Source organism: Nostoc sp., from assembly GCF_036917675.1.
In the GTDB taxonomy this organism is placed as follows: Bacteria; Cyanobacteriota; Cyanobacteriia; order Cyanobacteriales; family Nostocaceae; genus Nostoc.
In genome coordinates, this window is the sequence record NZ_JBALCT010000001.1 from 1 (window position 1) to 57671 (window position 57671).

A 57671-nucleotide genomic window follows, 5' to 3' on the forward strand; every position below is an offset into this window, starting at 1 on the left:
GCAAACTGAGAACATCGGGAGCCGTGTACACAGAAATGCGTATGCACGGATCTAACTGAGAGGTGCGGGGAATAATATCCCCCATCGACTCAACCTAAAACCCAACTTTAGATATCAAAATTAGGAGTAAGAGCGTGAATGTGGACGATTTAGCCTTACAGTTAGAGAATATGCGTAAGCGCGTCGCCCTTTTGCAACGCCAGAGTGAGCAGCAAAAAGCACAGAAAGATATTGAACTCCTCACCGCAGTATTCCAAGAAATCCACTTAGCTTTGGAAGAACTGCAAATAGCTAATGAAGACCTACAGGAGCAGAATGAAGAATTATTCAACACTCAACAGGATTTGCTGGCACAACGTCAACGCTACCAAGAACTGTTTGAAGAAGTACCAGACGCTTATTTAGTAACTGATACCAAAGGGGTAATTCAGGAAGCTAATTCTGCCGCCACTACCCTACTAAACATTTCCAAGAGTTTCCTTTTGGGGGAACTCCTGGAGATTTATGTGCTTGACAAAGAACTGGTCGCTTTTGATTTGAAACTGACTCATCTGCGCGATCATGCCGAAATCCCAGACTGGAAAATCCAAGAGTGGGAAGTAAACCTGCGACCACGTAACAGAACGCCCATTAATGCTGCCGTTAAGATGGTTGCTATCCGTAATCAATATAGTAAGTTAGTCGGTCTGCGCTGGCTATTCCGAGACATTAGCGAAAGCAAGCGAACCCAAGCCAAGCTGCAATATGCAGAAGAGGCTATGGGACAAGCGCTGGCCAAAGAAAGGCAGTTTAGCGAACTTAAATCCCGCTTGCTCACCATCACCTCCCATGAGTTTCGCACCCCTTTGGCAACCATCCACTCTTCTGCCGAACTTCTAGAACATTATCGCCATCTCTGGAGCGACGAACGACAAAATACCCACCTGCGTCGCATTCAAACATCAGTGATGCACATGACTCAGTTGTTAAATGATGTATTGGTGCTGAGTCAGGATGAAACAGGCAAGTTAGAGTTGAATCCAACACCCCTGAATTTGGTGGAATTTTGCCGCGATCTCTTAGAGGAATTACAACAGAGCGATCGCTCACAACATGCGATCGCTTTTAGCGGCGAGTGCCAATGTACATCAGCTAACTTAGACGCTAAACTACTACGGCAAATCTTAAGTAATTTATTCTCGAATTCTCTAAAATACTCTCCCGTTGGTAGCACAGTTAAGTTTTGTGTCACCACTGGCAACGATCAAGCTATATTCCAGACTCAAGACTCTGGTATTGGTATTCCCCCTTCTGACATTGAACACATCTTTGAACCCTTCCATCGCGCCAGTAATGCAGGCAATATCCCAGGAATGGGATTGGGGATGTCCATCGTCAAGCAGGCTGTAGATTTACATGGCGGTGAGATTATTGTCGAAAGTGCGATCGGCGCGGGAACTACCTTTACAGTCATTTTGCCATTTTCGATAAATTTGCATATATAGCAACTTGCACTAAAAATTTTGCTGCGCTCCAATTCGATATTCAAAAGTTGAAGAAGAAGTCACAATTCAGAAGTCAGAACAATAAAGTAGAAAATAATCAATCATTTTTCTTTATTGAATTAAAAACAAAATATAATTGCTTTTATGCTAGAAGGTCTTTAAAGTAAGGTTAATCGGTCAACAATAAGTTGATTGCAAAGTTTTTCTTAACAGTAGCTTAGGGAAACGAACTCAAAGACTTTCTAACTTTAAGTGTGAGTTAAAATATTACGCCTGTGGTAATCTCTAACAAATCAGAATATGCACTTCTAGCCCTGTTAGAGTTGGCAAGCTGCTACCCTAAGGGTGAAGCCCTGCAAATTCGAGAGATAGCGGTATTGCAAGACATTCCGAACCGCTATTTGGAACAACTCCTAGCAACATTAAGGCGTGGAGGTTTAATTAAGAGTATACGCGGAGCCAAAGGTGGCTATGTTCTGGCACGAGATCCCCAGAAGATTACAGTATTTGAAGCTTTTAGCTGCATGGAAGGGTCAGATATTGCTGTATCTACTTCTGAGCCGACTCCCAACACGGTAGAAGGTGAGTTAATTCAGGAAGTCTGGCAGGAAGCACGTCAGGCTGCTAACTCGGTTTTGGAAAAATATACACTCCAAGACCTTTGTGAACGAAGAGGAATCCGAAAACAGAAGGAACTGATGTATTACATTTAGCTGGATTAGCAGAAACCTCACGGTGAGCATTCCCAGCCTGAGAGGTTGAATGAACAAGTCTAATTTATTACTAGCCTTGGCCACTAGAAGTCGCACGCCAGTTGCTCATGGGGAGCCACTGCGGTGGACGGGAACACCTGCATAAAGGAGGCAGTGTCTTGGGCGGGGCGGGTTTCCCGACTTGAAGCAACTGCCGTCAAGTGGCGTGGAAACCCCCTTGACGCCAGCCTCTCCCAAAGGGAGAAGACCGCAGTGGCTTGGCTATACGAGACTTTACCCACCGACCTGGGTTAAAAACTCTTCATTTTGTATTAGTCCACCTCCGTGGACTAAGCTTTGTGTAGTAGCGTTCGCGTCAGCGTACCGGAGGCTCTTTCTTTTTCATAACTGAGATATGCCTTTTGTTAGAAGGATAATTACCTTTTTATAGTTAATCTTTATTTGTACTCAAAAAAACAAGCTAATTGGCATGATAAATTTGATTTCTAGGAAGATTGGTTACATCAGTTCCCTGCTTAAAGGACTTCAAATAAAAGGTTTTTTGACTGTTGTCCTAGTTGGTTTTCTAGTGCTGACGACGAATGTTACTTATGGTCAGAATGACAAAGCATTAGGCGAGAGAGTCCGCGAACAGGTACAGCAAGATGATTCTCAAAGACCAAAAACAATAGGCGAGTGGAATAAAGAAGCTCGTCAAACGGAAGGTTCTCCTGGTGAACGACTTCAGAAGATTGGTAAAGAGTCAGCAGAAGCCTTTAAACAATTTGGGGCGGGGTACGTAGAAGGTGCTCAGAAAACTGCTGGTGATGTAGGGGACAGTGCAGCACAGACAGCCAAAGATATCTCTAACAAAGTTCGACCCTAAATACCTTACAGAAATACCCGGTAAGCTTAGAGCTTTAGTCCCTTTATGGCTGAGATATCAGCGACTCGCGTGACAATAGTTCCCCAAACTCCTTGACTTGTCGCGGTATATCTGATATGATCACCAGTGTAAAAAATTTAGTATAACTAAGCAACGTAAAAACCTGACTAAATTGGTTGGGTGCGTAGTCATGCCTAACGGTATTGCAGTTTAGGAAAGCTAAATTTGGTGAAAAATGAAATGCAAAAATCGAGTAGGGTAGGGATACGGTCATTAACGCTTTAGGAGAATCGACCTCTGTTTTTGTTGGAGTAATCCTGCAATTGCCAAGTCGGCTCATTGATTAAAGAATCTCAGCGTCTAAAGACGCTGAGAGTGTCAAAATCTTCAGTTGCCAGCGAGTACTAATAAGTTTTCGCCAATAAATGAGTGTCAATAGGGGCGCTGGTGTCTAATCACCGAACTCTTCTAATACTTGGGTAACGCGCTTACTCTTGCTGATGATAGATTATAGGGTTTATCAGTTGCATAAAATATAGGTCTTTTGTAGGGTAGCACAGTGAACTGTGCTACCCTACAAATTGCTGTACTTCACGCATTCAATATCTTGGGGCAGAGTGTATGACTAGCATTGAGTCAGGCGATTGTTTGTCGTTGCTAACCGCATGAATTGATCTCTTCGGTAGTAACGAAAATACCTCGTTTCCAGCTTTTGGCAATTATCAATTATGAAACTTGTATATCTTGCAGCTTTGCCACCATTTCCGCACGCGCCGAAACCTTCAACTTCCGAAACATCCTCTTCAAGGCTTGTTTGACGGAATTTTGCGTAATCCAAAGTTTTTCCCCAATTTCGGCGTTGGTTAACCCCTGTGCTACCAATTCGGCAATTTCTAACTCACGCGCTGTTAGAGGATTTACGATCAGTGAATTGGATATTTTTGGTTTCGTCCGTAGAGTCGCCATTTTTGCTGACAAATGAATGCATAAGGCGCTCAAGTCAGCTAAATCGTTGCCATTAAAAGCCGGATTTCCCTTGTCACGAGCTAAGTTAAACGTTCCGACAAGACGACCATTGCAAACAATTGGCCCAGTCATTACGTGTTCGTGATCGGAACGTGAGCAAAAATGCTTCCAGTCTCCTGGTGATAATAATAATTGCTCATGGGCGGGAGCATGACGCTCGACCACGTAACGCCCGACTGGATTGCTTTCTAAGCATACTGCCGGAATACCCTGAACATCAATATCAGTGGTTGGCTGCTCATTTAGGAAATAAATACCCCAATTTTGCACGCCAAAATGTTCGCCAATTTTATCCGTGAGAGCTAGTCTTAATTCTTGCTCATTTCGGACATTGGCGATCGCATGAAATACGGCGTGGAGAGAATTAGTCATAAGTGTACCCAGTTGGGGACTATCCAAGCCTCAACAATTACTTCTATGCTAATACCAAGAAAACTAAAACGCTAATTTATCGTAGCGACTAGGAGAAGCACATGACAGTTACACAACTCTCTGCTCAGGAACTTTTCCGGGGTGCTTATGAGAACCGCTATACTTGGGACAAGAATTTCCCCGGTTATACTGCAAATATTACTTTTAAGCATGATGATCAAGTGTTTACAGGCAAAGTTATCATCAATGCCAATCTCAAAGCCGAAGTTTTGGATGTAGATGACGAGTCAGCCAAGCAGGCAATTCATGGTCAAGCATGGGAGATAGCAATTCACCGTATCCGCCGCAGCTTTGAAGACACGCACAGCGCCAATACGTTTAGCTATGGTAAAACTGACAAAAGTGGTGCGGTTGAGCTTTTAATGGGTGGTAAGGCTGAGGGCGATAAATACAAAGTCCGCAATAATGAAGTATGCCATGTTCACCGTCTAATCCACGGTACGTTTGTGACAATTGACACCTTCAGCAGTCATGACACCGGAGAAGGCTACTTGTCTCACAGCTATGACTCTGTGTACCATGACCCCAAAACTGGAGAACAAAAGGGCGGTAGAAGTGAATTTACCGATGAGTATGAAAAAGTTGGTGACTATTTTATCCTAAATCGTCGGGAGATTCGCACCGAGACAGCAGGACAAATATCGATTCAGGAATTTGTCTTCTCTGATATCAAATTGTTGCAACCTGTTGCAGCTTAAGCTGTATTCTGGATTATAAATAAAAGCGATCGCTCTTTAGTTGAATAGAGCGATCGCTTTTATCAGAGAATTGGGTTTAAAACCCCGTGCTTCACGCAATGCTTTATATTTACGAGTGTTGCATTTGCCACTAATATATTAAGATACTAATTAGTACCGATGGACAGTCGGGAATCCAAAACGCCTATGCAGACGGTTTGCTCTTGTACTGAGATATCTCGGTCTAGGTCAAAGTCAAAAACCCGTAAGGGAGCAACTAGGAAAACCTTGAAGTAATTCTTGGAAGCCCCGTACCTTTAGGTACGGGGTTATGTCATTTTTTGTCATATCATGTCCGCTTGATTGCTTATTAAACCCGAAGAACCCCAAAGATCCAAAGCTATGCTTTGTCTCCCCTCCCCGCTTGCGGGGAGGGGTTGGGGGTGGGGTTCTTTTATTATGGGTAATCTGGGGGACATGTTGAAAGTCCCAGTATTTCACACTCAGTTAAGGTGCAAGGGCATTACCCCGAATTAGGCTACCAATGGTTTTGGCAGTAATTTTCAGTTGGGTAATCGGATTAGCTGGGACAACCGTCTTATATAGATAGCTATCGAATGTCAATCGCTGCACATCGAGGTCATCGCACATTTCCACAAACGCCTCGCGGGTAGCGTCAGAACGATAGAACACGCTTTGCAGAATGTCCAGCACCTTGTAAGTAAGTCCGTATCTTTTATCCCAACGTTTGAGATAAATCTTGAGGTCATTTTCTGTAGGAATACGGCTACCACTATTAGATGTTTCTACAATGGTTTCGGCACACATCCGCCCAGATTTAGCGGCAAAATAAATACCTTCACCAGACGACTTGGTAACGTAACCAGCAGCATCTCCCACCAAAGCAATGCGACCGACAACACGACGGGGACGGGGATGTTCAGGAATGGGGTGGGCTTCGACTTTGATGATTTTACCGCCTGCCAACTTTTCGGAAGCACGGGCGCGGATACCAGCTTGTAACTGTTTGATGCTGGCTTTATTGATGTGCATCGTACCAGTGCCGACAGCTACGTGGTCATGTTTGGGGAAAACCCAAGCGTAGAAATCGGTAGAAACGTCATCACCGACATACATTTCGGCGAGGTCGTTATAGTACGCCATTTTGTCTTCGGGTAAACGAATCCGCTCTTGGAAGGCGATCGCATAATTGTAATCCCCAGCGTCCATTTCTTTAGCAACGCGAGAATTAGCCCCATCCGCCCCAATAATTAGATCCACCTTCAGGGTTTTAGCAATACCCTGTGATATACCTTCTGTATGGTCAATGTAATGGATGGTATAAGGGTCAGTATTGTTTCCTGGTATATCGAGTTTATGAACAGTAGCATTAATTAAATTTGCGCCTACTTTTGCCGCGCGATCGCGCAAAAAGCCATCTAGCACTTCCCGACGGCACATTCCTATATATTCATCTGCATTTACCAGATTGATATCAACCTCACGATTGGAAGGAGAAATCATTTTCATCTTCCGTACGCGGCGATCGATAATCTCTGGTGGTAGGTCAAACTCACTTACCATACATAGGGGAATTGCACCCCCACAAGGCTTTGCATTGTCTAGCTTCCGCTCAAACAGGTAGGTTTCAATCCCAGAGGCTGCCAGCGTTTCTGCGGCAGATGAACCAGCAGGGCCTGACCCAATAACAGCAACCCGTAGTGTCAAAGGTCTTTCTCCCAAATCTTCACATTTACCGAGAGCATACTACCACGGTCTTTCGGTTGATTTGCCGCTTTACCTTCAGGTTTCTGTTGAAATGCAATATTCCTTAATGTTTCGATACGAATGGGGAGTAGGGAGTGGGTATTGGGAAGAATAAAGAATATTGCCTAGTCCACAGTCCTCAGTTCCAAAATATGCAGATTTCCTTGTTGGATTCTTTTACTAGACAAGTTAGTGCTGCCGCAATTACTGGATATCAAAAGCACATTTCTCCACACAAAGGTTTTGCTTGTGCCCACAGAATACTATATAGCGGCGAATCTTGCTCTCAATACATCAAGCGGGTAGTTGCTCAGGAAGGATTAAAAGTAGCATTTGTCAATTCCCGTGAACGATTTCAAGCTTGCAAGCAAGCTAACCAAATTTTGCGATGCTTTGCGGCAAGCCGCTATGCGTCTACGCATAGCGAGAACTCAGAAGAATCCACGGAAGAGGAAGCAGATACGCAGCAACGAGAACAAGCATCTCGTAAAGTTGCTCAAAAATCCTCATTTATTAGCAGCGACAATACTAACTGTTTTGATTGTGCCGATTTGGGCTGCAATTGTGCCAGCATGACTCCTGATTGTGGTTCTGCTGATTGTAGTTCCCTAGATTGCAGTGGTGCTGATTGTAGCTTCCTCGACTGCGGCAGCTGCGGTAGCTAAATCTTGTTCATCTATAAATAACGATGTATGGTATATGTAAGACACAGTAATCCTACCAAGGATCTGTAGATTTAGTTGCAGAGGTACAGAGGCAGTGGGCATAGTAGTTGAGAACGTCTCCAAACAGTTCGGTAGTTTCAAGGCAGTTGATCAGGTCAGCCTGGAAATTAAGAGTGGTGCGCTAGTTGCGTTGCTCGGTCCATCTGGATCAGGTAAATCTACGCTCCTACGGTTAATTTCAGGTTTAGAAATGCCAGATAGCGGCAAAATCCTGCTTACTGGTAAAGACGCTACATACCAAAGCGTGCAACAGAGGAATATTGGGTTTGTATTTCAGCACTATGCCCTATTCAAGCATTTGACTGTCAGAGAGAATATTGCCTTTGGCTTAGAAATTCGTAAGGCACAGCCAAAGAGGATTAAGGGAAGGGTAGACCAGTTACTAGAATTGGTGCAGTTGACTGGATTAGGCGATCGCTATCCATCACAACTTTCTGGAGGCCAAAGACAACGAGTAGCATTAGCAAGGGCACTGGCAGTAGAACCGGAAGTATTACTGCTAGATGAACCTTTTGGCGCACTTGATGCTAAAGTCCGCAAAGACTTACGCGCATGGTTACGCCGCCTCCATGATGAAGTTCATGTTACCACGGTTTTCGTCACCCATGACCAAGAGGAAGCAATGGAAGTCTCCGATGAAGTTGTGGTGATGAATAAAGGGCGTGTAGAACAGGTGGGAACACCATCAGAAATTTACGATAATCCTGCCACGGCATTTGTGATGAGCTTCATCGGTCCGGTGAACATATTACCCAGCACCTCGAAGATTTTTAAAAGTAGCGGATTTGATGCGCCACACCCACAAGTGTTTTTGCGCCCACAAGATGTGATTTTGGAAAAGGTTGCCAACGGTGCCACTACACCTGCAACAGTGAGCCGATTGGTACATTTGGGTTGGGAAATTCAGGTGGAATTAACTTTCGATGATGGACAAGTGGTGATGGCGCATTTAACACGCGATCGCTTTAATGACTTAGAGTTAGAAGCGAAACAGCGAGTGTATGTGAAGCCAAAAGATGCCAAGTCTTTCCCACTGTCTTATTCAGTTTAGTTAGCAGTATTGCCCGAAATTCTAAAGCATTTACATACTTCTCTAAATATTCTGGGTTTATAGTCAATAAATTGTTCGCGGATATTCTCCGCGAACACGTCTTTTTTGTCCAAACTCCAAACTTTCTATATGCACCGCTATATCTGTCTCTACTAACAACGAGTAAAAGTAAACTTAATTTGATAGCCTTGAGCGATTAGAATTTTGGTTTGCTGCCCCGCAGATGCATCTCTGGCACGCGCTATCAAATTTGTGTTGATGCCGAAAACCGAATTCACTGGGTTAGCACAGGCGTCTATTGCATCTGATGTAATAGCTACATTTTTTACCCATCCATTTGAAAAGCCAGACGGGAAGTTTGCGTTTGGATCATTACTAGAATTTGGAACATTTTTGCCTTGAAACACTAATGTAACTTTTAGGTCAGCACTGCCCCCCTTAGGCACATTTGCAAAACCAGCATACTTGATGTTAATGGGCTTAACTTTGTACCCCTTAGGCACATTAAGACCAATTCTCAGAATGCAAGATTTGGATACAACCTTAGGAGATACAGCTACAGCCTCAAATGAAGGTAAAGTTACAAACAGAGTATCTGCTTTCAAATTTGCTTGGGGATTTACCGAGGGGCAGCCATTTCCGAAAAGAGTTAAGGGAACACTTTGAAACTGAAATCCCTGTGCTTGAGCCTCTACGTGAGATAAACCCACAATATTTAAACTCAGTAGCGTCAAACTGGAAACAAGAGCACTTAAAACTTTCATATCAAATAAGGTGAGGTTATCAGCTTTGTTGTCAATACGATTCTTAAAGACAGAGAGTTAAAGATTTCTTCAGAGCGATTTGAAGAAATCTTTTGATAAGTTGCTAAAGCAGCTTTAGAGGGATCATCTCTTGTGAAAAATTAAATGCAAAACTTAACTAGGCATTTCAAAAATCTAACAAGGATTAAAAGCAAACTTGATTTGGAACAATACAGGACCGATTGCTGTGTCGATTGTATCAATTCGGATTTGGGTTTCTTGATTTGCAGGTATATCTCGACCTCTTGCCGTCAGATTTGAATTGATACCAAAAATCGAACTCACTGGGTTCTTACATGCATTTATTGTGCCTAATGCAATACCTACATCTTTGCTCCAAACATTTGAGAAGCCAGGCCCAAACGTTGCGTTTGGATCATTGATAGTTGGAACTTCTTGACCTTGAAAGAGTACTTTAACGTTCACGTCAGCACTGCCTCCTTGAGGCACATCTGCAAAGCCAAGATACTTGATGTTAATCGGCTGAAGGTTAAACCCAGAAGGTACATCAAGACCGATCCGCAGATTGCAGGATGTTGATACAACCTTAGGAGGTGAAGCTAAAGCTTCAAACTTTGAAAATGTTATTGAAAGAGTATCGCCATTCAAAATTGCCTCTGCTGTTCCCGCTGGGCAACCAGGTCCGAAAATAGTTACTGGAAATTTTTGAAACTGCAATTGTTGTGGTTGTGTTTGAGCCTGTACCTGAGATAAACCCACAACATTTAAACTCAGTAACGTCAAACTGGAAATTAGAACACTTGAAATTTTCATATAAGAACTCCTAAGAACTCCGCGAAAATGTGAAATCTACTGTGCATATTAGCGGCAAGCTAAAATTCCGTAGTACCCTTATACACAAAGAACTTTTACTTAATAGCCTCTTTGGGGTTTGGGATTTTATACCAATTCTTAATTCTGTGCAATACGCTCTAGTTAAAGAAGACAGAGAGTCAAAGATTTCTTCAGAGCGATTGAAAGAAATCTTTCGATAAGTTGCTAAAGCAGCTTTAGAGGGATCATCTCTTGTGAAAAATTAAATGCAAAACTTAACTAGGCATTTCAAAAACCTAACAAGGATTAAAAGCAAACTTGATTTGGAACAATACAGGACCGAGTGTTGTGTCGATTGTATCAATTCGGATTTGGGTTTCTTGATTTGCAGATATATTTTTAGCTTTTGCCGTCAGAATTGAATTGATACCAAAAACCGAACTCACTGGGTTCTGACACGCATTTATTGTGCCTAATGTAATACCTACATCTTTGCTCCAAACATCTGAGAAGCCAGAATCAAACGTTGCGTTTGGATCATCATCAGTTGGTACTATTTGACCTTGAAATAATATTTTAACGTTCAGGTTAGCACTGCCTCCTTGAGGCACATCTGCAAAGCCAATATACTTGACGTTAATCGGCTGAACGTTAAATCCAGAAGGTACATTAAGACCGAGCCGCAGATTACAGGATTTTGATACAGTCTTAGGAGGTGAAGCTAAAGCTTCAAATGCTGAAAATGTTACTGAAACAGTATCGCCATTCCAAATTCCCTGTGCTGTTCCCCCTGGGCAACCATTTCCGAAAAAAGTTACTGGAACGTTTAGAAACTCAAGTCCTTGTTCTGATTGAGCCTGTACCTGAGATAAACCCACAACATTTAAACTCAGCAGCGTCAAACTGGAAATAACACCACTTAAAACCTTCATACTAACCACTCCGCAAAAATGTCTAATCTGCTGTGCACATTAGCTGCAACTTAAAATTCCGTAGTATCCTTTTGAAAGATCAACTTTTGTGAAAAATTAAATGCAAAACTTACTCTGTATTTCAAAAACCTAACAAGGATTAAAAGCAAACTTGATTTGGAACAATACAGGACCGATTGCTGTGTCGATTGTATCAATTCGGATTTGGGTTTCTTGGTTTGCAGGTATACCTTTAGCTCTTGCCGTCAGATTTGAATTGATACCAAAAATTGAACTCACTGGGTTCTTACATGCATTTATTGTGCCTAATACAATACCTACATCTTTGCTCCAAACATCTGAGAAGCCAGGCTTAAAGGTTGCGTTTGGATTATTGATAGTTGAAACTACTTGACCTTGAAAGAGTACTTTAACGTTCACGTCAGCACTGCCTCCTTGAGGCACATCTGCAAAGCCAAGATACTTGATGTTAATCGGCTGAAGGTTAAATCCAGAAGGTACATTAAGACCGATCCGTAGATTACAGGATTTTGATACAACCTTAGGAGGTGAAGCTAAAGCTTCAAACTCTGAAAATGTTACTGAAAGAGTATCGCCATTCAAAATTCCCTCTGCTGTTCCGGCTGGGCAACCATTTCCGAAAAGAGTTACTGGAACTTTTTGAAACTCCAATTCTTGTGGTTGAGCCTGTGCCGGAGATAAACCGACAATATTTAAACTCAGTAAGGCCAAACTGGAAATCAGACCACTTAAAACTTTCATATTCATATTCAGGACTCCGCGAAAATGTGTAATTTACTGTTTACATTAGCTGCAAGTTAAAATTCCCTAAGATACTTTTAAACAAAGGAATTTTACCCAACAGCATCTTTGGGTTTTGGGGATTTATACCAATTCTTAATTCTGTGCAATACGCTCTGGTTAAGGGAGACAGAAAATAGTAAAAAACAATGGATTTCTTTTCTAGCCCTTAAATAATTTATTAGCGTATTTCATTTATTTGAGAATTGCCATAATAAGATTATGAAAAAAGAATACCTAACTTCAGAAATATATTGAATCTATCCAAAGAGATATGTTTTGTCAATGTTTATACAGATTAACTAATAGCTGAAGATTTGCTCATTCTTTGTAAAGTTAAAACAAGAGTCGAGTTATAATCTAATTTAATTACTCTTTTATTCCTCTCATTAGAGAATATTTAAAAGCTTGTTTCTCTGTGCTTGGTTCCAAACAAGAATTTTTGGCTTTGCTGATCAAGCAAGGCTTTGAAAAATATTAAAGTTCAGCATCTTATTTTTTCCCTTCTCAGACACATAAAAGAGCGCTAAACGGCTAAAACCTGGACTTTTTTAAAAGATGGGAATTGAGAGCTAGCAACGTATCCAGCTTTTCCTTTTAATCAGTGTTAGCGGTGGCAAATACAATTAGCCTAGGCATCGCTAACTTAAAATCCGAGAAGTTAGTATAGTACTTTGAATCTAAGCATTCATTTCTGATAAAGCACAAAAAGCCTTCAATGAAGTTAAATTTTGGTGAATATGAAGTTAAATTATTTATTGTGAATATGAACGTAAGTAACAGAGTTCTATACCCAGTTCTTTGGCCTATGCTTGAACAAGTTGCCACAACTGAAATTTGGCGTTATCCAGAATAAATATTATGGGTAGATTCAGTCCTAAACCAGCTACTATTTAACAGTAGCTGATAAATACTTTCCTTCTTACCTAAGTTCCTCTCAACAGTGGTAAGATTTCCAAAACTGCAATGCTTAAATCAGGAATGGCTTGTTTAGCAACTATGAGAGCAATTAATATCCTCGCATCTTTAAGTTGACACACCACAAATAGTATGATATTGGAAAGATATTTTGCTCTAGTAGTAGTCCACAAATATGCATTGGTGTCAACTTAGAGCCAGGACGAATAAAATAGAGCCTCCGGCACGCTGACACGAACGCGGCTACACAAACTTTCGTCCGCTCCTGAGTTCTAAATTATTCTTATAAATTAATCCTCTAAAATCTGGATTTCATCAAGTTGATTAATCACCACATCCGCACCTCGGACGTTATCTGACTTACTCACCCAAGTGATACCAATACAACCTGCGGCTTTAGCATCACGCGCCATTTGCATATCACCAACTGAATCACCCACCATCAATGTAGCGCCTGGTTCGACTCCCAAAGCTTGGCAAGCTTGCAAAAATAAAACTGGATCTGGTTTACTTGGACCATCATCTACTCCCATTTCCAACTGAATATAATCACTTAATTGGTGATTAGTTACAAACTTATGTACTTCTTGAGTTGTCGCAGCTGAGAGGATACCGAGTTTTAATCCACCTTCCCACAGAGATTTCAAAACTTCTAAGCTACCCACAAACAGTGATGAAGGAGTTTGTCCAATGTATTTCTCTGCTTCATCCAAAGCTTGACGGGCTATTTTTAAGGACTCAAACCAACCCTTACCAGTTTCGGCTATATATGCTGCTGCTGCCACTTCTGTTTCGCGGCGGCTTGCTACTGATATTAAACCTGCGGGATCTAGAAGATTGCCATTGACACCAAATGCCATTAATAGGGGTTCCCCAGTTCCAGGGATTTGAGCATCTATTAATCTTGCTGCCTTTTGTGCCAGCGATCGCAAATACGTTTCTGAATCTTCTAGAGTACCGTTTTTGTCAAATAAAATTGCCTGGATATTATCAAAAATGATATTTCTACATTTAATGGTTGCCACAATATTTTACCCAACTTATTTAGTTATACCGATTACCTGTGAGGTTGTATGGAACAAGGGGCAAAATCCCCAAGTTTCACCGAGCCTGATTTTGTGCCGTTTCACAAAGAATTAGTAGAACTCCTAACTGTTCCCAATTCTCCACATAAAAAAAGAGGGGTTTTGCCCTCTTTATACAATAATTTAATACTCTTACTTAAAGACAAGTAAAATTATAAATGTATTATTCTTCAATAGCTGCTGGAATTTCCTTTTCAGTTTCCGTTGCTGCTGGAATTTCTTCTTCAGTTTCCGTTGCTGCTGGAATTTCTTCTTCAGTTTCCGCAACTACTGGAATTTCTTCTTCAAGTTCAGCTGCTGGGGGAATTTCTTCTTCAAGTTCAGCTGCTGGGGGAATTTCTTCTTCAAGTTCAGCTGCTGGGGGAATTTCTTCTTCAAGTTCCGCTGCTGGGGGAATTTCTTCCTCTGCTAAAACTTCCACAGGTGCAGCCGGCGCAGCAGTAGCACCTTGCTGCTTGGCTAACAGTTGTTCACGATACTTAGCAGCCATTTCTTCTGCCTTATCGTAGACCAAATCCCGGTTTTTAATCATGTCGCCGGGTTCGGGTTCTAGCTGCTTGGTAGATAGGGAAATCCGACCCCTTTCTGCATCCAAGTCAATGATCATAACTTTCACTTCATCATTGACATTGAACACGCTGTGAGGCGTATCAATATGTTCGTGGGAAATCTCAGAAATGTGCAGTAGACCACTGACGCCGCCGATGTCGATGAAAGCACCGTAGGGCTTAATCCCACGAACAGTACCAATTACTACTTCGCCGACTTCTAGGCGGTTCATCTTGCGTTCAACCAGCGCCCGACGGTGAGATAGAACTAGGCGATTACGTTCTTCGTCCACCTCTAGGAATTTCAATGGTAAATCCTCGCCTACCAATTCTTCTTTAGGTTTGCGGGTACTGATGTGAGAACCTGGGATAAAGCCACGTAATCCCTCAATCCGTACTAATGCTCCGCCGCGATTGGTTGCAAATACGCCAGAACGTACAGTAGCATCTTCTGCTTGCAGCTGTCGCACACGCTCCCAAGCCCGCATATATTCAATACGGCGAATGGAAAGGGTTAATTGTCCATCTTCATTTTCATCGGTAAGGATGAAAAATTCCCGCGTTTCGTTTGACTGTAAGACTTCTTCCGGGCTATCTACCCGGTTAATAGACATTTCTTGTATAGGTATATATGCTGCGGTTTTAGCACCAATGTCAATCAGAGCGCCGCGCGGCTCTATACTGAATACTGTTCCTGGGACAACATCACCAGGGCTAAAATGATAATCGTATTTGTCAAGTAGAGCAGCGAAATCTTCGTGAGTGAATCCAATTTCTGTAGCGGTTAAATTCTGATTGACCATGCTAATTTGTTCCTGGTTCTAGTCTCCGTAAAGGTTGGGTGACAAGCGCGATGTCTTATGCAAGCGCTTTTATGGCAGCTTACACTTAACACCTTTTTCATCCTAGCGCAGAAAAGCTAGTATTAACACATATCTACTCCAAAGATGGAAAATTATATCACAATATTAAAATGATTAGTCATTTACTTAGTAGTTAGAAATAACAAAGGACAAATACAATAATATCCGTTGCTACCAAGGATAGTAGCAACGGATATTAACATTAAATCTGCTTAAAGGTCTGGTAATAGGATCTACTTATCTTTTGGTTTCTCAAAACGAGGAGGTTCGCGAAATGCGATCGCAAAAAAGATAGTACCTATACACAGTGTAAAAATCAAGATGTACGCAACGCTTTCCATATTACGATTTCCTGCCTATCGAGCCAGTAATTAAAGTTATGAGTACTGAGTGCTGAGTGCTGAGTCAGAGCCTTAACTCGGAACTCAGCACTCATAACTCAGTACTGAAATTAGAGAGCTTCCTTCCGGCGGGTTGACTTGTCACCCACTTTCTGGAACAGACCCCACTCAACTTGCTCTTCTAGGTCGGCATCAACACCAGCAAATACGTCTCGGTAGATTGTCCGAGCGCCATGCCAGAGATGACCAAAGAAGAACAGCAGAGCAAATACGGCATGTCCAAAGGTAAACCAACCTCTAGGACTGGTGCGGAATACACCATCAGAGTTCAAGGTTTCCCGGTCAAATTCAAAGATTTCACCGCCTTGAGCCTTACGAGCATATTTCTTGACATCAGCTGGCTCTGTAAAGGTCTTACCATTCAGATCGCCACCATAGAAGCTAACGGTGACACCAGTTTGCTCAAAGCTATACTTAGATTCTGCCCGACGGAAGGGAATGTCAGCGCGGACAACTCCATCTGCGTCGGTCAAAACCACTGGGAAGGTTTCAAAGAAGTTGGGGAGACGACGCACGGTCAATTCCCGTCCTTCAGAATCTTTGAATACGGCGTGACCTTGCCAAGACTGGGCAATGCCATCACCCTTGACCATTGGCCCTGTACGGAATAGACCGCCTTTAGCAGGACTATTGCCGACGTAATCGTAGAAAGCCAGCTTTTCTGGAATCTGCGACCAAGCTTCCGTTAGGCTTGTGCCTTGAGCAACGCTAGTTTGAACGCGACGATCAATTTCCTGACGGAAGTAGCTTTGATCCCATTGATAGCGGGTAGGTCCAAACAATTCAATGGGTGTGGCGGCGTTACCATACCACATAGTACCAGCAACAACGAAAGCAGCAAAGAAGACTGCTGCAATACTGCTAGAAAGTACTGTTTCAATATTCCCCATCCGTAGGGCTTTGTAGAGCCGTTCGGGGGGTCTGACTGTCAGGTGGAATAAACCTGCAATAATACCAACAACACCAGCAGCAATGTGGTGAGCCGCAATGCCACCAGGGTTATATGGGTTAAAACCATCTGGTCCCCATTCTGGTGCTACTGACTGCGCGGCACCAGTTATACCATAGGCGTCAGAAACCCATATCCCCGGTCCAAATAGTCCGGTGACGTGAAAAGCACCAAATCCAAAACAAAGTAGACCAGATAAGAACAGGTGAATGCCAAACATTTTTGGCAAGTCTAGGGCGGGTTCACCAGTGCGGGGATCTCTAAAGAGTTCCAAATCCCAGTAAACCCAGTGCCAAACTGCGGCTAGGAACAAAAGACCGGAAAGAACAATGTGAGCAGCAGCAACCCCTTCAAATGACCAGAAGCCAGGATCAGTTGATGGGCCACCAGTAACATTCCAGCCACCCCAAGATTGGGTGACGCCCAAACGTGACATGAAGGGTAGGACGAACATCCCTTGACGCCACATGGGATTCAGAACCGGATCACTAGGGTCAAAAACAGCTAGTTCGTAGAGTGCCATCGAACCAGCCCAGCCTGCTACTAAGGCTGTGTGCATCAGGTGTACAGAAATCAATCGACCTGGATCATTCAGAACGACTGTATGTACTCGATACCAGGGTAGTCCCATCGACTACGCTCCTCCTCGATGAATTAGTTTACAAAGCAATTTTCTTACTGAGATTCTGAGAGACGAAAGCCGACACTCAGAAAACTCCCTCTTGTTTTTTGTTATTGCCAGAGCCAGAGTCTTACCACAGCTTAGTCTTAGAAGTCAGACAGCGTGGGAGATGAGGCAATGCTTACTCGCTTCGGGAGGTTTACCTTGTAGGGTAGCCATCGCCAAGCAAAAATGAGAATGTTTTAAAAAGTGTAACTATTGATGGAATTGTTTGCAAGCGTGTAAATTGATGCGATCGCGTAGCATCTGAAAGTTTTTTCGCTACCAATCACTGTCGGGGATTAAATTTGCTTATATTTTCTTTACGAGGTGAGTAGGGAGTGGGGAGTAGGGAGTGGGGAGTAGGGAGTGGGGAGATGAGGGAGACTACTAAACCCGATGCCCAATGCCCAATGCCCAATGCCCAATGCCCAATGCCCAATGCCCAATGCCCAATGCCCAATGCCCAATGCCCAATGCCCAATGCCCAATGCCCCATGCCCAATGCCCTACTAAACCACCAACTGGATATTTTGCAATTGACACTTCGCCTCAGCCGTACCCAGGCGTTCAATTACCTGTTCAGCACTCATCAGACGCTTGAGTACTACTTGACCTATGGTTTTACTGGCAATTACTGGTGTTGTTGGCTTGACTTCCACGGTTAAAATGGCTTCTTCAACTCGATAAAGCCATAGCATTTCGTTTTGTTCGATTAAACAAATATTCATTCGCTGAATATCTGGTTGGCGTCGCCATGCAGTTATTTGCCATAGTCCATCAGATGCCCAGACTCTAGCAACTGTCCATCCCTCAGATAGAAAGAAATACTTCACGGTCTTAGTCTCACTATTAGACTTTCTATTTCCTATTTACCATATCTTACATATCTGATTTGTTAATGTATAACTAATGATATTTTAACTTAAGGCTATTTAAGTTATTACCCACGTTTTAATAGGAAAAATAATTACTTAGATCACTTGGAACGGTACAAAAAATCACAAGTTCATAATATCTAATTTGAGGTGACTAATTTTAGTCTTTTGCGAAGTTGACAATACATTTTTAGGTATACTATTTTAGCAAAGAAGCAACATAGTTTTAGGAATACTTTAGGTAATTATGAACAAACCTATAAACTCACCATTTAGATATCCCGGCGGCAAATTTTATGCTCGCAATTTAATTCTTAATCATATCCCCTCTCACACTTATTATATTGAACCTTTTGCTGGGGGCGGATCTATCTTCTTTGTAAAAGATAAAGTAAATAGTAATTGGCTCAATGATATTGATGAATTATTAATAAATACCTTATTAATAATTCGAGATAAACCCCAAGAGTTAATAAATTTTTTAGAAGGTGAATCTGCTACTAAAGAAAGGCATCCATATTATAAAAATGAATTTATACCACAAAATAAATTAGAACAAGCTGGTAGATGATTTTACCTCAACATAACCTCCTACTCTGGTATCATGAAACATCAGAACTGTTATTGGGGATATGGTGAAAAATACAGTATGCGTCCAGAGAATTGGCCTAGAAATATACGTCGAACTTCTGAGAAACTTCAAAACGTTAAAATTACTAATCTCGACTTTGAAGAAGTGATCGAATCTGTACCTGATGGATCTTTTTTATTTATTGACCCTCCTTATTTCAATGCAGATCAAGATAAATTTTATGCTCATTCATTTTCTAAAGATGAGCATTTCAGGCTATGCCGAATATTAAACAGACATAAGCAAAGAATAAAATTTCTTATAACTTATGATAATAGCGACGCAATTAGATAACTATATGACTGGGCATTGGAAATACACGACAAAGAATGGAATTATACAATTAATAGAACCGATGATCAAAAAAATGGAAAAAGAAAACAAGATAACTTTAAAGGCGAACAATATAAGGGAAAAGAAATTTTTATATTAAACTACTGTTTTCTTGACTCTACGTATCAAAACTGGGAACAATTAATTTCAAGTATCTAATGATTTTATAGAAGTAAGTATTTTTATTTAATAATCTCAAATATATCTATTTGTTAGAGCAAAACTCTGTATCAAAAGTGGGTAAATTAGTAATTAATTGTAATAAGTGCTATAAAACTAGCGAAGATATAGTATAATCACTGACCGAGAATTACATAAAATTTAACTGTATGACCTGGTTTTCCTTGTCCGTGAAACGGTTGGGTCGGATTACACAATTCCTATCTTTGTTCTGTCTATGTTTATTATTAGTTGTTAGTTGCGCTCCTCGTCCTCAGCCTTCTACGCCACCATCCGGTTCTGTAAATAGCCCTACAGGTGATGGTCGTATTACTATAGGTACAACAGCAAAGCCAAGAACACTTGATCCGGCTGATGCTTATGAGTTAGCATCTTTAGGTTTGGTGTTTAATATGAGCGATCGCCTCTACACCTACGAATTAGGAAGCACAAAAATTAAGCCCCAGCTAGCTACAGCATTACCCAAAGTCAGTCAAGATGGCTTAACTTATACCATTCCCTTACGTCAGAGAGTGATTTTTCACGATGGGACTCCCTTCAACGCCCAAGCAATGGCATTTACCATCCAGCGATTTATTGAAAATAAAGGAAAACCCTCATTCTTGCTAGCAGATGTAGATTCGGTAAAAACTACAGGCGAGTATGAGTTAACCATTAAGCTGAAAAAGCCTTTTGCAGCGTTTCCTTCACTACTGGCGTTTCCTGGGGTGTGTGCAGTTTCGCCAAAAGCTTACGAAGTAGGTATTGGTAAATTTAAGCCGAATATTTTTGTGGGAACTGGCCCTTACAAATTAGCGCAGTATGGCACTGATTCACTGCGATTTGATGCGTTTGATAAGTATTGGGGAGAAAAACCAGCAAACAAGGGTGTTAACGTCCAAATTCAAACAAGTCCGGTTAATTTGTTTAATGCTTTCCGTACAGGTGCAGTCGATGTAGCTTATCTATCGCTGCAACCAGATCAAACTCGCAGCTTGGAAGAAGGTGCTAAAAAAGGGGATTGGCAAGCGATCGCAGCTGAAGGTAGTGTAGTAAGTTATCTGGTATTAAATCGGAATCAAAAGCCTTTAGATAAATTAGAGGTAAGACAAGCGATCGCCTCAATAATTGATCGTCCACTTTTAAACGAGCGAGTATTACTTGGTCAAGCAAATCCGCTTTATAGCATGATTCCCACGACGTTTAAAGTTTCTGTGCCATTATTCAAAGATAAATATGGTGATGCTAACTTTGATCAAGCTAAAAAGTTGTTAACTACTGCTGGTTTCTCCAAAGAAAATCCTGCAAAAGTGCAAGTTTGGTATCCTTCTAGTTCGCCTACTCGTAGTTTGGCAGCACAGACACTCAAATCTCTTGTTGATACCAAAATGGATGGAATCCTGCAATTTGAAGTCACCCCCGCCGAAGGACCAACCTTCTTTAAAGACATTTCCAAAGGTTTATATCCAGCAGCTTTACTTGATTGGTATCCAGACTTTTTAGATCCGGATAATTACGTCCAGCCGTTTTTATCTTGTGACAAAGGTTCACTTGCTAAGGGATGTGAAGATGGAGGCAGTCAAACTCAGGGTTCGTTTTACTATAACGAAGCTATAAATAAACTGATTGATCAGCAGCGCAAAGAGCTAAATCCCGAAGCGCGTCAGAAAATTTTTACAGAAATTCAAACCCAAGTAACTACTGATGTACCTTACGTTCCCTTATGGCAAAACAAAGACTATGTATTTGCCCAAAAAGGTGTTAGTAGCGTACAACTTAACCCCACCCAAATTCTGGTTTACCAGTCAATTAAAAAGTAGTTATTTAGCCTTTTCAAGGTGGATAAAAATTTTGGAAAAGAAATTTCCTCTTTAACCTCTTAACTCTGTGTTCTCTGCGCCTCTGTGGTTCAATTAATTACTTTTTAACCGCAGAGACGCAGAGAGCGCAGAGAGAAATAAAGAGATTTTAACAGTCACCTTGAAAGGACTATGATCAATATTTTTACTTTTGACTCTTGGCTCCTAAGTAAATATGCTTCGTATGTAATTTATATCCAGTCAACAGACAAGATACTTTCAAAAATTTAATTTTGAATTTTGAATTGCTTATGTCTCGTTCTAAAGCTTTACAGTATTACATTGTTTCTCGGTTGCTTCTCGCACCACTTCAGCTATTAACGATCATCACTATTGTATTTCTCTTACTAAGAGCAACACCAGGAGATCCAGCAGATGCAATTCTCGGCGGACGTGCGCCAGAAGCTGCTAAAGAAGAATTGCGAAAACAACTAGGTTTAAACCTTCCTCTGTGGTTACAGTACCTCAATTATTTGGGAAGCATACTGCGCTTTGACTTGGGAACATCTTTAATGAGTCGGGGAGAGAATGTTTGGGACATAATTGGGCAATATTTCCCGGCGACGGTGGAATTAGCAGTATGTAGTATGGCGGTTGCACTCATCGTTGGGATTGCGGTTGGGACTCTTTCGGCTTCCCGTCCTGGGACATATTTTGATGTCGGTGGGCGCTTATTTGGGATCATCACCTACGCACTCCCCATGTTTTGGGCGGGAATGCTTTTGCAGTTGATTTTCTCAGTGCAATTGGGTTGGTTTCCCAATTCCAACCGCTTTCCGCCCAATCTTCCGGCTCCCACTACTGTGACTGGATTGTATACAATTGACAGCTTACTCGGTGGAAACTTCACACAGTTTTTCACATCTTTGCACCATCTTGCTCTACCGAGTCTCACACTAGGAATTTTGCTGAGTGGGATTTTTGAGCGAATTGTGCGAGTGAATTTAAAGCAAACCTTGCAAGCAGATTATGTAGAAGCCGCTAGAGCCAGAGGTATTGGTGAAAATAAGATTTTAGTCTCCCATGCCTTGAAAAATGCGCTAATTCCAGTGATTACAGTGTTGGGATTAACCTTTGCGTCTCTGTTGGGTGGCGCGATTTTGACAGAGGTGACATTTTCTTGGCCTGGGTTAGCTAATCGACTGTATCAAGCGATCGCCGATCGCGATTATCCCACAGTTCAGGGAGTGTTGGTATTTTTTGGTGCGATCGTTGTGAGTGCCAGCATTTTAATTGATATTTTAAATGCTTATGTAGATCCGCGAATTCGCTACTAGCAAAAAGTTCTTAATTATTTCTAACTTTCTTATGGGTTGGGCGCTCATGTTGCCATTGGTGTCAAGTTAAGGCATTAGCCCAGATGTCAAGAGAGTGAGCAGCCGTTCATCGGTGACGTTGACGGACGGCTTTAACTAAGCCCATCCAAGGATAATGTTCCACAAGCCAAGGAATAAGTTGTAACTTAGGGTTAAGTAAAAGTGGGCGGTGAAAAAAATATCAGATACGAAACACCATTTCTACGGAAATGCGTTCAATAGGCTGTCGTAGAGCGATGCCTACGGCGGTAAAGTAGGCTACATCAGCACACAAGTCATTCAGAACAGCGTAGAAAATCCAAGTAGCGTATATTTACATTTGTACACCGTTTGTGCCACCAACCCAAAGATCGGACAAGCCCAACAATCGCTTAGTCAATAAAAATGCCTCCTCAATGGGCCAAGGTCGTCAGTATAAATCACAAATTTCTTGTGCTGAAAGTTCTTGTGGGTCAAGAAGATTAGTCAAATGTCTTTGAGACAACGCAAGTTTACTGACTTTCGTTGCTTCCACCCAGATTAATCCTTCTATTTCTAGCGATCGCAATACATCCGTGAGATGTTGTACTTGTCGATACACTAGACTCAACACTATTGCTGCCATGACTGGTAAGGTCAGTACTCGTGAACGCAAGCTCTGTTCTTTGTCTTTTACCCCTTTGAGGTTAGTAAATATACCTAAGCTGATTAGTTCAAACAGGCGTGATTCTATCTCTTTACTGCCTGGAGCCGGTACGCTGACTCGATGGCGAAAATCTGGATTACCTTGTTTTTTCCGTGGTTTACTCATGGCTTTTTCAACACCCTTGTGTTGACTTTTAGCATTGATTTGTCCACTCTTGACAGCCATCCATTTTTCTTAACTTGACACCAATGGCAAGATGCCCACCCTACAAGAGTTATTTTTAATTGAATTATGCAAGTTAAATAGGTAGGCGTAATTAAATATAAGATCAAACCTCACCCTCAATCCCTCTGGGATGCTTTGGAGAGGGAAGCCGGAGGCAGGGTGAGGTTTTATATTTAATTTGACCCACTTACTTAAATGTTTTTTAGCTTATAAAGCTTTTTATTCGGTTTTATTTGGTTTTTTGATATCTGTGGGAGGTTGTAGTTTCTTCTTCTTTGCTGCTTTAGCCTGGGTTTGATTAAATGCTTGGTTGGAATTTTGTTCTTGAGTAGACATAATACTAAACTAAATTTTGAACTTCTCCTACAATTTAATCTACATTACGGGTATTGTCGATTACAGAAACATATCGCCGAAAATTTCAGTTGAAACAAAAAAAGTTTGGTAGATAATGTTACCTCTGTAGAAAGCTTCACTTTTAACAGAATAAATACAAATCTTAATATATGAGTCAGCGATCGCTAGGTAGATTTACAGAATTGGTACTAACGTCCTCATCTACTCTACAGTTCTGTACTCTTGAAATCGGAGTAGTAGCCATTAATATACTGGAATCTCAATGAGAAATTCTGTTCCTTCACCAAGCACAGAATTGCAACTCAACCGCCCATTGTGGGTTTCCTCGACAATTTGACGAGCGATCGCTAATCCTAATCCCGTTCCTTTCCCCACCTCTTTAGTTGTAAACAGGTGGTTAAAGATCCGCGATCTAATCTCCTCTGGCATTCCCTGACCGTTATCTCTAATGCAAATTGTTACTGCGCGTTGGTCACTGGATACTTTGGTGTGAATCAGTATTTGCTGATGATCGCCTTTCACTTGGGCAAAAGAACGCCCCTGAATGGATGTATCTAAGGCATCAATTGCATTAGCGAGGATGTTCATAAATACTTGATTTAGCTGTCCTAAAAAGCACTCGACAGGCGGTAATTTTCCATATTCGGTGATGACTTCGATCGCTGGACGTTTTTCGTCAGCTTTGAGGCGATACTTCAAAATCAACAGGGTACTCTCAATCCCTTCATGGAGGTTACAAGCAACTTTTTCGGTTGTATCGGCTCTGGAAAAGGTGCGGAGACTGTTACTAATGTCTTCAATGCGATCGCTTGCCATCTTCATCGAACTTACTAGCTTTGGTAAGTCTTCAGTTAAGAATTCTAAATCAATTTTTTCGCCATGCTTAATGACTGCGATCGCAGGAGTGGGATAATGTTGTTGGTAGCATTGGATATGAGCGAGTAAGTCTTCAGTATACTCTTCGGCATTGTCGATGCTGCCTTTCAAAAATCCGATGGGATTATTAATTTCATGTGCCACACCTGCAACCAAATTGCCCAAGGTTGCCATTTTTTCATTTTGCACCATTTGTAGTTGGGCTTGCTCAAGTTCTTGCAGCGATCGCTCTAACTGTTGTCCATAATTTTGAGATTCTTGATAAAGACGGGCATTTTCTAGAGAGATGGCGGCTTGGGTGCATAGCAGTTGGATAACTTCAATGCGATCGCGAGTAAATGCACCAATTGTCAGCGCATTTTCTAGATATAGCAGCCCGATGAGTTTACCCTGATTTAACATCGGCGTACACAACACACTCTTAGGTTGTTGCTGCATGAAATATGGATCGGCGATAAAATCAGTTTGTGCTGTTAGATCATCGAACACAACAGTTTTTAAGCTGCGTTTGACAGAGTTTACCAGTGTAATCGCAATGCCTTCGCTGGTTGACAATGGTACAGATACCAGGGTGACTCCTTCATTAATAGTGGCTACAGCTTTAACCACTAAGTTCCCCTGTTGCAGTACAAGCAAGGCAGCTTTTTGTGCCCCAGCATTTTCCATCACCACTTGCAAAAGCGTAGTGAGTAATTGCTCTAATTGAATTTCACTGGAGAGAGCTTGGGAGACTTTAAAGATGGTGGCCAAATCGAGGGCTTCATAAACATTGCTGCTAGAAAGGTTTGTGTGGATGGTTTGATTTGGAAATGATAATCTATCGACGCTTGAACTCAGTTTAAAGCGATTAAGTTGCTGTTGTAAGATGGGAGCCAAGAGTTGAGGATAGCGTTTTTCTAAGTCCTGGATTTTAGCTTTAGCACCCCAACGGGCATAGCAATAATAAGCTTCTTGCATGTAAACTTGAGCGATTTTTTCTTTGCCCCAGTCGAGGTAGAACTTGGCAGCTAGTTCATTGCTCAAGGCTTCTTCTTGGATGTATTCGTTTTCTTTAGCCAGAGAAATGGCGCAATCGTACAATTCCATTGCTTTGTTTTTTTGCAGCAAAATCCGATGCCGTTCTGCTTCGACTAAATAAAATTTGTGTTGATAATTCATTGGGGCATGATGCGCCCATTTTTTTAGCTTTTTCTGATGGGATATTACTTTTTTAAGAATCTGTTTTTGCTCTGTAGCCGTTGCTGTTGGATAGAGAATCAGTTGGGTTAGCGCCTGATAAAAATAAACTATTGGTACAACTGACGTCGATGTTACCCCATCTAAATAGGTTATTGCATTAATTGCTGCCTCAGCTGCTCCGGTATAATTTTCAAACAGGTAGCAAAGTATCAGTTCATTAGCATAGCTAAAGCACAATCCAGTGCGATCGCCTGCTTGCTCTTGTAATGGGCGAATAGTTTGTGCATCATAAACTGCACCTGATAAGTAACTGGGATTAGTAGATCCCAACAAATTCAAGATAGCTTGACGAAATGAATTAATATACGTATGAGGTTTTTCTTGTCTAAAGTGGGTGTAGACTTCAGCATAGTCACCCATCTGTTTTTCTAACTGAGCCAATTCCTGCCCCATAAAGTATTCATGAAAACTCCGGCCATAGCTAGCCCAAGCAGCATATTCAATATCTCCTGTTTCTAACCCCACTTGATAGGCTTCGGCTAATGGTGCAATTGAGTCTTTAATGGCTTGATGCCAGTGATTAATAAATGCTTCAACAATAAAGAAGGTTCTAGCTTTTAATTCCTTGCTATGGAATTTTTCGAGAACTTGTAATGCTAATTGACCAAATTCATAACCAGTCTCAATATTTCCCAAAATGCCACACTCAATCAATCCATACCAGGCATAGCCAAATGCAGATGCTCCCGCATTGCCGTACTGCATCGATAGATTGACTTCGCTCAAGATTATTTGTGGCAGTAAATCTGGACGACCAATATAAGCCGTTGAATTCGTACTAGCCAGAATTCGGATTGCTGCCAGCTGTTTGCCCCCCATCATGTCAGGTAAATCAATCAAACTTAAAGGAGATTTACCTAAAAGTCGTAATTTTGTTTGGGCTAAACTGAGGAATGTTTGCGTTTTATTTGCTTGATGAGATAGTTTTACACCTAAGAGATTTAGCAGTGCGATCGCAGTCCGAATCGAATCATCAAATCGACTCTGAGCTAAATAAGATTGGATTTGAATTTCAATCGATTTCACCTGATCTAGTAAGACGTTAGCATGGTGCTGCACTTGCCTAACAAACTCTTCTACCTGGTCAAATTGACCTATAAAATATGCTGCCGAAGCAGCTTCTTCATACAAGGCTAATGTGAGTGAATATTGTTGTTGCCAGCTATCTGTTGTCAATAGCTGAATCCCGCAACTAATATATTCCATTGTATTACTATAAGCAGTGGATTGTTTGGCTTTTTGCCCAGCTAGCAAATTTAACTGTGCTAATTGATTTCGGTCAGACTGGTCAGTGATTAGATTTACACCAATATTCAACTGATTAACAATCTCAAAAATTCTCTCTCCCTGCTTTTTAATCGGTATTTTGCTTAATAATAGTTGTCCAATTTGCAGATGGATGGATTGCTTTTTTGACTCTGGGATTAACGCATAAGCCGCTTGTTGAACGCGATCGTGTAAAAATTTATAGTTTACAGTTAGCGAACTTTGTACTAAATCCTGTGTTTCCCGCCCGACATAGAATTTGTAAACTTCACTTTGTGGCAGGATTAATCCCTCTTGTAATGCTTTCCAGAGGTATATTGCTGTTTCGGTTTCGGAGTTTTCTGAAACAATTGCCAATGTTGCCAAATCAAATTGATTACCAATACAAGCCGCTAATTTCAAAACATCCTGCGTTAGTTCTGGCAATTTTCGCAATCGTAACACCATAAAAGCAACGACATCATCTGTCAGGGCTAACACCTTCAACTGGGCAATATCACACTGCCAACTTTCGCTATCTAAATCAAATTTAATTAGTTGATCTTGATGCAGTGCTTTGAAAAAATGCGTACTGAAAAATGGATTACCCTTGGTTTTCTGATAAACCAATTGTGTGAGCTTTTCTGTAGTTTCTAGTGAACAACTTAGGGTATCAGCAACTAGTTGATTTAAACTGGGTTCACTCAGGGGAGCTAATGTAATTTTGTTAATGGTAGCATTGGCTTTGGCAATTTCATCTAATGTCAACATCAATGGATGAGCAGCAGAAACTTCATTATCCCGGTAAGCTCCAATTAAAAATAAAGCTCCACTTCCTGACTCGTTCATCAGCAACTGGATCAATTTGAGTGATGTAGAATCGGACCACTGCAAATCATCAAGGAAAATTACTAATGGATGTTCTTTTGTGGTGAATACCTGAATGAACTTTTGAAAGAGTAAATTAAACCGATTCTGTGCTGCACTGGGTGAAAGTTCGGTTGCAGGTGGTTGTTGACCAATAATTTGTTCTAGTTCGGGAATTACCTCAAGAATGACTTGCCCCTGATCGCCCAGCACTTGTAAAATTTTATTTTTACAAGTTGACAATTGGACATCACTTTCACTCAGCAATTGCCCCATTAAATCTCGAAACGCTTGCACAAAAGCAAAGAAGGGAATATTACGATTAAATTGGTCAAATTTGCCTTTGATGAAGTAGCCCCTTTGCCGGACAATGGGTTTATGAACCTCGTTCACTAAAGCAGTTTTACCAATCCCAGAAAAACCAGCCACTAGCATTAGTTCCGTCTGATTATTGGTAACGCGATCAAATGCTTTTAGCAGAGTTTCAACTTCATACTCACGACCATAGAGTTTTTCTGGGATAATAAAGCGATCGCACACATCCCGTTGAGCAATTGGGAAATTCTCAATTTTCCCTGTTTCCTTGAGTTGGTCTAAACAAATTTCTAAATCATATTTTAGCCCGAATGCACTCTGATAGCGGTCTTCGGCATTTTTCGCCATCAATTTGCTAATAATAGATGAGAGTACAGGCGGAATTTGGCGATTAATCTCATCTACTAAAGGCGGAAGTTTGGCAATATGACAATGTACCAATTCCATTGGATCGTGCGATTTAAATGGTAATTGCCCTGTTAGTAATTCGTAAAAAGTTACACCCAAAGAATAAAAATCAGTCCGGTAGTCAATTCCGCGATTCATCCGTCCAGTTTGCTCTGGAGATAAATAGCCGAGTGTCCCTTCTAGTACATTAGGACTCATCAAGATTTGAGTTTCTCGTGGCAGCAGAGATGCAATACTAAAGTCAATTAACTTAACTTCTTTTGTTTCTGGATTAATTAAAATATTGGCGGGTTTAATATCTTTGTGAATGATCCGATTACGAATTAGAATATCTAATGTATTGCACAGAGCGATCGCTATTTGTAAAAACTCAATCAGAGTTTGTGGTGTTCCCCCCATCCCCCCATTCTTTCCTCTCCCTTCCCAGTGGTTGAGAGAAATTCCCCCAAAGTCTTCCATCACTAACGCATAGCCATTCTGATACGGTTCCAGGCTGTAGGTTTGGATGATTCCAGGTAGATTTAGATTTTTGGCGATGGTAAACTGGTTGCGAAACTGTACTAATTCACTGAAGCTGGGATAAGCAGTTTTCATCAGCTTAATCACCACAGATTTTTGGTCAGTCTCTCGATTAGCGCGATAAACTAAGGTTCGAGAACCGTTGTATAGTTCTTTGCTAACATGATACCCGTGAATGCTGACCATACGGCTTAATTTTTGAGACTTTACTATCTAGGGTTCCCAAAAACAGCGCCGGATTTACAGCTATAGATTAAGGCATTGCACCCAGATGTGAACAATGGTTTACAAGTGTTGTCATTATGTGGTTAGTTAGGGGTTATCGGGATTTGAAATCTCGCTTCTCAGTTTTACTCTGGATTGTTAGTGATACCAACTAGCTCCGTCATCTCGGCATTGATTCAGGTTGATGAACTGGTATCTCAATTATAAATTTGGTACCCTCTCCTAGTGTGGAATCACACCACATCTTGCCATGATGTTGTTCTATGACTATTTTGTAGCTGATGGATAAGCCCAAGCCAGTGCCTTTACCGATGGGTTTGGTGGTGAAAAAAGGATCAAAAATGCGCGATCGCACTTTTTCAGGTATCCCCGAACCATTATCAGCGATCGCAATCTGCACCCGATTATCAGCCGTAACTTGAGTTGAAATCCAAATTTTACCGGGTTGTGTTTGTTGAGCAGATTCCTCCAGTGCATCGATCGCATTCGCCAGTAAGTTCATAAATGCCTGATTGAGTTGTCCGGGATAGCACTCAACCAAAGGCAATTGACTGTAATTTTTAACTACTTCAATTGCCAAAGACTCTGGTATTGCCTTGAGGCGATGTTGCAAAATCAGCAGCGTATTGTCAATCCCCTCATGAAGATCAACAGCTTTGAATTCGGATTCATCCAGGCGGGAGAAGTTACGGAGAGATAAAACAATTTCCCGAATCCGCTGAGTGCCAACTTTCATTGATTGCAGTATCTTGGGCAGGTCTTCATTCAGAAAGTCGAGATCCACGTCATCCAAAGTTGCCTGGAGTGTTTGGGGCGGATTCGGGTAGTGCGCCTGATAAACCTGAACCAATTTCAGTAAGTCTTGACTGTAGCTATCAATATAAGTAATGTTGCCATGAATAAAATTGACAGGGTTGTTGATTTCGTGAGCAACTCCAGCGACCAATTGCCCCAGACTCGACATCTTTTCAGTTTGAACGAGTTGCTGTTGAGTGCTGTGAAGCTGAGTTAAAGCTTGCTGAAGTTCTGTTGAACGTTGTTCTTTTTCAGTGAGCAGTGTTTTCACGCGTTTGATCAAATGGTTAAATGCAGTCGCTAAAATACCGATTTCATCCTTGGTCGTGACGGGGGCTTGCAGGTCAAAGTTAGACTCTTCGGTGACTTGCCGTGCCACCGATGTCAAGGATTGCAGTGGTTTGGCAATGCTGCTCGAAATTGTAAATCCGATGATCAATGCGAAAATAACACAGCCTAAACTGGTGATAGCGATCACAATCATTGTCGGTCTGGCTTGGGCGATCGCATCGTCATACAGCGATGACCACTCTAAAACCACGGCACCAGTTACCTGTTTTTGATTGTTTGTCAGGGGAACGACAATTGATTTAATCCCTTGGGGATAATCAACGCTCTTTTCCATAAAAGTTCTGAGGTTATTATCCTGCATCGTTTTCTGGATTTCATTGCCCTTGTCCTCATCAAAAATCGTGCCGACATTTTCAGGAACGGTATCCGCCAAAATTAGCTTCTGCCGATTGACCACCACAATGTCGCGCTTTTGCAGATTATGTAGCAAATTGACCAAGTCTTGCAGTTCGGCGGAACGTTGAACAGAAATGGATTCGTAATCATCAGAGATATGGTGGATCGAAACAGCAAGTACTTGGGCAACGTGTTGAGCTTCGGCGATCGCCAGAGTTTCAGCAATTTTCTGGTTTTGGGCGATCGCAACTGCACCAACAAGACTCGTTAATAAAGAAATACCAACAAAGCTTCCAAGCAGTTTGTGAGAAATTTTCATCGTCATACATCAGCCATAACCATGTCAACCTCAAGTTAGTGTTCCCAGATATTTGAACCACAAACTTTGGAAAACTGGATGATCTTGGTAAAACTGGTAAAATTTCTGGACTGTAGGTTTTTAATTTGGCGTTCGCGTAGCGTGTCCTTTAGGACAAGGTATGGCAGATATGGCGGGTTAAGCCCAAGGTAAGGGATCTTATATCATGTCCGGGTAATTAGTTGTGATTCCCATAGTCATTGCACCCCACCCCCAGCCCCTAAGAGCTCTTCGGGAGGGGAGACAAAGTGTAGCTTTGGCGGGGTGGCGTTCGGTTCTTCGGGTTTAATAAGTAATCAAGCGGACATGATATAAGATGCAGACAAAATAAGTCTCATTGCCCTTTTGCTTTATTGATATAGGAATCCGATTTGATTTTTGAAAAAAGTCAAGGGTTAATATTTGCGAGATAATTTTGCTGGTTTTGTGGGATACCCAATACAGGTTTTCTCAATAAAAATAATCTCAAGCAAAGGTAGAAAAACCTAAATTCGGTGGAATATCCTGAATCCGCCCAGGCCCGATCGCTCGTAATGCTTCTTTGAGTAAAATATCCCCAGTATACAAGGCACGTCCCACAATCACACCAGTCACGCCTTGAGGTTCTAATGCCAACAAACTCAACAAGTCGGTGACAGAACTTACCCCGCCAGAGGCAATTATCGGGATGGAAATAGCTGCTGCAAGTTCTCGCAAAGCTTCCATATTGGGGCCTGTAAGTGTCCCATCACGCTGGATATCTGTGTAAATTATGGCGGCTGCGCCCAATTCTTGCATCTGTACAGCCAGTTGGGTTGCTAAAACTTCTGAGGTTTCTAACCAACCGCGAGTTGCTACAAGCCCGTTACGGGCATCAATACCGATAATAATCTGTTCGGGAAATTCTTCACACAGTTCTTGTACTAGCTGGGGTTGTTCGACGGCGATGGTGCCGAGAATTGCCCACTGTACGCCTAAATTAAATACTTGTTGGACGCTGGTGCGATCGCGCAATCCTCCACCAATTTCAATCGGCACTGACACTGCATGTGCGATCGCTTCAATTGCCCCCAGATTTACTACTTTACCTGCTTTAGCGCCATCTAAATCAACTATATGCAATCTCGTAGCACCTTGGTCTACCCACTGTTTGGCAACATCAGCCGGATTTTCGCTAAAAACTTGCGAGCGATCGTAGTCTCCTTGATACAGTCGTACACAGTGACCTTCTAGTAAATCAATCGCTGGAATTACGTCCATTTACCTTTTCCTCATAACTCAATGAAATTAAAACGTTAGCTATAGCTGAATTTACTATTTTTATATTAGACCTCTTGTAAAAGTCCCTAACACCCCATCCCCAACCCCTCTCGAAGAGCGGGGAGGGGAGACAAAGCGTAGCTTTGGCGGGGTGGGGTTCAAATTTATTGATTTATGCAAGAGGTCTATTTTTCATTTGTTATTTTCAATTGCCTTACAGCTTGCCCAAAACCCAGCACAAGCAAGATGTTAGAAAGCGTCAAAAATACTTCTGCACCACCGTGCAACCAATCCACATCTGCCAAAGACTTGCCATAATGCAATACAGCATAAATCCCCGCCGGGATGGTGACGGCAACAAAGACGAGAGTCCCATAAAATCCATACAGCGCTAAACGCGGCATTTGCGGACTGCGGCTGATAAACCACAAGAAACCCAAATATGGAAACAGTGAAAGTGCAAACAGGGTTTCTTTAGAAATCATTGCTCTAATTTGATAGGTTTTGGTTCAACTGTGTTAGGAGATTTGGTAGAACGCCAAATCAAAAACGCTGCTGCCCAAAGTGTAAAATTACCAACTAAGGTCATGGTAGCTTGAAGTGTTACCAGCCATTCCAGAGATTCGGCGTTGTCGAAATAATGCCAAGTACAAGCACACATGGCGCTGACTAAAGCTGGTAACATGGCCAGGGATAATCCCCACCAATTGCGGTTATTAGTGAGTTCGCCGTAAGTCCAGATTAACCAAATGGCGACAATCCACTCAATAACGCTAGAAATATGAATAATCCAGGTGGGAATCGATAGGACGTGCATAGATTGGGGAGTGGGGAGTGGGGAGTGGGGAGAGACGCGATTAATCGCGTCTGTACAAGAGTAGTTTTTATCTTCTTCTGTTACGAAGTTTGAAAATAGAATTTGTGAATTAGTGTGCTATCTGTATCAATGACAGATATTCTGTATAAAAAAAGTTGTTAATCTAAAATCCAAAATCTAAAATCCAAAATGGTCAAGATACGGGCATTATTGTCTGGATATTACGGTAAAGGTAACGGTGGTGACGAGGCTTTGTTGGCAACGCTTTTGCAAATGTTACCATCTCATGTAACGCCTATAGTACTTTCTGGTAATCCAGAGTCAACGCGCGATCGCTACAATGTAGAAACTTGCGATCGCATGGCTCCCTTACCTGTACTGCAAGCTTTACGTTCTTGTGATGCTTTGATTTGGGGCGGCGGGAGTCTCATTCAAGATGTTACCAGTACTATCAGCCCATTTTATTATGGGGGACTGATGGCATTGGCGCAGAAAATGGGTTTAAAAACCATTGCTTGGGCGCAGGGCATTGGCCCCTTACTGCGTCCGCAAACTCGCTGGATGGCACGGCAAACCTTTGGTAATTGTACCAAAATTAGTGTCCGCGATCGCGCCAGTGGTGCTTTATTATCTGATTGGCAAATTCCTTGTATTATAGCTCCTGACCCAGTTTGGGCGTTGGAATCTAAACCAGTACCAGGACTTTGGGATTTACCTGCGCCGAGAGTTGCGGTAACATTGCGATCGCATCCCCAACTTACAGAAACACGTCTAGCAAACTTAACCCGTGCTATAGTTGACTTTCAAAAAGCTACGCAAGCATTTATTTTACTACTGCCGTTTCAAAAAGGCGAAGATTTAAGTATTGCCGAAGCTATTCAACCACATCTTAAAGATGTCAGCAAGATTTTATCTCTAGAAGATCCGCAACTTTTGAAAGGTGTGTTTCGCGGTGTCGAGATGGCAATTGGGATGCGTCTGCACAGTTTGATTATGGCTGCATCTGTTGGTTGTCGCTGCTTTGCTCTTAGTTATGACCCCAAAATAAATCGTCTCATGGAAGACTTGGAAATGCCTGGATGGGATTTGGCGAGTTTACCAGATGACCCCAATTTAATTAGTCTGACTTGGATGGAGCATTACGCCAATGGTGATCCTCTATCATCAGAGAAAATCCAATCTTTGGTGGATGGAGCTTTAATGCACCGCGAGTTATTGAGTCAAGCTTTTTGTAATAATTAAGACAAAAATCCCAATAAATAACATACAATTTATGTCCCTGGCTTACCTCACCCTCAATCCCTCTCCTTATAAAGGAGAGGGAAGCTAAAGACAGGATGAAGTTTTGCATTTTATTTAATCCACGTTCCTTCCCCACAAGGGAATCGGGGTTTCAAAGCCTCTCCCGCAACCGGGGCTACGGTGTACACACAAGTCTTAAAATTACCCAAAACAAAAACCTCAAAGAGTCCTACTTTAATCCCTCTCCTTAGTAAGGAGAGGGACAGGTTTTGCATAGCATAAACCAGGGTGAGGTTTTCTTGAGCTACGACTTTTCAAACAGCTTCTGATGGCGGTAAGAGACTAACGTTAAAAATTTTGTAAATTGATCATAAAAATACTTAAGTATCGTTTATAACGACTGCTTCCGCGATATTATTTACGATATACAGAAATAATTCTTGAGATCATTATAATGATAAGTTTTGGCTTTTGGAACCTAATTATAGTAATTATAGTTGCTTTAGTTCTCAAAAATAATTGGCGATTAGATGATGAGAAAGCAGCCTGGAAAAATTCTTTATTCTTAAAATCTTCTGTAATCCAACAGTTTATCCAATTTTTTCGTCAACCAATTGTTAACTTTCTCCTCCAAGCAGGTGTTGTATTAGTCGTTACAAGATTTCTCTGTTATACAGGTTGGCTAGTTTATTTCCTAAATCAACCAAATCCACCCTTATGGGATTTTCAGTGGTATTATGTGGCGAGTAAATTGGCTCATCAGCATTTGAGTCCATTTAATGTCGAGATATTTAATCAAAATTTCTGTACCCTAACTAAGATATGTGGCTTGATTCCACCGTTTGTCTATCCACCTAATATTATTCCTCTCATCTGGTTTCTCGGTTATTTTTCGATTAATACTGCATTTACAATCTGGGTTGCAATGCATATATTAGCAATCGGTTTGGCATTATGGGGAGCGAATATCCTGCTGGAGTCGAAGTCACTAGCTCTAAGAACTATTTGTACAATCTCGGTTGCCTTGATTTATGGCTTAGTTCGCGATCTTCATGTTGGTAATGTTGCCATTTTTGTTGCAGTTCTGATCTTATGGATGTTTATCTTCGCTAGAAAACATCAGGATATTGCAGCAGGAATTTGCTTGGGGCTTGCGCTTTGTAAACCAACATTAGCTGCATTATTCGTTCTGTATTTTCTACTGAAAAGACGGTTTTCTCTAGTTTTTATATCTGTTGTCACAGTTACTTCTCTAATATTTTTAGGTCTAGCCTTGACAGGCAATTCTTTGACACAATTCCTGTCGGATGCAGCTCGGGGATTTTCACTCTGGCTAAATGATCCATCAGTTAGCCCCTATATTTCGATTAGTCGCCTCGATTTGATGGTTGTGGGTCCGAGATTCTTTCCCAATAACCCATTCGTTGCCAAGCTTTTCTCAGACTTAATTGTTTTGATACTTGTTGGTTTGGTGGGTTGGTATTGGTATCTACAACAATCTCTCACAGGCTGGTCAAAAAAAATCTACTTAGCAGAAATGGTGCTAGTTTCTTGCTTGAGTATTGCCATCAACTATTCACAGGAAACTAGTTCTGTGATGTTAATACCTGCTGTTGTTTTTTTGCTAAATGATTTGCTGTATCAAATTAGGCATTGTACATTTTCTATGAAAAGAATGTCTGTTTGGTTAGTAGGAGTTTGCTCTCTTGCAATCCAAACAGCAGTTATTCATGGCTGGCTCATCGGCTCTCTAGCAAACCGATGGAACGTGAAAGCAGGGGAATTGCCATACATTATGAAAGTAACTATCTTCGCCCTACCGAGTTATGGCATTTTAGCAATCACCATAAGTATTTCAGTCTTAGCAATTAGTTCCCTGCGTCAAAAACAGGTGATGAAATTTGAACCTTTGAATCGGGTGTCAAATTAGAACATCAGAAATCTAAATCTAGATAGTCTGTGGTCAGCGCTCGAAATCACGCCATAATAAAATCACACAAGGGCGTACATTTTATTGATATGACACAGGTATCGCACCCACGACGCACCCGCATTATACAAACATCAACCTTAGCACCTGAAGAAGTACTCCTCTGTCAGGAACAACGTGATGCTTTTGCTATAAAGTGTCGTGCTGTTTTCGAGCGCTTACGTCCAACTCTGATCGAAACGCATTACAACTGGCATATTGCCATCGATCCTGAAACAGAACAGCACCTCATTGACCCAACATTCTTAGGGATAACGCAAAAAATCCATGATGCTTATGGCAATACTAATGAAGTAAAACTTACGATATTCCGACTCAACGACACAGGAACCTGCGGCAGGTTATGATTGCAGGTTCGTTTGGGGATAATGGCGAGCTACTATTTGAAATTGAGCTTGTTGCTGCTAACAATTCCTGACCACTGAACTTTTTTCTCTTTTTCCCGACGGTAAGAAAAGAAATGCTCTGGAGTTTGGAAAGTACAATAAGGAGCGATCGCAATTTGTTCTGCACTAATGCCCATATTTTCCAGCTGTAAAATATTCACTCGCCGGACATCCAGCCGTACCTTTCCCGGATTAGGATCTTCTAGCAAGGGTGAATTTGGTAGCTCATGTAATGCAGTTATAATTTTTTGTTCTTCGTCATGTGGTATAATGCTAGACCCGACTTCAGCCGCCACATTGATAGAGACTTGGTAAACCTCACCAGCGATCGCAGGTCCGATTGCAATTCTCAAATCATCGAGTTTGCTGCCTTGAGATTGTAACCGAGCGATCGCCAGAGGCACAATCTTTTTAGCAGTTCCCCGCCAACCTGCGTGTAATGCTGCCACCCGTCCAGTTTTCACATCCCCAATCAGCACAGGTGTACAATCTGCACTAGCTACCCAAACAGCTTGTAGAGGCTGTTCGCTCATTAAACCATCCGCCGATGCTAAATCCTCCCCATCAGTGCAAAAGATGCTGTCAATTTCTTGGGGGGTGAGAATAGTATTGCCATGAACCTGCTTTAAGCGATAGACTGATGCCTCTGGTTGCAATACTTCTGTGAGAACTTGTGGCGATCGCGGCCAAAACTGTTGGGTAAAGAAGCCGTGATGCCAATCTTCCAGAATACTACAAGTTAGATAGGGCAGTCCTTCCCAATTGCGCCAGTACCAAGTGTGCATCTTCAACCAAACCTAAACGGCAAATCACTCATCAGCCAATCAATGCTAACTTGAACAACGGAATTTGGGTTAACTGCTGTGGGATTTAATCTGCAAAACTTGGAAGCAGCCCTGAAAGCAGGGCGTAAGTATACACATATACCATTTTCCCTCCACTTTTTTGAAAGCGTCTCTTCAACTAACCAAACCCTCTGGGACTTACTCAACCAAGGGGCAATTTCAGGAACAGTAGTAATTGCCACTGTGCAATCTGCTGGGCGGGGACAATGGGGACGTAAATGGATTTCTCCTGCTGGGGGATTATATGTTTCCGTGGGGATTTCTTTCGACCACAAAATAGAGGCTACTGACAGCTATCAGCTAACTTTTGCTACCGCTTGGGGAATTGCGTCTCAATTGCGCCAGCGCGGTGTAGATGTTGGGATAAAATGGCCCAATGATTTAGTTTTAAATGGCCGCAAACTAGGCGGCATTTTGACAGAAACCAAAGTAAACAAAGGACAAATTACGCAAGCAGTAATTGGTGTTGGTATTAACTGGACAAACCCAGTACCAGAAACTGGAATCAATCTGGAATCTTGGCAAGCTTCCCAAGATTTCAGACCAATTTCTGGTCTGGAAATGCTAACCTCTACAGTCTTGCTGGGAATCGAATCCGGTATGGAGTGCCTTTGCCAAGAAGGAGTAAGCATACTCTTGTCTCGCTATCTAGATTTGCTTACAAACATGGGTGATAAAGTGTACGTTAATAATCTTTCAGGTACTGTAGTTGGGGTGACATCTCAAGGAAATTTACGAGTTGATTTGGAAACAGATGATACAAAGGAACTAATTACACCGGAAATTTATATTGAACCCGGTACAATCAGTTTGGGATACCATAAATCTTCCGTTTAAATTTGAGGTTTGTTCAAAATTTAGCTCTTTGGGCAAGACAAACCACTAACATCATCTCTTTAGGCTAATTACACACAACTGAGAGAACAAATGACGCAACGCAATAATTCTGCCCATGATCGTTTGCATTACTTATGGCAGCGATGTCTGACAAAAAAACGCTTTGCCTCGACACTACCAGCTCAGAGCCTCTGCTGGCTGAGTAGCGTTAGCCTCCTCAGTGGCGGCTTCGTGTTTGCCCAAACGGAAACACAAATAGATAACATCGTTCCCACTGTTGAAAGTTCGCAGTCAACAGCAGTTACAAATCCAGTTAAAAAACAGGCTGTTGCGCCCGAAGCCGTGTCAGCCCAACCGGAATTTTCCCAACGGCGAGCCAAATTCAGACAGAGATTAAGCAAGCCAGAGGTTGCTCAATCAAAAGAGCCAGTTAGACAGTCTACACCCAAAATCGAAGCTGCCCAACCTGTTGTGATTATCAGACAGTCAAAGCCGAAAGTAGAAACCTCCCAGGTTACTCCTGCAAGAGTGAGACTGGAAAAACCCAATACCCTTATCCGCTCTTTACCTGAAAAACTTCCAGAAGTTGCTGAACCAGCAAATAACTCGAACAGTACTGTCAGTGCAACGGCGGGGAAAACCAAGGATTATAATAACGCCTATATTGATCCTAATAATTATGACAGTGGTGCCACAGGTACTTATCAAGCACCAAATTCTGTAATTCTCACAGACCGTTCCAGTGGTTGTCGAGCCATTTTGCCATCAGGGCAAAGTGTATTAGGCGGCGTTTGCGCCAAAGTACCTCAAAGGAATGTTGCTGATTCTAATGGTAAACCAGCACCTAATTGGCTCAGAAGAAGTCAAAATGCCCAATTAGCAGTAGTTCCACCCGTGCGGCAGATTGCAACTACTGGCAAAACCAGCAGATGGCATCCTATTCAAAGTGGTTCTACTGGTGACACCAAGAGCGCATATCGCCCGAATCGGTTTATCCCGAGTCCCGGCGAGTTCAGCCCCACAACAGTGAGCGCAACTCCCATCACGCCAAGTGGCGGTACTTTACCTCCACCAATGGCAGATGGCAACATTGCACCCCGCCCCAGCACCGTAGCTTACGACTTCTCACTGGCATCAGTATTGCCGCAAATCCCTTACACGGCGAGAGTCGCCTATAGCGGTACGGGAATGATGTATCCATTGTCTATTCCCGCTCCCATTACTTCGTTGTTTGGTTGGCGAATTCATCCAATCACAGGCGATCGCCGCTTCCATGCTGGTACAGACTTAGGTGCGCCTACCGGAACACCAGTTTTGGCAGCTGCTGCTGGTCAAGTAGAAACTGCTAACTGGGTGGGTGGTTATGGTTTAACCGTTATTCTGAATCACAAATCTGCTGAACAAACTCTCTATGGTCACATGTCAGAAATCCTTGTTCAACCCGGTCAGTGGGTACAACCTGGAACTGTCATCGGGCTAGTTGGTAGCACCGGGAACTCCACAGGTCCTCACCTGCACTTTGAAGTTCGCCACCTGACACAAGATGGGTGGGTTGCTACTGACTCAGGTGTGGAATTACAGTCTGCCCTCAGCCAGTTAGTGCGAGGCTTACAAACTGCTCAGGTAAGCCAGCGACCAGGCGGCTAGATTGGGAATTTTGGATTTTGGATTTTAAATTTTAAATTAATCTAAAATCCAAAATCCAAAATCTAAAATCTAAAATTCAGAGATACCCGTGTTCTGCTAAGAATGTGGGTGTAATCCCATCTATACTATTGTTATCAGGGGCTGGGGTGTGTGGGTTGCCAGAGTAAAGTAATTTTTCGACGTATTTGCCGAGAATATCCCCTTCTAGATTCACCAAACTCCCAGGAACCAAATAGCGAAGATTTGTCTCGGTGTATGTGAGAGGAATTACCGCCACTTTGAATTGGGAGAGTTCTGGCTCATATGCGGCGACTGTGAGGCTGATGCCATTGACCGCTATACTACCTTTAGGGACAATGTACCGCGCGATCGCCTCGGATGCAATAAAGGTCATTTCCCAAGAACTAGCCGTTTGTTCTGCCACTAACAATCGACCAATGCCGTCTACATGACCCATCACAAAATGACCGCCAACTTTGCCGCCCACCCTGAGCGACGCTTCTAAATTGACATATCTCTGTTGGGTTTGCTCACCTCCCAACGTCGTGCGGCGTAGAGTTTCCGGTGAAGCAGTGGCAATAAACCCGTCTTTTAAAACTTTTTCTACTGTCAGGCAAACACCATCTACAGCAACACTGTCACCATAAGCTAAATCTTGCATAATTACTTCACCCGACTGGCTTACACAAGTAATTTGCCAAGAATCGCCCCCTAAGGGTTCCATCGTTCCTAATGCCTGGATTAATCCTGTAAACACGGCTTTTTTGTCAAACTAACTCTATTTATTACCTAATTTTGCCTGAAATCAATTGGTAATTGTCACAGAAATCTAGAATATCCAAGTATATTTTCTGACTTTTTTTCGTATAGGAATATTAACACATTAGCATCCTTCACAAGGCATACTTGGGTAAGAAGGTTATTGTCTAAGAAGACCAATTTGACTTACTCTGGTTTTCACCCCAAGTTCGGAGTTTAATAGAAGCAATTATAGAGAACGAATGCTTATGTTTATTACTCTCACCAAACCGCCGAAAAAAAGGTGCTATTTGTTACATAGCATCCCTGGCTCTCAAAGGATTGTAGAGGCTTAGTCAATGATTGAAATGAAAGTCGCTGGCATAGCATTAGATGCCATAACCCGCAGCCCGATCGTCCTTTTGAAAGATTCTTCAGATCGGCGGGCTTTGCCAATTTACATCGGTCAGGAACAGGCTAGGGCAATTATGGGCGCACTGGAGAATCAGAAGCCTCCTAGACCCTTAACCCACGACCTGATTGTAAATCTTCTAGAAACTTGGAATATGACTCTAGAAAAGGTAATTATTCATTCCCTGCAAAAGGATACATTTTATGCAGCTTTAATCGTCCAGCAAGGCGAAGTCAAAAAAGAAATTGACGCGCGTCCTAGTGATGCGATCGCTATTGCCCTGCGTACAAATACTCCCATCTGGGTAATGGAAGAAGTCGTTGCTGATGCTTCTATCCCTGTTGATCGCGATGCAGATGAAGCCGAACAGCAAGCCTTCCGTGAATTTATTTCCAATCTCCGTCCTGAAGATTTGATCAAGCGCTTTGGTAATGGCGACAGCTAAAAGAGTGCTGAGTGCTGAGTGCTGAGTGCTGAGAAAGAATAGAGAATCTAAAAAAAATCAATTCTTTATTCTTTCTTTTTCATCTTTGACTCTTGTACAGACAATATTAATCGTGTTTCTACTCAGCACTCACCACTCAGAACTGAATTTATGCAATACCGACGCTTTGGGAAAACGAATTTGCGCCTCTCGGTTTTTTCCTTGGGAACAATGCGCTACTTGGCTTCTTTTGAAAATGCTCACCAGACCATCGAACAAGCCTTAGCGCTAGGAATTAATCATCTAGAAACCGCCAGAGGTTACGGCAAAAGTGAGGAGTATCTTGGTAGGGCGCTAAAAGCTGGGTTGTCAGTACCCCGAACGAGGCTTTATGTCACTACCAAAATCTCAGCCACAGCAGATGCTGACAGCATGCGTCGGTGCATCGACGAGTCGCTAGAACGATTACAACTAGATTATTTAGATTGCTTAGGGGTTCATGGTTTGAACACTTGGCAACATTTGGAATGGGTGCAAGCCAAAAATGGCTGTATGCAAGCCGTGGAGGAAGCTGTTGCTGATGGCCGAGTGCGACACGTTGGTTTTTCCACCCACGGGCCATTAGAGGTAATTCAGGCTGCAATTAACACAGATTTGTTTGAATTTGTCAATCTGCATTATTACTATTTTTTTCAACGGCACGCAGCAGCGATTCAACTAGCTGCCGAAAAGGACATGGGGATTTTTATTATTTCCCCTGCTGATAAGGGAGGACGTCTCTACACGCCACCCCAAACCCTAAAAGACCTATGTCAGCCGTATTCACCCTTAGAATTGAGCTATCGATTTTTACTTGCTGATCACCGTATTACTACTTTGAGTATAGGTCCAGCAAACCCAGATGAATTAAAGGAACCTTTGCGAGTCGCTGACGATGATGGAGAGTTAACATCAGCAGAAATTTTCGCTTTCCAGCAATTAGAAAATCACCAAAAAGTTGCTTTGGGAACTGAAAAATGTAGTCAGTGTTATGCTTGTTTGCCCTGTCCAGAAAATATCAATATTCCAGAGGTATTGCGGTTACGTAATCTCGCAGTTGCATACGACATGAAAGACTATGGGGAATATCGTTATGGAATGTTTGAAAATGCTGGTCACTGGTTCCCTGGCATGAAAGGCAACCGATGTACAGAATGTGGTGACTGTTTGCCTCGGTGTCCAGAAAAATTAGATATTCCAGCTTTATTGGAAGATACTCACCAAAAATTAAATGGGAAAGTAGGTAGGAGATTGTGGGGTTGACACTCTTTTGACTTCTATAGCGGTTCTCAATTGCATGGAATACAGACCTAACCCCCAACCCCTTCCCTACAAGGGAAGGGGAGTAAGATTTAAAGGGGAGCATCTCAATGAGTGTAGAAAGTCTGTAAAACCTCACCCCAACCCTCTCCTTAGTAAGGAGAGGGAGTATAAATCTTGTTTCTCCCATTAACAAAGGGGGATTAAGGGGGGTCGATTTAGGATAAATTTACAAAACTGAGATGCTCCCGATTTAAAGCCTCTCTCCTTTTATGTTTTGCGCCGATCAGAGCCGATAAAAATGTAAAATTTATAAAAGATTAAAAGATTTAGGAAGATCAGCCCAAGCTGGGGTATCTCGCGGCAAGAAAGATGAAAATTAAAAAAAAAGAAATATCCTCCGCCAATCACTGACGGTTTTCCGCTACAGTGGACGGGCTGTAAACTTAGTATGGACTACTAGCCGATCGCTTACTATTCTTCTGGCAAGTTTAACTTTAGTGGGTGGTCTTTTACCGGCGGCGATATCCTACATCAGCAAGTTAATTGTTGATGCGGTGGTATTTGCCTCTCAAGTTAATTCACAGAGCAATGGTTTTGTGAATATTTATCCCTCTCTGTCGTATGTAGGATTAGAAGCGATCGCTGTAATTTTACTAGCAGGCAGTCAACGTGGACTAATCATTTGTCAGTCGTTATTGCGGGCGCTAATGGGTCAGCGTGTTAATGTACTCATCTTAGAAAAGGCGCTGAAACTGGATCTTAGGCAGTTTGAAGACTCAGAATTTTATGATAAATTGACCAATGCCCGACGAGAAGCATCAGTTCGTCCCCTTTCCTTAGTAAACCGCACCTTTGGGTTAGTGCAAAATGCTCTTTCCCTTGTCACCTACGGTATTTTGCTAGTAAATTTCTCAGTTTGGGCGGTGGTAATGCTGATTGTGGCAGCTATGCCCGTATTTATTGCCGAAACGAAATTTGCTGGAGAAGGTTTTCGCTTGTTTAGTTGGCGTGCGCCAGAAACCCGCCAACAGAACTACTTAGAAAATCTGCTAGCGAGAGAAGATTTTGTCACAGAAATCAAACTCTACCAGCTGGGAGAGATGCTGCTAGAACGTTACCGCAACCTGTTCGATCAACTCTATGGCGAAGACCGCGATTTGACTCTGCGGCGAGGATTGTGGGGCTATCTCCTAAGTTTAGTCAGTACTGGTGCTTTTTACCTAGCTTATGCTTGGATTGTGCTGGAAACAGTGTTAGGTAAGATTTCCTTGGGAGATATGACACTGTATCTGACTGTGTTTCGTCAAGGACAGTCTACTTTTTCCAATGCCCTCACCTCTATTGGAGGGATGTATGAAGACAACCTATATCTATCAAATCTCTACGATTTCCTCGAAGAGGAAGTACCAAAGTCTTGGGGTAAAGCAACCATTGGTTTAAATCCCCAAGATGGTATCCGTTTTGAGAACGTATCATTTACTTATCCAGGAAGTTCCAAACCAGCATTGAGAAACATTTCGCTACATTTGAAACCCAGAGAGAAACTGGCAATTGTGGGTGAAAACGGTTCTGGGAAGACTACCTTAATCAAACTACTTACCCGACTCTATACCCCAGACTCTGGGCGAATTTTCTTAGATGGCTTGGATTTGCAGGAATGGGATGTGGATGTGCTGCGGCGGCGCATTGGTGTGATTTTTCAGAACTTTGTCCGCTATCAATTCACTGTGGGTGAGAATATTGGCGTGGGTGATGTAGAACATCTCGAAAACAAAACCCGTTGGCAAACTGCTGCCCAAAAAGGCATGGCGCAATCTTTTATTGACCAATTACCCCACAACTTTCAGACTCAACTTGGTCGTTGGTTTAAGGGAGGACAGGAACTTTCTGGGGGACAGTGGCAGAAAATTGCTTTGTCTCGTGCTTTCATGCGATCGCAAGCAGATATCTTGGTATTAGATGAACCAACATCAGCAATCGATGCCCAAGCTGAGTTTGAGATTTTCAATCATTTTCGCGCTATTACTCAAAATCAAATGGTACTTTTGATTTCCCATCGCTTCTCGACAGTACGGATGGCTGACAAAATCGTAGTAATTGAAAACGGCGAAGTTATAGAACAGGGAACTCACGAAGAATTATTACAGCTAGGAGGACGTTATTCCAAGTTGTTTCTGTTACAAGCAGCTGGTTATCAATAGGAAAAGGGGCTAATAGACGCTTCGTGAATATGATGAAGAAGATGAAGCGATATCTTCGATGGGCTACGCCTACGCACTTGTAACCGTACCATTTGAGATTTCTCTACAAGATTTATACAACAAGGTGAAATTTGAGCCTGTTGAGCCGGAAGGGGAAAGTGCTGGTGTTGAGGGATTGGGGTAAAAAATTTATTACCCCTAAGCTCGACTTTATCCATTTTTGCGCTTAGGCGAACACATAAGCTGAAACCCTTGTACGATGGAAGTTTTACTTTTTGATCTTCATCGATAATTTATGACGTGGAAAAAGTATTTGCCAAAAAGCTAGGGTTTTTGCCGGATAAAGAAAACCGATCTCTTAATTTTGGATAAAGTCGAGCTAAGAATCTCATTCCAAGTAAGCTCGCTAGGTGCAATTCTTCTAGCCTGGGGTAGCATTTCCTGAACAAAATCGAGCAAGCTTAAAAAGCTTATGGCATTGGGGAACGCAACTATTACTAGGGTTCCCATTTAATCAAGTGCGATCTCTTAGCTTTAGTGCAATGGATTATATGATAGATGAAAATAAAAGCCCCCCAATTGTTTTATGGAGGGCTAACATTTCCCGCACTTGAGAGGGGGATTTTGTTTTGTTGCTTGGGGTGATGGAGAACGCGAGGTGATCGCCTCTATTACATCGCCTTATTTGATTATTTAATGGGTCATTGACCTTGACTCGTTTGATTGTCATTGATTAGTTATGATACTTGCTTGATGGGGGTGCTTTCCTTCCTAGGGTGTAACTTTAACTTTAAGAATGCTTTTAATTAACCTGAAACTTGACCTGTTCCTTTACATGTTTGACACTGGGCTTCTTGCCTCTGACCTGAAAAATTTGTTTTTCCTGAGCCACCACATTTTGGACAAGTGACTTTAGGTCGCTCAAATTTACCCGATCTATCAGGAGGCTTTTCGTTACTCATGGAATTAAAATTCTCCTTCAGGAAACTATGCTTGAAGATAATATAACTTCAATATATTTTTTTGTCATCTAAATTTTAATAACAGTGGGGTAAATTCAGTATCATTACTTAGATGATGAGGAGAAAGACCTAATTTTAAAAACTAAAAATAGTGACTTTTTCTTAGTGCCTACAACGGCTGATTTTTTCTCTGTGATGGCAATTGATTCTCTGTCTAGAATTTTATCAAAGTGGTGTAGTTGGGCAAGGATGGCAAGCGTAAACCCTATATTAAAGGAAGCTACTTATCCATTTCCAGAATTTAACTTGAAGTTTTTAGGAATTATAGTTCAGAACTATAGAATTATTAGGGGTAAAGAAACAGCAGCATTTCAAACATGGATAGAAAAAATTGAGGATGCAGTATTTGATAAACTAGTACCAATTTTAGATAAAAATAATCTGTTATTACCTAAAGCAGTCTCTACTGAACTGGGTATGAATGGTAGTTGTACTCTGACAAAAATTTCTAATTTTAATAGTTTAATTGCTCTATCGCAAAAACATAGTACACCAGTTTATGCACTTACAACGGAACAATTAGGACAGACAGGTATAGTACGCGAAAATAATCAAAAAAAGCAAGAGGAATTTAAAACAACTTTTTCTGACTTAGCAGATAAAATTATTGCACTATCATCCAGTTATGCAATCAGCGCTTGACCAATTTCGCATTAGTATTCAGCGTGTTCGCGATCTGATTGCTCTTCATACTTCTGTTAAGGCTCAAGCTACTGCTGTTCTGGATCTTTCAGACATTTTACGAGCTGCACTAGTTCTAACTGTTAGTGCCTTGGATTATTATATCCATGAGGTTGCTACCATAATGAGTAAACCTTCTAAAGATATTAAGCAACAACTTACTTTAATTGTGGATCGCAGAAACAAAATTGCTCATGAAGCAGATATAGATCCCACCCTCAACATAGGTAATCGCTGGTATATCGACGAATCAATGGTTGGTGATACAGTAGATTATATTGGGCAGGTTGTAGAAAGTATTCATCAAATTTTGTAGCCTTACGTGAATTAATGGTAGATATTGTTAACTAACTAATTGAGGAAGATAGGTAAGCAATCGTTGTGGAGAGATGAAAACTGCGATCGCTTTACTTGTGCAAAGGATCTAAAAAAGATTTAAGCAACTTTTTAAGGTTTTTGAGAAAAAGTTATTGGCTCTGGCAAAGGTTTTCCTTACTCTTCATACTATTCAATCAGAGACTCAATCACTTCCTGTCCATGTTTAGCGGCTTCTTCATAAATCTTACCATGAGTGTGGAATTGCTGCCAAGGGAATTCCGGTAAGTGTACTAAGTAGCAATTATCCTCATCTGGCCATTGAATTACCATACTGTAGGCATAATGATTGTTGTCTATTAAGCTGAGAAAGCGATCGCTTCATTTATCTCACTTGACAAAGGCGACGCCGAATAGCCCGCACTTCGACAAAGCTCAGTGATCACCGCAGGCATCGCCTGTTTTTGCTAAAGTGAGGGTGTTAAAACTGCTTATACTAATACCAGTCATTAACTCTTTGTTGTCTCCGGCTCGCAAAATTATGTTGAATCCCTAAATCGTGAGTGAATCTTCCTACTTTATTTTCTCTGCGTCCTCTACGCCTTTGTAGTTCGTTAAAAAAGTGAATTATTACAAATCAGATAATTAAATTTATAGCAGCAAGAATAAGAAATTAGTCCATCCCATTTCTTCATCAAAAATAAAATTAAAGATGAAATCAGATTCACAAACACCGCTAGATTTAGAAGAACTAGCTTTTTCCCATATTCCCGTTTTGGGGCGAGAAGTAATTGAGGGTTTAGCGGTGCGTCCCGGCGGGCATTATTTAGATGTGACGGTAGGTGGCGGTGGTCATAGTCGCCTGATCTTAGAAGCTGCGGCGGATGTGCGGGTAACGGCTGTTGACCAAGATGAAGATGCTTTAGCAGCAGCACAGAAGAACTTAGCTGAATATAGCGATCGCATACAATTTATTCATAGTAACTTTGCTGCCTACGAGTTTACCCCTAACACTTTTGACGGTATTATCGCCGATTTGGGGGTGAGTTCTTACCATTTAGATCAAGCAGAACGGGGTTTCAGCTTTCGCCAAGCCGCGAATTTGGATATGCGAATGGATCGAGGGCGATCGCTAACTGCTGCCGATGTGATTAATAATTGGGATGAAGCGGATTTAGCAGATATTTTCTTTAAGTACGGTGAAGAGAGATTATCGCGGCGCATTGCTCGTCGCATTGTTGAACGTCGTCCGTTGCACACGACTACAGAATTGGCGGAAGCGATCGCTTCTTCAGTTCCCCCGAAATACCGTTATGGTAGAATTCATCCCGCTACCCGTGTTTTTCAAGCTCTGCGAATTGTCGTCAACGACGAGTTAAAATCCCTAGAAACCTTTCTAGATAAAGCCCCAAATGCCCTTGTCCCTGGTGGCAGAATTGTGATTATCAGTTTTCACAGTTTGGAAGATCGCCCGGTGAAGCATGGTTTAAGAAATTTACCTTTATTAAAGGTCTTGACAAAAAAGCCGATTATTGCACAAGAAGAGGAAATTGGTAATAATCCGCGATCGCGATCGGCCAAGTTGAGGATAGCCGAAAAGCTGGTGTAACTGCAATGCAGCGTTAAACTGCTCCATCTCGTGGCTCAGAACTGCTGCGAATACGCTCAATGAACTTAGGATAATTTTCTAAATCCTGTTCTGACTGTAACGGTGGCATTTCAATCCAATTACCTTCGAGATGCAGCTTATCGACATAAGCATAGAAGGCTTCCTGATCTTCCCGATGAGCAAGAACGTAATTATGTAACTCTTTCTGACTCATTGCATGAAAATTAGGCTTGCTCATCCTATGTATCTCCATTTACCGTTAGGGTATATCTCTATAATATTTTCCTCACCTGCCAAGAAGAATAGATTTTTTGTCCGTTCATCTATACGAACGATATTAAGTAGGGAGGCACAATTAAATATAAGATAAAACCTCACCCTCAATCCCTCTGGGATGCTTTGGAGAGGGAAGCCGGAGGCAGGGTGAGGTTTTATATTTAATTTGACCCACTTACTTAATAAAATAAATTTTCAATAACCTGCGATCGCGATCGGACAAACTCAGGATAGCTGCAAAGCTACTGTAACTACAATGCAGCGTTAAACTGCTCCATCTCAACGATCTGTTAATTTAGCGTTGTTGGAGAGATAAATCCTATGCGCCTAGCAGATGAAGCGGAACTGGGTAATTGTAAATTAGTAATCGGGAATTGGGATTAGTTCAATATTTGTAACCGATTTTGCTCTAGAATTTTCGACTTTAATAGTATTCTAAAATGACGAATAGCTTTTTTCGCTACAGTTTTCGAGGGAATACTCCATGACTATTTGGGTAAATGAGCAAATTGATCCGTCTGGAATGATTCATGCCTGTATTGCCTGTTGTAATGAATCTCAAGCTAAGGATTGTCATGATTCCTTTGAGAATAATTTGACCGAGACGCAAAAGGCAGCAGGTTGGATAGCACGATTGCGGACAGTCGATTCTTGGGATGAAGTGCCGGTGAATTCTTTAAAACTCAATTAATTCGGGTCATTTTTTGGGATTTTGAGCGAACATATTTCAATCCGCGTAGGCGTAGCCCACCATAGGCATCGCTTGTTTACCACACGCTGCATCTATGCCAACGCCTACAGCGATCGCAAATCCCATTAGACAGGTTAATAAAGGATAAAATTCGGATTAAAATTATCAAATTATTAACAACTGCTTCCAAAGAAAGTGACATATTAGAGAAAATGGATGATTTTTTGGAACTTTTAAGAGCTATCATCTATACCGGAGATTAAATTAAAAAACTTGCATAAACCGAATCAATTTAGTGAACTATCCCAAGGTTTACACTTCGGAGCAAGCCTGTCCCATTAACTTAGTTGCCGAAACGGGACAAGCGGTTCAAATTTCAATTCATGCTCCCAGTCAATATATCTGTGCCAACTGCGAACGGATATTACCAGATTGGAAACGGCAGCCATTTTTACGAGTAGTGATTGTCTTACAGCAATCACGTTATCAACTAGTCGAAAAGACAGCAGAAGTAGAGACAGAAAAAGAACGGTTACGAGAAAAGTTTATGAGATTTGGCTGCGATTTGGCATTTAATCTGCGCGATCGCGGCTATTTAACTGACCTGATCGACCCTCGTACAGGCTATCCTTTAATGTCCCATCCCGGAGCAATTCCCCACGATGACACAGCAGTTGTCAAAGCTTTGCTCAACTATCCAGTGATTAAAAATCAATGCCGTGTATTAATTCATCCCGATTGGGGTGCAGCAGTTTATCCTAGCATTTTGATATCAGAAGCTCCCCCAATTGTGATCGAATTGGTTACTAAAGGTATAGCAGCTATGCATGGGTGGAAAGAAATTGATTATTAATTGGGAATTGGGCATTGGGCATAGGCTGTATGCGGCGATTCAGTCCATGTGGCTGGAATTATTGGTATATAAAAGCTTAGTAGAAAGTAAAGCCGATATTTTGCAGTGGTTGAGCTAAGTGTAATGTATCAAAAGATGTGTTAAAACCTACTAATGAATAGAACCTAGCCTAATTACGTGAAAATTCGACTAGTCCAACCGCAAGATAGAAATCAGATTTTTGATATCCGAAGAGATGCTATACAGATACTTTGTTCCTAAGATTATAATCCTGAACAGATTCAAGGCTTATTGAACGATAAACAGTTAAATGACTTACAAGGGAAAGATACAAAAGATATAGTTTTTGTTGCTGAAATTGGAGAAACAATTGTTGGTTCCTCTGCGTACTCCAGATATTGGGTGAGTGCAATTTATGTCCATCCTCAATATGTACGACAAGGAATTGGCAGAGAGTTACTAAAAGCAATAGAACGCAAAGCTTTGTCCGAAAACATCAATACATTAGCTGTTTGTGCATCAATCACTGCTAAACCTTTTTATGAAAGATCTGGTTATCAAGAGTTTGGCGAAGCTTACATAATTTCAAGTACTGGAATTTATATACCCTATATCCGTATGCAAAAATGGCTATCTTCAGCTACTGAGGGAGAACATTCGCAATCAGAGGATTTAACAGCCATTTGCAGATTTTTGCAGTGGATACTGATTGGTAAATAAGTGAAACGGGATAAGTAAGTCGCCAGGAATAAATCAAACTATGCGTTTTACAATCTCCAGAAACCTCTGTATGATTGGGGATGTTTCGCTACTGCGGCAAATCATTGCGATGGCTACGCCAACGTCTGCAACGAATGCAACTTTTGGGCTGGCTGTTTCATAACGGGAACAACGCGATTTGATGAGGTGAGGTCAAAAACAAGCGATCGCTAAAAACCACTGTTGATTGTGTTAGGAATGATACCATTTCGGGAAACCTAACTTCAGTCAGAGCAAGGGAGTATTGAAGGCATGAGGACGATTCGCTTTGCGATAACCCAAAGGTTTAACGCATTTCTCGGAGCATTCACCACGGGGTTATTGACTGCGGGGATGGTATTACCCGCAATGGCGCAAGTCGCATCTGATGGCACTACCAACACCACTGTCAACCAAAGCGGGAATAATTTCACGATTTTGAATGGGATTGAAAAAAGTAATAATTTATTTCATAGCTTCAGTAATTTCTCAGTGTCTGTGGGTGGTTCAGCAAATTTTGATTTAATCAACACACCAAATATTACTACTATATTTAGTCGGGTAACTGGTGGAAATATTTCTGATATTAACGGATTAATTCGCACTCTCAATAGCAATAATCAGGTGAGTTTATTTTTGCTTAATCCGGCGGGGATTGTGTTTGGGAAAAATGCCGCGTTGAATATTGGCGGCTCATTTGTGGGTACGACGGCGAATAGTATTAAGTTTGCCGATGGGACTGAGTTTAGTGCAGTAAATCCCAGTAGTCCACCATTGTTGACAATTAGTGTCCCCATTGGGTTGCAAATGGGCAATAATCCCAGTTCAATTACCGTCCAAAACACAGGACATCGTTTGATTGCCCAATTCACTCCTACAAAGCTGGGTACGACTCCCACGGGCTTAAGTGTCACCCCTGGCAAGACCCTGGCCTTGGTGGGAGGAAGTATCACCTTAGATGGTGGAGTCTTACAGGCACCTTCTGGACAGATCGAATTGGGTAGCGCCAGTGCCGGAACGGTGAATCTAAATTCCTCCACTGGGAAGTTTGACTATGCCAATATCCAGCAGTTTGGCGATATCCAGTTGTCCAACCAAGCCCTTGCTAATGCCAGTGGCACCCCTTCAGGTGCCATTCACCTCCAAGGTCGGAATGTTAGCTTTACAGGCGGTTCTGGGGCTTTATTGGTCAATCAGGGAAATCAGGAAATGGGAGATATTGTCGTCAATGCTAGTGAGTTATTTGAGATGCGGGGCGGGGGGACTTTTGGTTTTGCCCAAAACTTTTTGCGTTCCGATAATGCTGGGACTGGTGTAGGGGGTGATTTGGTGGTGTCTGCGCCACGAGTGCAACTCTTGGATGGGGGAACTCTCGCCTCGCGGAACTTTGGTGCAGGAACTGGGGGAAACATCGCTGTCACCGCAGCAGATTCACTTGACCTGATTGGGTTTTCGCCAACTAGTCCCGGTTCTACTACGAGTTCGCTGATTACAAACACCTTTGGTTCTGGACGGGCAGGAGATATTCAAGTCTCAACTGGGACATTGACGGCGCAGGCGGGTGGTAAGATAGTGCTTACTAGCACTGGCATAGGGGCGGGTGGCAATAGCAACATTAATGCCTCTAAGTCCATCGAACTGAGCGGAGAAAACCCATTCAATCTGAGTTCCAGTGGGATTACGGCGAGTGCAGGCAGCTCAGGGAATGCGGGTCAAGTCACGGTCAGCACCCGCACAATGAACGTGCAGGATGGTGCAATTGTGGGTAATTCCACCATTGCCACTGGTAATTCAGGCAATTTAGTGATCAACGTTTCTGACTCCATTGAAGTCAGTGGTGTGGGTGCTCAGTCGGGTGTCCCCAGCCGAGTCGTGACCAATGCTGAGATCCTCCCAGCCGCCTTACGACAGCAGTTTGGATTACCGCCTTTTCCCACAGGCACAGTAGGTGACCTGACCATCAACACCTCACGCTTACAGATTAGCGATCGCGGTACGGTGGGGGTTGAGCATCAAGGGATTGGTAATGCTGGAAACCTCTACATCAATGCAGATAGCATTTTCCTCGATCGCACTGGCAGCATCACTGCGGCTACTAAATCCGGTGAGGGTGGCAGTATTAATCTCCAAGCTAATACCTTATTTATGCGTCATGGTAGCAACATAACCGCAACCGCCGGTGGTACGGGTAACGGTGGCAACATTCTGATCAATTCACCCATTATTCTGGGCTTAGAAAACAGTGACATTGTTGCTAACGCACTCCAAGGTCATGGTGGTAATATTAACATTACGACTCAGGGTATTTTCGGTTTAGAATATCGGACACAACTCACTCCAGAGAACGATATTACCGCTAGTTCCAAATTTGGGGTTAACGGTATAGTGGAAGTTAATACCATTGGTGTAGATCCCAATTCTGGCTTAGTGGAATTACCCGCAAATGTCACCGATCCATCACAGCAAATAGCTAGTGGTTGTTCTGCAAATCAAGGTAGTAGTTTTGTGGCAACGGGACGGGGTGGGATACCGCAAAATCCCACGCAGGATGTGAGGAGCGATGTCTACGACGGGCTACGCCTACGCACTTGGTCTGATATCCGCAATCTGACTGCATATCGCCATACTGGGCCAGTGACAGCACAAATGCCCGAATCTCCAGAAGTTCTCGTCAAAGCCACTGGTTGGCGACGTAATGCACAGGGCAAAATTGAGTTATTTGCAGATCAATCTCCGACTCTGGTGCAACAAGCATTAACCTGTGCGGCTATTCCTCAAAATTCACTCTGATAGATATAACAAAATGGCACTAAGAAAAGCTCTAAGCTTTGCGGGATAAGCGCTACAGATTTTAAAGTGATTGTTGAGTGAAGGTCTTGGTATGGGACGGGCGATTGTGCTTGATGCAATGCAGCGTAGCTTGCCAACTTCGGCATCGCTACAAACGTTGAGTGGGCGCGTTGGTTTCGGTGTAACTGTCCGGCAAGAGTGCGATCGCAACGAGGCGGGCTGGCTGGTTCCATATTTTTATAAACTACCCAGTTCATTCCAGATTTTGTAAAGATGTCGGCACAATTGCAACACCTATTTTGGCTGCTACTAGGCTAATAATTGTTTGCATCTGGATGGCTTGTTGACTTACAGAGGGACTAAAGCCTGTTTGCTGGCAGAGAATTTTGGATTATTCTTTCAGAGTCAATCTGACGGCTGTCAATTATGAAGCTAATCAAATTGACAAATAGATTCTGGTTTTACAGGACATATTTTGCGTGCGATCGCGTTATTCCTAATATTAAGAAAAGTCAGATTTTTCAGAGCGGATAAAGGCTTGATATCGCTGATTTTATTTGAGTTAAGGGAGAGTTCAGTCAAATTTTTCAGAGCGGAGAAAGGCTTGACATCGCTGATTTGATTTGATTCAAGGGAGAGAATAGTCAAATTAGTCAGATTAGACAAGGGTTTGATATCGCTGATTTCATTTGAGTTGAGGTAGAGATAAGTCAAATTAGTCAGAGTGGACAAAGGCTTGATATCGCTGATTTCATTTGAGCGCAGGGAGAGAGAAGTTAAATGAGTCAGAGTGGACAAAGGCTTGATATTGCTGATTTCATTTGAGCGGAGGGAGAGAGCAGTCAAATTAGTCAGAGCAAACAAAGGCTTGATATCGCTGATTTCATTTGTGCCAAGGTCGATAGAAGTCAAATTGATCAGAGCAGACAAAGGCTTGATATCGCTGATTTCATTTATGCCGAGGTCGATAGAAGTCAAATTAGTCAGAGCAGACAAATGCTTGATATCACTGATTTTATTTGAGTGCAGGGAGAGAAAAGTCAATTTTGTCAGAGCAGAGAAAGGCTTGATATCACTGATTTCATTAAAATTGAGGTCGAGAGAAGTCAATTTTGTCAGAGCAGACAAATGCTTGATATCGCTGATTTCATTTGAACCGAGGTCGAGAGAAGTCAAATTAGTCAGAGCAGACAAAGGCTTGATATCACTGATTTTATTTGAGTTAAGGGAGAGTTTAGTCAAATTAGTCAGCTTTTTGTTAGCCTGCTTGCAATTTTGAGTCTGGGCTTTTTCTAAAAGAACCTCAACAGTATGTTTTGTCTGTGGAGGTAAAGTTGATTTCTGCTGGCACCAATCTGTAAAGCTTTTGGGAGTTGCTAAAGGAGCAGCAATAGTCTGTGTGGTGTAAAATCCCAAAGTAAAAGTAAATATTGTGGCGATCGCTAAAGTAGGTTTCATTGCATGATACTATACTATTCGTTTATGCAATTACACTATACAAGCATTGCCTAAATTTGGTATAAAAAAGTAATTAATGAAAAACAAAATCAGCTATTTTTCGGTCGCCGCAGTTCCTTGGAATTAATCGGGCCGAGAATTTGATTAAGGCTCCGCAACTGTTCAGCTGTACCCATCCCAATCAGCCGATCGCCCGACATTAACACTGTATCCCCAGTGGGACCACCGATGAGAGTCCCATCAAGGCGGCGAATTGCCAGAACTAATGCCCCAGATTGCGATCGCAATCTCGCCTTTTGCAAACTTTGACCCACAAAAGGACAAAAAGCCGGGTCGAGTAAAAATTCTTCCATATATAACTGACGGTCTGCACCTGTCAAAATCCCGTCTACAAAGTCCAACACTTGGGGTCTGAGAGCCGCAGCAGCCATCCGCTTCCCACCAGTAATATAGGGGGATATCACCTCATCTGCACCACCGCGTTGTAACTTCTGCAAAGCTTCTTCTGTACTTGCCCGTGCGATCGCTCGAATTCCCGAATTCAGTGTTTTTGCTGATAATACTATATATAAATTTTCGGCATCTGAAGGAAGTGCTGCAACGATACAAGTTGCTCTTTCAATACCAACTTTCAGGAGTGTGTCATCTAATGTAGCATCACCTTGGAATGCTGTATAACCTTCCATCTGCGCCCTTTGCACAGATTCCATCTCCGAATCAATCACCACAAAAAGTACATCTTCTGCCTGAAATTCCTTGGCAATTTGACGACCAGTCCGACTAAATCCACAGATGATGTAATGTTCTGATAGGGATTCCATTAACCGCCTCTGCTGCTGTAGCCGAATTCCTTCATGAAAGTAGCCTTGAATGATCGCTTCTGTAAATCTGTTGACAATGTAACCGATATTCACCACACCCAATAAAATCAAGGCAATTGTAAACAATCGTCCTCGGCTACCCAGTGGATGCGTCTCTCCATATCCCACAGTCGCTAAAGTGATGACTGTCATGTAAGCCGCATCTTCCCATGACCAGCCCTCTATTATTCGATACCAGAAAGTGCCAATGAGGAAAACACCACCAAGAGCGATCGCCCCAGCCATTAACTCCTTTTGGATACGTTGATATTTTTGCTCAAGTGTTGAAAATGACGTAAAAATAGTATTTTTAGCCTACTTTTTCTAGTTTTCTACTAACTTTATACCATTCGTCCTTTTTAGTACATTTAAACTACAAGTTATCTAAACTAATAGTCCAAACTCAATACTCCTAATATTTAAAAATATTCATCTTTAACTTTACATGAAGCTCTAATGTCCAGAAACATGTTTTGGAGAGAGCGTTGGTATTGCTTCTTCCATTAATTTCAGGACTTACGCAAACAATAGCCGAAACCCTAATTTTCTTCTTAGGGCAATTCATGAATTGCCCCTACCGTATGTAGTTTTGCGTAAGTCCTAAATTTATTAGCTTTACTGATGATACAAGCCCAAGGTAATTATCAAAAAACTGTATTAAACAATACGGTTTTTTGGGTAAAAATCAGCTATCAAAGGTCACGACACCAAGGCGGTGGCGTGGAGCGCTCACCGTAGGCGATACCTTCTCTACGAGAGGCTACGCTAACGGTGAGCTTCTCGTAGAGACGCTTCTCCTGACAAAGACGCTTCGCTAACGCGAATCCTAACGCAGAATTTTTCGGTCTACTGACATTGTTCTAGTACTGATGAATCGCCATACTGTACTGTGTAGATAGTAGTTGC

50 protein-coding genes and 3 pseudogenes are annotated in these 57671 nt (G+C 42.0%); 28 read left to right on the plus strand and 25 right to left on the minus strand.

Features of this window, described 5'->3' with window-relative positions:
- The first annotated feature begins 134 nt into the window (after positions 1-134).
- From V7K31_RS00005 to V7K31_RS00015, 3 genes are all read left to right on the plus strand, one after another.
- Positions 135-1484: a PAS domain-containing sensor histidine kinase gene (locus tag V7K31_RS00005; RefSeq protein ID WP_335091839.1), complete on the plus strand. Its 1350-nt coding sequence runs from the start codon at positions 135-137 to the stop codon at positions 1482-1484.
- A 275-nt stretch (positions 1485-1759) separates the two neighbouring features.
- Positions 1760-2197, plus strand: coding sequence for an RrF2 family transcriptional regulator (locus V7K31_RS00010; protein WP_335091840.1), 438 nt, complete (start codon positions 1760-1762; stop codon positions 2195-2197).
- 469 nt (positions 2198-2666) lie between these two features.
- Positions 2667-3062 (plus strand): hypothetical protein, encoded by a 396-nt coding sequence (locus V7K31_RS00015; RefSeq protein WP_335091841.1) that lies wholly within the window; start codon positions 2667-2669, stop codon positions 3060-3062.
- 726 nt (positions 3063-3788) lie between these two features.
- On the opposite strand, the gene V7K31_RS00020 is transcribed toward V7K31_RS00015, so the two are convergent.
- Positions 3789-4460 (minus strand): LuxR C-terminal-related transcriptional regulator, encoded by a 672-nt coding sequence (locus tag V7K31_RS00020; RefSeq protein WP_335091842.1) that lies wholly within the window; start codon positions 4458-4460, stop codon positions 3789-3791.
- A 101-nt stretch (positions 4461-4561) separates the two neighbouring features.
- On the opposite strand from V7K31_RS00020, the gene V7K31_RS00025 reads away from it, so the two are divergent.
- Positions 4562-5218, plus strand: a complete 657-nt coding sequence (locus V7K31_RS00025) for a DUF3386 domain-containing protein (protein ID WP_335091843.1) — start codon at positions 4562-4564, stop codon at positions 5216-5218.
- 486 nt (positions 5219-5704) lie between these two features.
- Here the strand turns inward: V7K31_RS00025 and chlP are convergent, their stop codons facing one another.
- Positions 5705-6925, minus strand: a complete 1221-nt coding sequence (gene chlP, locus V7K31_RS00030) for a geranylgeranyl reductase (protein WP_335091844.1) — start codon at positions 6923-6925, stop codon at positions 5705-5707.
- A 191-nt stretch (positions 6926-7116) separates the two neighbouring features.
- Here chlP and yidD point away from each other — a divergent pair, with 191 nt between their 5' ends.
- Together yidD and V7K31_RS00040 are read left to right on the plus strand one after the other, a co-directional pair.
- Positions 7117-7629: a membrane protein insertion efficiency factor YidD gene (gene yidD, locus V7K31_RS00035; RefSeq protein WP_335091845.1), complete on the plus strand. Its 513-nt coding sequence runs from the start codon at positions 7117-7119 to the stop codon at positions 7627-7629.
- Between the two features lie 94 nt (positions 7630-7723).
- On the plus strand, positions 7724-8740 hold the full coding sequence (locus V7K31_RS00040) for a sulfate/molybdate ABC transporter ATP-binding protein (RefSeq protein WP_335091846.1): 1017 nt from the start codon (positions 7724-7726) through the stop codon (positions 8738-8740).
- Positions 8741-8892: 152 nt separating this feature from the next.
- On the opposite strand, the gene V7K31_RS00045 is transcribed toward V7K31_RS00040, so the two are convergent.
- The 9 genes from V7K31_RS00045 to V7K31_RS00085 form a co-directional block, all read right to left on the minus strand.
- On the minus strand, positions 8893-9504 hold the full coding sequence (locus tag V7K31_RS00045; protein WP_335091847.1) for a DUF4360 domain-containing protein: 612 nt from the start codon (positions 9502-9504) through the stop codon (positions 8893-8895).
- Between the two features lie 174 nt (positions 9505-9678).
- A complete protein-coding gene (locus tag V7K31_RS00050) occupies positions 9679-10317 on the minus strand; it encodes a DUF4360 domain-containing protein (RefSeq protein ID WP_335091849.1) in 639 nt (212 codons plus the stop codon).
- 296 nt (positions 10318-10613) lie between these two features.
- Positions 10614-11249 (minus strand): DUF4360 domain-containing protein, encoded by a 636-nt coding sequence (locus V7K31_RS00055; protein ID WP_335091851.1) that lies wholly within the window; start codon positions 11247-11249, stop codon positions 10614-10616.
- A 129-nt stretch (positions 11250-11378) separates the two neighbouring features.
- Positions 11379-12017 carry a DUF4360 domain-containing protein gene (locus V7K31_RS00060; RefSeq protein WP_335091853.1) on the minus strand — a complete coding sequence of 213 codons (639 nt, stop codon included), beginning with the start codon at positions 12015-12017 and terminating at the stop codon, positions 11379-11381.
- A gap of 1241 nt (positions 12018-13258) precedes the next feature.
- Positions 13259-13993, minus strand: a complete 735-nt coding sequence (locus V7K31_RS00065; protein ID WP_335091854.1) for an HAD family hydrolase — start codon at positions 13991-13993, stop codon at positions 13259-13261.
- A gap of 223 nt (positions 13994-14216) precedes the next feature.
- Positions 14217-15404 carry a 30S ribosomal protein S1 gene (locus V7K31_RS00070; protein WP_335091855.1) on the minus strand — a complete coding sequence of 396 codons (1188 nt, stop codon included), beginning with the start codon at positions 15402-15404 and terminating at the stop codon, positions 14217-14219.
- Between the two features lie 293 nt (positions 15405-15697).
- Positions 15698-15805: a photosystem II reaction center protein T gene (locus V7K31_RS00075; RefSeq protein WP_012409025.1), complete on the minus strand. Its 108-nt coding sequence runs from the start codon at positions 15803-15805 to the stop codon at positions 15698-15700.
- A gap of 110 nt (positions 15806-15915) precedes the next feature.
- Positions 15916-17445, minus strand: coding sequence for a photosystem II chlorophyll-binding protein CP47 (gene psbB, locus V7K31_RS00080; protein WP_335091856.1), 1530 nt, complete (start codon positions 17443-17445; stop codon positions 15916-15918).
- A gap of 542 nt (positions 17446-17987) precedes the next feature.
- On the minus strand, positions 17988-18311 hold the full coding sequence (locus V7K31_RS00085) for a hypothetical protein (protein WP_335091858.1): 324 nt from the start codon (positions 18309-18311) through the stop codon (positions 17988-17990).
- Between the two features lie 289 nt (positions 18312-18600).
- Between V7K31_RS00085 and V7K31_RS00090 the strand changes: the two are divergent.
- From V7K31_RS00090 to V7K31_RS00100, 3 genes and pseudogenes are all read left to right on the plus strand, one after another.
- Positions 18601-19278: pseudogene (locus V7K31_RS00090) on the plus strand (DNA adenine methylase).
- A gap of 368 nt (positions 19279-19646) precedes the next feature.
- A complete protein-coding gene (locus tag V7K31_RS00095; protein WP_335091859.1) occupies positions 19647-21296 on the plus strand; it encodes an ABC transporter substrate-binding protein in 1650 nt (549 codons plus the stop codon).
- 290 nt (positions 21297-21586) lie between these two features.
- On the plus strand, positions 21587-22612 hold the full coding sequence (locus V7K31_RS00100) for an ABC transporter permease (protein WP_335091861.1): 1026 nt from the start codon (positions 21587-21589) through the stop codon (positions 22610-22612).
- A gap of 106 nt (positions 22613-22718) precedes the next feature.
- Here V7K31_RS00100 and V7K31_RS31715 read toward each other — a convergent pair.
- The 6 genes and pseudogenes from V7K31_RS31715 to V7K31_RS00130 all read right to left on the minus strand — a co-directional run.
- Positions 22719-23123: pseudogene (locus tag V7K31_RS31715) on the minus strand (IS4 family transposase); the annotation flags it as partial.
- A 978-nt stretch (positions 23124-24101) separates the two neighbouring features.
- Positions 24102-29513: a trifunctional serine/threonine-protein kinase/ATP-binding protein/sensor histidine kinase gene (locus V7K31_RS00110; RefSeq protein WP_335091862.1), complete on the minus strand. Its 5412-nt coding sequence runs from the start codon at positions 29511-29513 to the stop codon at positions 24102-24104.
- Between the two features lie 199 nt (positions 29514-29712).
- Positions 29713-31353, minus strand: coding sequence for a sensor histidine kinase (locus V7K31_RS00115; RefSeq protein WP_335091863.1), 1641 nt, complete (start codon positions 31351-31353; stop codon positions 29713-29715).
- A gap of 504 nt (positions 31354-31857) precedes the next feature.
- Positions 31858-32631, minus strand: a complete 774-nt coding sequence (gene hisA, locus V7K31_RS00120) for a 1-(5-phosphoribosyl)-5-[(5-phosphoribosylamino)methylideneamino]imidazole-4-carboxamide isomerase (RefSeq protein WP_335091864.1) — start codon at positions 32629-32631, stop codon at positions 31858-31860.
- A 185-nt stretch (positions 32632-32816) separates the two neighbouring features.
- Positions 32817-33116 carry a DUF3593 domain-containing protein gene (locus tag V7K31_RS00125; protein ID WP_335091866.1) on the minus strand — a complete coding sequence of 100 codons (300 nt, stop codon included), beginning with the start codon at positions 33114-33116 and terminating at the stop codon, positions 32817-32819.
- Positions 33113-33448, minus strand: a complete 336-nt coding sequence (locus tag V7K31_RS00130; RefSeq protein WP_335091868.1) for a DUF2499 domain-containing protein — start codon at positions 33446-33448, stop codon at positions 33113-33115. The genes V7K31_RS00125 and V7K31_RS00130 overlap by 4 nt, the downstream gene beginning before the upstream one ends.
- Before the next feature lie 189 nt (positions 33449-33637).
- Here V7K31_RS00130 and csaB point away from each other — a divergent pair, with 189 nt between their 5' ends.
- The 3 genes from csaB to V7K31_RS00145 all read left to right on the plus strand — a co-directional run bounded on the left by csaB (position 33638) and on the right by V7K31_RS00145 (position 37027).
- Entirely contained in the window at positions 33638-34690 is a 1053-nt protein-coding gene (gene csaB, locus V7K31_RS00135) for a polysaccharide pyruvyl transferase CsaB (RefSeq protein ID WP_335091869.1), read from the plus strand.
- A gap of 454 nt (positions 34691-35144) precedes the next feature.
- Positions 35145-36620 (plus strand): glycosyltransferase family 87 protein, encoded by a 1476-nt coding sequence (locus tag V7K31_RS00140; RefSeq protein WP_335091870.1) that lies wholly within the window; start codon positions 35145-35147, stop codon positions 36618-36620.
- An 89-nt stretch (positions 36621-36709) separates the two neighbouring features.
- Positions 36710-37027, plus strand: a complete 318-nt coding sequence (locus V7K31_RS00145) for a hypothetical protein (RefSeq protein ID WP_335091871.1) — start codon at positions 36710-36712, stop codon at positions 37025-37027.
- A 32-nt stretch (positions 37028-37059) separates the two neighbouring features.
- On the opposite strand, the gene pgeF is transcribed toward V7K31_RS00145, so the two are convergent.
- Positions 37060-37851 carry a peptidoglycan editing factor PgeF gene (gene pgeF, locus V7K31_RS00150; protein WP_335091872.1) on the minus strand — a complete coding sequence of 264 codons (792 nt, stop codon included), beginning with the start codon at positions 37849-37851 and terminating at the stop codon, positions 37060-37062.
- 78 nt (positions 37852-37929) lie between these two features.
- Here pgeF and V7K31_RS00155 point away from each other — a divergent pair, with 78 nt between their 5' ends.
- Both V7K31_RS00155 and V7K31_RS00160 read left to right on the plus strand, forming a co-directional pair.
- Entirely contained in the window at positions 37930-38748 is an 819-nt protein-coding gene (locus V7K31_RS00155; protein ID WP_335091873.1) for a biotin--[acetyl-CoA-carboxylase] ligase, read from the plus strand.
- A gap of 90 nt (positions 38749-38838) precedes the next feature.
- Positions 38839-40395, plus strand: coding sequence for a M23 family metallopeptidase (locus tag V7K31_RS00160; RefSeq protein WP_335091874.1), 1557 nt, complete (start codon positions 38839-38841; stop codon positions 40393-40395).
- A 76-nt stretch (positions 40396-40471) separates the two neighbouring features.
- Here V7K31_RS00160 and V7K31_RS00165 read toward each other — a convergent pair whose 3' ends face one another.
- Positions 40472-41152 carry a riboflavin synthase gene (locus tag V7K31_RS00165; protein WP_335091875.1) on the minus strand — a complete coding sequence of 227 codons (681 nt, stop codon included), beginning with the start codon at positions 41150-41152 and terminating at the stop codon, positions 40472-40474.
- A gap of 340 nt (positions 41153-41492) precedes the next feature.
- Between V7K31_RS00165 and V7K31_RS00170 the strand changes: the two genes are divergently transcribed.
- The 6 genes from V7K31_RS00170 to V7K31_RS00195 all read left to right on the plus strand — a co-directional run bounded on the left by V7K31_RS00170 (position 41493) and on the right by V7K31_RS00195 (position 47491).
- Positions 41493-41990: a bifunctional nuclease family protein gene (locus V7K31_RS00170; protein WP_334830337.1), complete on the plus strand. Its 498-nt coding sequence runs from the start codon at positions 41493-41495 to the stop codon at positions 41988-41990.
- Positions 41991-42140: 150 nt separating this feature from the next.
- On the plus strand, positions 42141-43271 hold the full coding sequence (locus V7K31_RS00175) for an aldo/keto reductase (protein WP_335091876.1): 1131 nt from the start codon (positions 42141-42143) through the stop codon (positions 43269-43271).
- Between the two features lie 392 nt (positions 43272-43663).
- Positions 43664-45472: an ABC transporter ATP-binding protein gene (locus tag V7K31_RS00180; RefSeq protein WP_335091953.1), complete on the plus strand. Its 1809-nt coding sequence runs from the start codon at positions 43664-43666 to the stop codon at positions 45470-45472.
- Positions 45473-45530: 58 nt separating this feature from the next.
- Positions 45531-45656, plus strand: coding sequence for a hypothetical protein (locus tag V7K31_RS00185; protein ID WP_335091877.1), 126 nt, complete (start codon positions 45531-45533; stop codon positions 45654-45656).
- A 973-nt stretch (positions 45657-46629) separates the two neighbouring features.
- Positions 46630-47136, plus strand: a complete 507-nt coding sequence (locus tag V7K31_RS00190; protein ID WP_335091878.1) for a hypothetical protein — start codon at positions 46630-46632, stop codon at positions 47134-47136.
- Complete coding sequence (locus tag V7K31_RS00195) at positions 47120-47491, plus strand: hypothetical protein (protein WP_335091879.1); 372 nt, start codon at positions 47120-47122, stop codon at positions 47489-47491. Before V7K31_RS00190 ends, V7K31_RS00195 begins: the two co-directional genes overlap by 17 nt.
- A 188-nt stretch (positions 47492-47679) precedes the next feature.
- On the opposite strand, the gene V7K31_RS00200 is transcribed toward V7K31_RS00195, so the two are convergent.
- Positions 47680-47823: a type II toxin-antitoxin system HicB family antitoxin gene (locus tag V7K31_RS00200; protein ID WP_442941168.1), complete on the minus strand. Its 144-nt coding sequence runs from the start codon at positions 47821-47823 to the stop codon at positions 47680-47682.
- Between the two features lie 379 nt (positions 47824-48202).
- On the opposite strand from V7K31_RS00200, the gene rsmH reads away from it, so the two are divergent.
- Positions 48203-49099, plus strand: coding sequence for a 16S rRNA (cytosine(1402)-N(4))-methyltransferase RsmH (gene rsmH, locus V7K31_RS00205; protein ID WP_335091880.1), 897 nt, complete (start codon positions 48203-48205; stop codon positions 49097-49099).
- Positions 49100-49112: 13 nt separating this feature from the next.
- Here the strand turns inward: rsmH and V7K31_RS00210 are convergent, their stop codons facing one another.
- Both V7K31_RS00210 and V7K31_RS31720 read right to left on the minus strand, forming a co-directional pair.
- Positions 49113-49337: a DUF6887 family protein gene (locus tag V7K31_RS00210; protein ID WP_335091881.1), complete on the minus strand. Its 225-nt coding sequence runs from the start codon at positions 49335-49337 to the stop codon at positions 49113-49115.
- Positions 49334-49477, minus strand: a complete 144-nt coding sequence (locus tag V7K31_RS31720) for a DUF6888 family protein (protein WP_442941169.1) — start codon at positions 49475-49477, stop codon at positions 49334-49336. Before V7K31_RS31720 ends, V7K31_RS00210 begins: the two co-directional genes overlap by 4 nt.
- Positions 49478-49859: 382 nt before the next feature.
- Here V7K31_RS31720 and V7K31_RS00215 point away from each other — a divergent pair, with 382 nt between their 5' ends.
- From V7K31_RS00215 to V7K31_RS00245, 7 genes are all read left to right on the plus strand, one after another.
- Positions 49860-50066 (plus strand): glycogen debranching protein, encoded by a 207-nt coding sequence (locus V7K31_RS00215; protein ID WP_335091882.1) that lies wholly within the window; start codon positions 49860-49862, stop codon positions 50064-50066.
- Between the two features lie 295 nt (positions 50067-50361).
- Positions 50362-50919: a methylmalonic aciduria and homocystinuria type D protein gene (locus tag V7K31_RS00220; protein ID WP_335091883.1), complete on the plus strand. Its 558-nt coding sequence runs from the start codon at positions 50362-50364 to the stop codon at positions 50917-50919.
- Entirely contained in the window at positions 50909-51037 is a 129-nt protein-coding gene (locus V7K31_RS00225; RefSeq protein ID WP_335091884.1) for a hypothetical protein, read from the plus strand. The genes V7K31_RS00220 and V7K31_RS00225 overlap by 11 nt, the downstream gene beginning before the upstream one ends.
- Before the next feature lie 161 nt (positions 51038-51198).
- The gene (locus V7K31_RS00230) at positions 51199-51639 is read left to right on the plus strand and encodes a GNAT family N-acetyltransferase (protein ID WP_442941172.1); all 441 of its coding nucleotides are present in this window, start codon (positions 51199-51201) and stop codon (positions 51637-51639) included.
- Between the two features lie 40 nt (positions 51640-51679).
- The gene (locus tag V7K31_RS00235) at positions 51680-51802 is read left to right on the plus strand and encodes a hypothetical protein (RefSeq protein WP_335091885.1); all 123 of its coding nucleotides are present in this window, start codon (positions 51680-51682) and stop codon (positions 51800-51802) included.
- Between the two features lie 128 nt (positions 51803-51930).
- Positions 51931-54447 carry an S-layer family protein gene (locus tag V7K31_RS00240; protein ID WP_335091886.1) on the plus strand — a complete coding sequence of 839 codons (2517 nt, stop codon included), beginning with the start codon at positions 51931-51933 and terminating at the stop codon, positions 54445-54447.
- Between the two features lie 91 nt (positions 54448-54538).
- Entirely contained in the window at positions 54539-54718 is a 180-nt protein-coding gene (locus V7K31_RS00245) for a hypothetical protein (protein WP_335091887.1), read from the plus strand.
- On the opposite strand, the pseudogene V7K31_RS00250 reads toward V7K31_RS00245, so the two are convergent.
- From V7K31_RS00250 to V7K31_RS00260, 3 genes and pseudogenes are all read right to left on the minus strand, one after another.
- A pseudogene (locus tag V7K31_RS00250) lies at positions 54704-54829 on the minus strand (LysR substrate-binding domain-containing protein); the annotation flags it as partial. The gene V7K31_RS00245 and the pseudogene V7K31_RS00250 sit on opposite strands and share 15 nt — an antisense overlap.
- A gap of 50 nt (positions 54830-54879) precedes the next feature.
- Entirely contained in the window at positions 54880-55905 is a 1026-nt protein-coding gene (locus V7K31_RS00255; protein WP_335091888.1) for a leucine-rich repeat domain-containing protein, read from the minus strand.
- A gap of 89 nt (positions 55906-55994) precedes the next feature.
- Entirely contained in the window at positions 55995-57011 is a 1017-nt protein-coding gene (locus V7K31_RS00260; RefSeq protein ID WP_335091890.1) for a potassium channel family protein, read from the minus strand.
- Positions 57012-57671: the final 660 nt, after the last annotated feature.

Bases quoted from the DNA above. Each gene is read 5' to 3' on its own strand.
- V7K31_RS00015 (WP_335091841.1), top strand. From the start codon at position 2,667: ATGATAAATTTGATTTCTAGGAAGATTGGTTACATCAGTTCCCTGCTT.
- V7K31_RS00020 (WP_335091842.1), bottom strand. From the start codon at position 4,460: ATGACTAATTCTCTCCACGCCGTATTTCATGCGATCGCCAATGTCCGA.
- V7K31_RS00025 (WP_335091843.1), top strand. From the start codon at position 4,562: ATGACAGTTACACAACTCTCTGCTCAGGAACTTTTCCGGGGTGCTTAT.
- yidD (WP_335091845.1), top strand. From the start codon at position 7,117: ATGCAGATTTCCTTGTTGGATTCTTTTACTAGACAAGTTAGTGCTGCC.
- V7K31_RS00045 (WP_335091847.1), bottom strand. From the start codon at position 9,504: ATGAAAGTTTTAAGTGCTCTTGTTTCCAGTTTGACGCTACTGAGTTTA.
- V7K31_RS00050 (WP_335091849.1), bottom strand. From the start codon at position 10,317: ATGAAAATTTCAAGTGTTCTAATTTCCAGTTTGACGTTACTGAGTTTA.
- V7K31_RS00055 (WP_335091851.1), bottom strand. From the start codon at position 11,249: ATGAAGGTTTTAAGTGGTGTTATTTCCAGTTTGACGCTGCTGAGTTTA.
- V7K31_RS00060 (WP_335091853.1), bottom strand. From the start codon at position 12,017: ATGAATATGAAAGTTTTAAGTGGTCTGATTTCCAGTTTGGCCTTACTG.
- V7K31_RS00070 (WP_335091855.1), bottom strand. From the start codon at position 15,404: ATGGTCAATCAGAATTTAACCGCTACAGAAATTGGATTCACTCACGAA.
- V7K31_RS00075 (WP_012409025.1), bottom strand. From the start codon at position 15,805: ATGGAAAGCGTTGCGTACATCTTGATTTTTACACTGTGTATAGGTACT.
- psbB (WP_335091856.1), bottom strand. From the start codon at position 17,445: ATGGGACTACCCTGGTATCGAGTACATACAGTCGTTCTGAATGATCCA.
- V7K31_RS00095 (WP_335091859.1), top strand. From the start codon at position 19,647: ATGACCTGGTTTTCCTTGTCCGTGAAACGGTTGGGTCGGATTACACAA.
- V7K31_RS00100 (WP_335091861.1), top strand. From the start codon at position 21,587: ATGTCTCGTTCTAAAGCTTTACAGTATTACATTGTTTCTCGGTTGCTT.
- V7K31_RS00110 (WP_335091862.1), bottom strand. From the start codon at position 29,513: ATGGTCAGCATTCACGGGTATCATGTTAGCAAAGAACTATACAACGGT.
- V7K31_RS00115 (WP_335091863.1), bottom strand. From the start codon at position 31,353: ATGAAAATTTCTCACAAACTGCTTGGAAGCTTTGTTGGTATTTCTTTA.
- hisA (WP_335091864.1), bottom strand. From the start codon at position 32,631: ATGGACGTAATTCCAGCGATTGATTTACTAGAAGGTCACTGTGTACGA.
- V7K31_RS00125 (WP_335091866.1), bottom strand. From the start codon at position 33,116: ATGATTTCTAAAGAAACCCTGTTTGCACTTTCACTGTTTCCATATTTG.
- V7K31_RS00130 (WP_335091868.1), bottom strand. From the start codon at position 33,448: ATGCACGTCCTATCGATTCCCACCTGGATTATTCATATTTCTAGCGTT.
- csaB (WP_335091869.1), top strand. From the start codon at position 33,638: ATGGTCAAGATACGGGCATTATTGTCTGGATATTACGGTAAAGGTAAC.
- V7K31_RS00140 (WP_335091870.1), top strand. From the start codon at position 35,145: ATGATAAGTTTTGGCTTTTGGAACCTAATTATAGTAATTATAGTTGCT.
- V7K31_RS00145 (WP_335091871.1), top strand. From the start codon at position 36,710: ATGACACAGGTATCGCACCCACGACGCACCCGCATTATACAAACATCA.
- pgeF (WP_335091872.1), bottom strand. From the start codon at position 37,851: ATGCACACTTGGTACTGGCGCAATTGGGAAGGACTGCCCTATCTAACT.
- V7K31_RS00160 (WP_335091874.1), top strand. From the start codon at position 38,839: ATGACGCAACGCAATAATTCTGCCCATGATCGTTTGCATTACTTATGG.
- V7K31_RS00170 (WP_334830337.1), top strand. From the start codon at position 41,493: ATGATTGAAATGAAAGTCGCTGGCATAGCATTAGATGCCATAACCCGC.
- V7K31_RS00175 (WP_335091876.1), top strand. From the start codon at position 42,141: ATGCAATACCGACGCTTTGGGAAAACGAATTTGCGCCTCTCGGTTTTT.
- V7K31_RS00185 (WP_335091877.1), top strand. From the start codon at position 45,531: ATGGGCTACGCCTACGCACTTGTAACCGTACCATTTGAGATTTCTCTA.
- V7K31_RS00190 (WP_335091878.1), top strand. From the start codon at position 46,630: ATGGCAATTGATTCTCTGTCTAGAATTTTATCAAAGTGGTGTAGTTGG.
- V7K31_RS00195 (WP_335091879.1), top strand. From the start codon at position 47,120: ATGCAATCAGCGCTTGACCAATTTCGCATTAGTATTCAGCGTGTTCGC.
- V7K31_RS00200 (WP_442941168.1), bottom strand. From the start codon at position 47,823: ATGGTAATTCAATGGCCAGATGAGGATAATTGCTACTTAGTACACTTA.
- rsmH (WP_335091880.1), top strand. From the start codon at position 48,203: ATGAAATCAGATTCACAAACACCGCTAGATTTAGAAGAACTAGCTTTT.
- V7K31_RS00210 (WP_335091881.1), bottom strand. From the start codon at position 49,337: ATGAGCAAGCCTAATTTTCATGCAATGAGTCAGAAAGAGTTACATAAT.
- V7K31_RS00215 (WP_335091882.1), top strand. From the start codon at position 49,860: ATGACTATTTGGGTAAATGAGCAAATTGATCCGTCTGGAATGATTCAT.
- V7K31_RS00235 (WP_335091885.1), top strand. From the start codon at position 51,680: ATGCGTTTTACAATCTCCAGAAACCTCTGTATGATTGGGGATGTTTCG.
- V7K31_RS00240 (WP_335091886.1), top strand. From the start codon at position 51,931: ATGAGGACGATTCGCTTTGCGATAACCCAAAGGTTTAACGCATTTCTC.
- V7K31_RS00245 (WP_335091887.1), top strand. From the start codon at position 54,539: ATGGGACGGGCGATTGTGCTTGATGCAATGCAGCGTAGCTTGCCAACT.
- V7K31_RS00255 (WP_335091888.1), bottom strand. From the start codon at position 55,905: ATGAAACCTACTTTAGCGATCGCCACAATATTTACTTTTACTTTGGGA.
- V7K31_RS00260 (WP_335091890.1), bottom strand. From the start codon at position 57,011: ATGGCTGGGGCGATCGCTCTTGGTGGTGTTTTCCTCATTGGCACTTTC.